The sequence below is a fragment of the Dawidia cretensis genome (assembly GCF_018598175.1).
Lineage (GTDB): Bacteria > Bacteroidota > Bacteroidia > Cytophagales > Cyclobacteriaceae > Ohtaekwangia > Ohtaekwangia cretensis.
The window spans coordinates 115,343-173,013 of sequence record NZ_JAHESE010000011.1; the positions used below are offsets into that span (position 1 = coordinate 115,343).

The window sequence follows — 57,671 nt, forward strand, 5'->3', positions numbered from 1 at the left end:
ACCTCACCAACAACGGTATATTCAACGCAGGCGACGGGGCCATCGAGGTAGGCCGCCACCTGCTTAACAGCGGCGCCGCTGCCGTCTTTACCGCGGGTAACGGTACGGCCGGACTGCGCATTGGCGGTGACTTTACCAACAACACGAACGCTACTTTCACGGCAGGTACCGATAGTATTGGTGTACGCGGCAACTTTGTTAACGCGGCAACCTTTACAGGGGCGAGTGGGGCGCTACGGGTTAGCGGTGGGCTGACCAACAGCGGTACGCTGACGAGCGGTGCCGGCGTTGTCATCATCAGTGGTACGTTGAGCAATACAGGCTCCTTTACCAACGGTACGGGTGCGGTTACGGTGCGAGGTGCTTTTAGCAATAGCAACGGCGGTACGCAATACAGGCTTAACAACAGTACGCTGACCATTTCGGGTAACTTTGGTAACACGAGTGGTGCTACGTTTGATGCAGGCTCGGGTACTGTGTCAATAGCAGGGAACTGGAACAGTACGGGCACGTTTACCTATAATACGAGCAACGTGATCTTCGCCGGCGCCGGCGCACAAGCTATCAGCGGTTCTGCGAACTTCTATAATGCCACGCGTACCAACGGCGGTACGCTGACCATGAGCAATACCTTCGCGATCAACAACCTGCTGACATTAGCCGGCGGCATGATCTCCACCGGTGCGAACCAGATCAACCTGACCAATACAGCAACACAGCCCGTAGTAGGATATGACGTTTCGTCGTATATCGACGGGCGGTTGGCCATTACCTTCCCGACCACCGCGGGTGCGAGCCGTACGTTCCCCGTTGGACAGGGCACGGTATACCGGCCGGTAACCATCCAGCAAACCGCGGTTGGCACGTCCGGTACGATGCGTGTGGAGATGATCAATACGCCACCTGGGGGGGCATTCCCGGCGAGCATCGAACGGTTGTCGGAAGCACGTTATTTCTCGATCAACCGCTCAGGCGGTACAATCGGCTCGCCAACGGTGGAGATAGGCTTTAATACTAACGGTGCCGCCGATGAGTCAATCGCCACGCCCGGTAACGTACGGATCGTCCGTGCCACGAGCGTCGGCGGCCCCTGGACGGACGAGGGTGGTTCGGGTGTATATTCACCGGCTTATCCACGGGGGTACGCTACTTCCGGCGTGACTACCCTCGCGGCGACCACTTATTTTGCGCTGGGGTATCAGAATGCTGTATTGCCCATTCAGCTCATCTCGTTTAAGGCGGTGTTGAACGCGGCGCAGGTAGACCTGACGTGGACGACGGCTACCGAGCATAACAATGCTCTCTTTACCATCGAGCGTGCCGGCACGGACCTGAAGTTTGATTCCATCGGCTTTGTGCCGGGTGCCGGCGATAGTCAGGAAGCGCTCCACTACGCCACGGTTGACTATACGCCGCTACGGGGGATTTCCTATTACAGACTCAAGCAGACCGATTTTGACGGTACGGCGGCCTATTCTGCGCTATCGAAAGTAGAGAACAATGCCAGTGGTATGCATATCTTCCGGGTATATCCTAACCCGGCTGTATCCGCGACGTCTGTGTGGGTACGCTATACGAATGGAGATGACGTGGAAAGCAATGCTTACCTGACGATTGCTGACGTGGCCGGGCGCAGGGTATATGCGGGATTGGTGGACTTCAAGGACGATGTGGATCTGCACACGTTGGGCCGTATACTGGGCCCGGGTGTTTACCTGGTGACGATCGTGACGGAAGGCTTTCAGGGGACAAAGAAGCTCGTCGTGCGATAATATTACAGACCGTTCATGCGATATAAGAAGGGGGTATCATGTATGGTACCCCCTTTCATTTTGCGTTATTCAGTAAATAAATTATACCGGATGATTGAATAATCTATGCCCACTTATAGTGTACACAAAGGGGCCAGATATGTGATATTTGACATATGATCACAACGACGACATCCCTTTACTTTTTAGCGCCGGGCTTAGGTTCGGTAAAGTCGATGCCGATATCGAGCAGCTCGCGGGGGTGTATTTTGAGTGCTTCGGCGATTTTAAAGAGTGTTATGAGCTGGGGGTCGCGGGAGCGTTCGTATTTGGAGAAATTACTGTTATCGAGATCAGAGTTTTGGGCGATGTTGAGTAACGAGAGCTCTTTGGCTTCCCGTAATTTTTTCAGATTTTCTCTGAAGAGACCTCGTATACGCTCTTCTTCCTTTTCGTTCATGATGTATTATATAGACTACGGTTAAAACGATCATTAAAAGTCCTGGTTTTTTTAAAATTTATCGAGGTCTAAGTGGACCTCGATAAATGTAAATCACTATATTTGGTTCGTGAAAAATAGGATATAAATAAGGGTATACAGCAGCACAATTAAATTAGATTTGCGAATACTACGATAGCAGTATCTACGAAGCATTCGCACTTATGCGTCTCGTCTGGGAAACTAGTAACTTCAATTTGCGCGAGACAATAGGTGAAAATGCTCACGTCAATAAAATATTGGCGTGGGCTCACTTATTGCGCAGGTCTTACTAGTACCTTCCAGGCAATAAGATGAGTTCCACGCCATGTTGTTGGCATTGATCCCTTCTTTCTGACGCACGTTTGTGCACACTCTATAATATGTGATACAGGCGGCGCGCCCTGATATCTATAGGAAATACTATACTATGTTATTTGTGCTGGTATTGACCAGTGTTCGGCAAGTGCTTGCGGGAGCACTATCCTGTGCCCGGTGTGGAAAGTTACGTTTTCTGCGCCATGCCGGTGCACGGGATTCCCGCGAGGGGAGTTAAGGGTGAGGCGTGGAGAAACAAAGGCAATAACAGGAGAGGGGGGCTTGGCCAGTTGAAGTGGAAGTCCTCGTCATGGCCGGCGCGCGGGCCGTGTGCCGGTCCGTGACAAAGTATACTATAGTATAGATATTGCCGGTTATGGGTCTTTTTAGGCCGTCACGGCGAAGTATAGATCGATTGCAGAGAAATAATGGTTTTAATAGTTGGAAGTAGTGGTAAAATTGCGGTGCTTAGGGAATCGATACCTGATTTTTCAGGTATATTGTTAGCGTAAGTTTCGATCGTGTAGTGGGAAAATATCAGCGGCCATAGCGTGTTAGCGGGTGGAATCAGGCCATTTACTGAGGTAAGTTTTTGGATATATCGAAACTTTTTGCAATCTTCATAAAGATCCCCAAAACCCTTTACGGAAAGCCCTAAGCAGCACATGACTTGGCTGTTAAGGCCGTGTTTTGGCTTAAGAAAGCGTATTTGTAACAATTCTTTAAGAAAAATTTTTAAATAATAGTTACGTATTCTGCATTAAAATTTAGTAAAAAGGGATTATTTTTAAGTGTGCTTTAGGCAAACCTGGAAGTAAGTTTTTTTATGAATTTGCAGAAAACAGAGTATCTTGAAGTATAACGTTAATAACATTTGTAAAGCGATCTGAACCTATGCATAGCAATGTCAATGAAGCGATGCTTCGCCGCATGGCGAAGGGAGATGAGGAAGCCTTCCGGCAGATCTATGACCTCTATTGGGATGTGATCTATCATTTCATCCGAAAGAAGGTCGGCTCGAAACAGTTTGCCGAAGATGTGGCCCAGGAGATTTTTACTTCCTTGTGGGCACGCCGCACAGAATTTACGGATGTACAAAATCTGAAGCACTACCTGGCCATGTGGTCCCGCAATCACGCGCTACGATTACTTAAGCGCATTGCGTCGGAAACACAAGCCCAGCGCGAATATACTTTTACGCTCGACCGAGGCGCCCCCGACATCAACTCGGACGAGATTCTCTATGAAGAAAAGAGATATAAAGACACGTTGCATGGAGCCGTAAATGCACTTACACCACGCCAGCAGGAAGTATTCCGGCTGGCGAAGGTGGAAGGTCTTTCACACAAGGAGATTGCCGAGCGCCTCAACATCACACCCTTTTCGGTGAAGAAACACGTCTATGATGCTATGTTGTTAATACGGGAGCGTTTCCGGGGCCATATAGCCTATCTGGCGTTGCTCTTGATCTACTGGCAGTAGACGATGACGATATAGCGTGGGCGTTGTTCCAGCAGGCAGCGGCATGCGCAGGTGGTAAAAAAAGACCACCCAGTTGCAGCCAGGTGGTCGAGTTGCTTCTAATAATCTATCCAACCACTAAAAGCATTTGTAAGTTACGTATTTTACGTTTATGCCCCAGGTTTCCACGAAATTGAATTTTGGGGAAATTTGAGTTACACAACATCTATTAGTGGATTTTTTTGCCAGTTCCTTTGGTGTCATTCGTTGTCCTTTTCTCCTTCCCAGCTTTATGTGATATACGGGTTAACGTGTATTTAAAGTTTTTGGTCGCCTCGCTGCTTTTTCCTGTCATGGTCAGCGTATTGCCATTTACATCAATACTCCACTCCGCCGGCGGCGTGTCGTTGCTGAGTCTGCTTTCAAGGTATAGCGTCTTTTGCTGTTCGTTCAGGCGATAAAGACCTGAGTCAAGTTGTTGTGTTTTATTGCGGATAATGTACTTGGCTTCGCGCGTAAATTCGATTGACTCGATGGCTGTAGAGTCGACTGTTTGTGAGATTTTCTTTTTTCCATCGTTGACCTCGGTTACTTTCCAGACACCGGGCACCTTTTCAATAAGCTTTTTAATCGGAGGCTTATTAGCTTCTTGTGCAAATAGGGTGGCGGTAGATAAAGAAAGTCCCAACAACAGGGAAAAACGAATGGTTCTGTGCGTTTTCATAGATCGTTGATTTAAAGAAATATGCGTCTGCCCCGGTGTATCCGAAGGCCGTATTATGAGGTTTATAATAAAGCCGGTTCAAAAAACTATGCCGTTTGTTTCCGTAGACAAATGGCGCACGTCGTTGTACAGCGCGCGACGGGCACGTGGGTGATTCCCCGGAATGGGGAAGCATAGCGCCCTTAGAACGCTTCGGCAAAGGCGATGTAAAAACCGCGGATGCCGTGGGGTGCAAAGCCCATGTCGAATCGCATGTTGGTGTTGTTGCGTGTATCGACCCGTACGCGCAGGCCTCCGCCGTACGAAAGATGAAAGCCCGAGAGCGCCAGGTCATCATACCCCGTACCTACGCGGCCCGTGCCGACCCAGCCGGCTACACCAAAGATCTTCCATACCGGCATGCGATACTCTACCTGCGCATCGACAAGCGTGCGGTCGCGCAGTGCGCCTTTGTAGTATCCGCGCATGCGCTCTTCACCGCCCAACAACGAGAGGTTGTAAAACGGTGGGTTGCCGCCGACGTAAGAGGTCGTTGCCTGTACAGCAATAACGTGTTTGCGCCAGGGGTTAAAATAGTGGCGTGCATCAAGCTCAAACCGGTGAAAGGCATAGGTGCTTCCGAGGAATTTTGGGTAGAATACCAATGTCGTGAGCACATATGCTCCACGGCGTGCGTTGTAACGGTTATCGCGGCTGTCGAGCGCGCCGGCGATGCCCAGGCCGACATCCGTACCGCCCCGGGTACCGGTCACGATTCCTTCGCGGAGGTAGCCAGCGCTGTCGGCGCGAATGGTATATCGCGCTATGTCTATACTTAATCCGGCATAGAGATTGTTATGGAAACGGCGCAGCGGCGTGCTGGTGAAACGAACACGGTCAATCGAAACCTGTTCTTTTTTATTATTCAGAACATCGTTGCCAATGCCTTGCAGGTATTCGGGTTGGCGTCGGTAGTTAAACGAGCTCAGGATCATATATCGGTTCTCCCGCAGCAAAAGCTCATTGCTGATAAAGACATTGATGCGGCGCTTGCTGGAAATCGTTACCAGCTCAGACAGGCGCGAGGGTTTTGACCGGTCGTGGGCGGAGGGGTGAAAGAGGTTGAATTTGGCCAGTCCAACGATATTGCCCGCCTCGGACGTGTAGGAATAGAACGGCACCGGAAGAATGCGGAAGAGCTTTTCTGCTTTCTCGTTTATATAGTCGAGTTTTTCGACCATCTCTTCGATCAGCGGTTGGTTGTTCTTATTTGTTTTTTGCGGTGCGGGCTTATCCTTTTTTAAAGACTTGTCCTGCGCAACAGCTCTCCAGGGCACGGTCGCCATCAAAAAAATGAGAAGAAGGGTGCCTTTGGCGGCCATGATCGATAGAAATGAGCGTTTACCGTATGGCTTTATTACAGGAAACAATTATGCCAGCCGACTATATTGCGGGAAATTTTAAACGGCGTCACCGCCTCACTGAACGTATCGACATGATCATGCACCTGGGCGAGCAATATTTCGATCTGGCCAACAGCAATCGTCAGGCGGGTTATAGTCTGTATAACGCCCGAGTGGGCGTAGCTGCATCGACCTTTGAGATCATGTTCTGGGGCCGCAACCTCGGCGACAAGCTATACATTGCCTATGCTTACGACACCGGCGCCACGCGTCTGGGCGACCCGCGCAACTGGGGCGTAACCGTACGCAAGAGCTTCTAATAACTTCTGTGGTTTACTTCGTCACCGCCTCCCTGGCGGTGATAGGGTCCCACAGGATGATCTTTTTGTCAAAAACACTTTTGTTACTGGCCAGGGCCGGCCCTGCGGCGCGCATGCCGAACAGGGCATCTTCTTTTACAGGCTTACCCTCACGCACCCCGGCATAGAAGGCCAGGTGATGATCGATGTTGGCGCTATATTTCTCCGGCGCCCGGAACTCGAGGTCGGATTCTTGCATGACCGGCGTCGACGCCGGATGGTTGGCTTTATACCATTGTTCGAATTCTTTCTGCTGCCCCGCGGTAAATGTCTCGAATGAATCCCAGCCGCCATAGGTAGGTACTTTGGAGATTTTATGCCGTACGACTTTGACACTGTCCCAGCCCAGGTGCATCACGCCGTCTGTGCCGATAAAGCGTAGACCTTCGCCGTCCTCGCTGCCATCGACAAAGTTGACGCGCATCTGTAGGTTGAAGGCGGGGTGTTGGGCGGGCTCCGGGTAAGCGTATACCCCCAGGATGAGGTCGGGCGCATCGCGGCCATCTTTCCAGTAGCGTAGCCCGCCGGAGGCGTAGATGCGGTTGGGTCCGGCGGAGCTGGTCACGGTATGCAGGGCGGAGAACAGGTGTACAAATAAGTCGCCGGCTACGCCGGTGCCGTAGTCGCGGTAGTTGCGCCAGCGGAAGAAACGCACCGGATCGAATGGCACACGGGGTGCATCGCCCAGAAAGCTATCCCAGTCGACTGTAGTCGCGCTGGCATCGGTGGGAATGGAGTATTGCCAGGCGCCGTTGGCAGAATGGCGGTCCATCCAGGCTTCTACCATCACCAGGTCGCCGATGGCTTTTGCTTCAAAGAGCTCCTGTGCCTTGCGGGTGACGATCGAGCTGACGCGCTGGCTGCCTATCTGTACTACCTTGCCGGTCTTTTTCTGGGTGGAGATCACTTCAGCGCCTTCCTCCAGCCTGTGCACCATGGGCTTTTCGCAGTACACGTGTTTGCCTTTGTTCAGGGCCTCGATGGTGATGCGATCGTGCCAGTGGTCGGAGGTAGCGATGATCACCGCATCAATGTCTTTGCGGTCGAGTATCTCTTTGTAGTTGCGGGTGGCGAACAGTTCTTTGCCGTAGACCTCGCGTGCGCGGTCGAGACGGCCGGTGTAGAGGTCGCACGCGGCCACCAGCTGGACGCCCGGTAGTGCGGTGCTGGTCTCGGCATTGCTAAAGCCCATGATGCCCATGCCGATCACCGCAATGTTGATGCGGCTGTTGGCGGTGTAGGCTTGTGGTGTGGGCGGGGTCAGCAGTTGGTGAGCATGTATGGTTTCGCTCCAGATTGCCGGTGTGATGCCGGTCAGTGCAGCGGTGCCCAGCATTTTTTGTAAAAAGTCTCTTCTCGAGCGTGTGGTTGATTGGCGCATATAACATTTGGATTTGGTAGGGTAGAGGAAGTTACGATATTTGTCCATACCCGTGCACGCAACAGTGTTTTTTGGGACAATCAGGAGTACGAGCGGACTAATTTTTTTGTGAACATGAACTTCAACCTCTTCAAGAACAAAAGCCTGGCTATCGATTTAGGCAATAATAATACATTAGTAAGCGACAAGGACAATCTGCTGGTTTCGCAGCCGTCCTATATAGTTTTCGACGCCCATAACAATGCGGTGAAGGCTGTAGGTGACAAAGCTTACAGTATGTTCGAGAAGAGTCATGAAGAGCTGCGCCCCATCAAGCCGCTCAAGGGTGGCGTCATTGCCGACTACGATTCGGCCAGCCGGATGATCCACGAACTGATCAAACAAGCCAACCGCGGCACCTCGTTCCTGAGTGGTTACGAAAATATCATCTCAGGTATACCGTACTCAACCACCGAAGTAGAACGCCGCGCCCTGCGCGACGCTCTGGGCCAGTTTAATGCCCGTCATACTTATTTGTTATATGAACCGTTGGCAGCTGCCCTCGGCCTGGGCCTCGACATTCGCGAGCCCGAAGGCAAGATGGTGATTGACATTGGCGGTGGCATTACCGAGATCGTGATCATATCGTTGTCGGGTATTGCTGCGTTCCAGTCCGTGAAGATCGCCGGCGATACGTTTGATGAAGCCATTCAGGATCACTTCCGCCGGAGCTACAACATGGCCATTGGTTTGAAGACCGCCGAGCAAGTAAAGATCAAAGTGGGCGCAGTACAAAACGACCTGAAGGAAGCGCCGGCCCCGATGATGGTGCGGGGTAAAGACCTGATGGAAGGTATTCCGGTGGTGCGCCGTGTCGACCACGCCGAGGTGGTGTACATTCTGGAGAAATCGGTCGCGGCCATCGAGCACGCCATCATTCAGACCCTGGAGACCTGCCCGCCTGAGCTGGCCGCCGACATTTATGTAAACGGCATCAACATCACCGGCGGCAACGCCTACTTGCGCGGGCTTAAGGAGCGCTTCGAGTCCCGCATCAAGCTGCCTGTGCACATTGATCCGCAAGCGTTGCTTTCTGTGAGCAAAGGTATTGCGAAGGCGTTACAGGATCCCAAGAAGTATCAAAGCGTATTAGTGGCTTAAAAGCACCCTTGTGGGCTAAATACGCCGCTGTCGCAGCGTGGCCGGCAATGATTACACTATACTCGATATAAGGTTACTATAAGGTATCCATAGCTATGGTATAAGTATGCTATAGGTGTGGTGGTAGCTTTGGTGTAGGGATGGTCGGTTTCAGCATTGTTGGACTCGCCAGTCTGAAGACTGGCATTGGGGTAGGTCCAAGTCGCCCTCCCTTCGGTCGGAAGACTTGAACCAGATCCACGACTTATGACGGAGTATGCATGCCTTTTATAGCGCTTTAGTAGGGCTTTGGTGGGGAGTAAGTACGGCTTTGATACGGGTATGACCCCCTGCACCCTTGATTTTTCCTGTTTCATTACATTAGTCTGCTGTGTATTTTTGGCTTGTCATACTACCCCAAGAACACACATGCCCGACATAACTATACCCCAGCGGCCTTCCCGTCGCTTTTTGCCTGAAAACTTCACGATTAGTACCTGGGATGCACTAAAGCCCTATTTTGATACGCTGCAGGTCAAGCCGCTGGACTCCGCGGACGACCTTCGCCAGTGGTTTAAGGACCGCAGCGAATTGGAGGCCGTGGTGTCGGAAGACCTGGCCTGGCGGTACATTCGCATGACGTGTTATACGGAAAATGAAACCTATCGCCATGCGTATCAAGAGTTTATCGAGCAAATCCAGCCCCGCATGGCCCCGGTATCCGACCAGCTGAACAAAAAGGCGGCGGCATCGCCGTTCCTGGATGTGCTGGCTAACGAGGAGGGGTATGACATCCTCATCCGTACACTGAAGAAAGAGATCGAGCTGTTCCGTGACGAGAACGTGCCGTTGTATACCGAAATCGCGACGGAGACGCAAAAATATGCCCAGATTTCCGGGGCAATGACCATTCAGTGGGAGGGGGCCGAGATCACGCTGCCCCAGGCATCGGTACTGCTGATGTCGACCGATCGTAAGAAACGCGAGGAGGTTTACCGTAAGGTCGGTGAGCGCCGGCTGCAAGACAAAGAGGTGCTGGACGACCTGTTTACCCGCCTGGTGAAACTACGCCACGAGGTTTCGCTCAATGCGGGCTTTTCCAACTATCGCGACTATATGTTTAAGTCCCTGGGCCGTTTTGACTATACGCCCAAGGATTGTTTTGATTTCCACGAAGCCATTCAGGGCGAAGTCGTGCCGTTGTTGAACGAGTTTGCGTTGGAACGCAAACGTGCGCTGGGCGTGGATGCGCTGCGGCCGTGGGACAAGGCTGTGGACGCGGAAGGACGCGATGCGCTGAAGCCCTTCGAGAATGGTACGGAGCTGACCGAAAAGACTATTGAAACGTTCCGTCGGTTGGATCCATTCCTGGGACAGTGCCTGGAGATCATGCGGTCGATGGGTCACCTCGACCTCGAGTCGCGTAAGGGCAAGGCGCCGGGTGGCTATAATTATCCACTGGCGGAGATCGGTGTGCCGTTCATTTTTATGAATGCAACGTCGACGCTACGCGACATGGTGACGATCATGCACGAAGGTGGCCATGCCATTCACAACTTTCTGACGCGCGACCTGGAGCTGAACGACTTTAAGTCGACGCCTTCGGAAGTGGCCGAGCTGGCGTCGATGTCGATGGAGCTGATCTCGATGGATCATTGGGATATCTTCTTCCCCGATGCCGATGCACTCAAGCGCGCCAAGCGCGAGCACCTGGAAGACATCATTGAAACATTGCCCTGGGTGGCGACGATTGACCGTTTCCAACATTGGCTCTATGAGCACGCCAACCATACGCACGAAGAGCGCAAGCGCTGCTGGAATAAAATCGTAGACGAATTTTCGGATACCGCCACCGACTGGCGCGGTTTAGAGACGGCGAAAGACTATCTGTGGCAAAAGCAGCTACACTTGTACGAGGTGCCATTCTATTATATTGAGTATGGTATGGCCCAGTTGGGCGCAATTGCCGTGTGGAGAAACTTCAGAAAGAATCCGGCCAAGGGACTGGAAGGCTACCAGCGCGCGTTAAAGCTGGGGTATATGCGCCCCATCCCGGAGATCTATGCAGCGGCGGGCATTAAGTTCGACTTCAGCCGTGCATACATCCGCGAGCTGATGGACTTTGTGAAAGCCGAGCTGGCAAAGATCTGACCTAGCCGCGACACTTGTCGAGCAGGTCGCTCAGCAGTTGGGCTTCGTCGTCTGACAAGGCAATGACGTGATCAAAGGCCTGTTGGTCTCTGTCTACGTCTGCCAGCAAGCCGAGGCCTTTGTCGGTAATGAGTACGTCCGCCGCGCGTTTGTCGGAGGGGCAGATCTTGCGTTCCACCAACTCTTTCGCTTCGAGGCGGTCGAGTAGCCGCGACACATCCGAGTTTTTATCCATCATGCGCATCTTAATGGCGGACGCCGAGATACTTTTGGGATGTTGGCCACGCAGGATGCGCAGGATGTTAAACTGCTGACTGGTGATGCCGTAGGGTTTCAGGAATTGTTGTTGAAGGTTGCCGATCCAGTTGGACGTGAAGATCAGGTTGATGACGGCCTTTTGATGGTAGTTCCGAAACTTGGGCTGGATGATCTCTTCTTCGATTTTCATAGTCAAGTGGGATAGTGTACTTAAAAAAAGGAAGAGTTACAGGACGCCGGCTTTTCCTTTTCCGGCAAGTTCTCACACGTACCGGCGTCCTGCAAGTTTTTTATAGACAGCTTACGCTGCTTTGTTCAATTCGATCTTGGCGGTAATCTCTACGTCGTCGCCAACGACCAGGCCACCCGCTTCTGTGGTTTTGCTCCACTTCAGGTTGTAGTCCTGACGGTTGATCTTGCCGTTTATTTTAAAGCCGGCTTTTTCACCACCAAATGCTTTTGCCGTGCCGCCGTATACCACATCGAGGGTTACCGGTTTGGTCACGTCACGAATGGTCAGGTTGCCTTTCAGTACGTACTTGGTGCCTTGCTTCACCAGGTTGCCTTTGAATTTGATCTCGGGATATTTCTCTGCGTTGAAGAAATCGTCTGACGCCAGGTGGCCATCGCGTTTTTCGTCTTCGGTGTTGACCGAAGCAACTTTCGCGGTGAACTCCACGTCGGCGCCGTTGAAGTCGGCTGCTTTGCTCACGACTTTTCCGTCAAACTCTTTAAAGTTACCGTCTACTTCAGATACTACTAAGTGGGCTACGCTAAAACCTACTTTTGAGTGGGGCTTGTCAATGTTCCAGGTGGTTTGTGCGAATGCAGTGCCGGCGAAGGCTACAGCGACCAATAAGGTGCTTACTTTTTTCATATGATATTTATGTTTTTTTGGTGTTGTCCCTATAACGCAAATAAGTAATTAGATGTTTAAACATCTAATTAATATTTTATAACACCTTGAAAATCAATCAATAAATTTCCTTCTTACCTTACTTTTCAGGTGTCAGGTCATGTTGACTAAGCATTAAGATAGAACTCTTTTGTGAGTTTACGGTAATATTCCGACCAATCCGTTCCCTGGTCGTAGAGCAAAATCTCGCCGGTACCAGGTGTTGTGCCGGAGGTCTTGCGCGAGAACTCCAGTAGCCATCGTTCGATGGGTTTCTCCTTGCGCGTGCGAAAGCTCCACTGCCGGGTACAATGTAGTCCCCGGCCGGCGGCCAGGGTAATAAACTGTAGCCCTTCGGCATGGGGTAATATGGTGTGAAATGTCCCGTCTTCTGTCAGGAGCGCCTCGACGGCATCTAACAGCTGCGGATAGGAGAGTGTGACGGTGTGACGAGATTGCGTACGGCGGAGGTCCGGCGATTCCTGACTTTGTATGAAGTACGGCGGGTTGGAAACAATCGCGTCGTATTTCATACCGGGCCGAAAGTCCTGGATGGCGGATGTATAGACATTCACCTTCGCCGGCCACGGCGAGGAGTCGACGTTCTCGCGGGCCAGCTCGGCCTCGGTGGCTTCGAGCTCGATCGCATCGATGACGACATCCGGGGCCGAGCGTTGTGCCAGCATGAGTGCGATGACACCCGAGCCGGTGCCGATGTCGAGTATATAGTGCGCCGCATCGATAGAAGCCCACGCGCCGAGCAGCACGCCGTCGGTTCCGACCTTCATCGCGGCTACGTCATGCCGCACGGAAAAGTGTTTGAAGTGAAAGTGTACTCCGCTTTTCGCCATAGCGTGAATATTCCTAATTTACAACGAAACATCCAATGGAAGAAAAAAATAATGCCGGGGAAAAAATCCGGTGGGGTATTCTCGGTTGCGGCAAGATCGCCCATAAGTTCGCCAACGACCTGAAGCTTGTCGATGATGCGGTGCTGGTAGCCGTGGCCGCGCGCGACGAAGCACGAGCCCGCACCTTTGCCTTGACGTATGGTGCTAACGACGTACACACTTCGTATGAAGCGCTGGCGTCCAGCCCGATGGTGGACGTAATCTACATTGCCACGCCGCACGGCTTTCACTTCGAGCATACCATGCTCTGTCTGCGCCATCGCAAAGCTGTTCTCTGCGAGAAGGCCTTTGCCTTAAACCGTGCTCAGGCGCGACATATGATCGATTATGCGCAGGCACAAGGTGTATTTTTGATGGAGGCATTTTGGACAAAGTTTTTGCCGCAGTATAGTAAGGTGCTGGAGATCATCCTGAGTGGTGTGCTGGGAGAGATACAATGGATTCAGGCGGCGTTTGGTTTTCGTCCGCAGCCACCCGTGGCCTCGCGGATATTCGACCCCGCTCTGGGCGGAGGCTCGTTGCTTGACATTGGCATTTATCCTGTATTCCTGGCGCAGGCAATCCTGGGGAAACCCGTAGCGATTCAAGCCATGGCGCGCTTGCATGAAACCGGGGTAGACGAGCAGTGTGTGATGTCGCTGAAGTTTGCACAGGGTGCGTTGGCATCGCTGTCGAGTACCATGACAGCAGAGACGCCCGTGGAGGCTGTCATTGTCGGCACGGAAGGGCGACTGATGTTAAAGAATCGTTTTCACAACGCTGTCAGTACACTCGAAGTAGCCATGGGCAAAGAAGACCCGAAGCCGGTGGAAGTTTACCGCGAGACAGGCTATGGTTATCAGTTTGAAGCACGCCATGTCAACCAATGCTTGCGGCAGGGGCGGATTGAAAGCCCCATCATGAAACACTCCGATAGCCTGGCGTTGCTGGAGACGCTGGATGCCATTCGAAAGGCGGCGGGTATACGGTATGACGTTGATATTGCTGACGAATCTACTGAACCGCTTTCATAACGGCGGCGGTCAGCTTGGGTAGGCTGAAGTTCCGGTTGTGTGTCACCCCCAGTCGTACAATCACCAGTTTCTTAGATGGGATGATCAGTACGGTATTTTCTTCGAAGCCATCGAATAAGATTGCTTCGTTGGGAAGTCCCTTATATTTCACGTTGGTCGAGTCGTTCACCGCGCCGCGGTTCAGCCAGATCTGTGCTCCGTATTCTTGCATCGGTGAGGTCGTGTTGGGTGTTGTGGAATACTTCACCCAGCCTGCCGGCAGGATGCGTTTGTTGTTCCAAACACCATCATTCAGGTATAGCATGCCCAGGCGAGCCCAGTCGCGTGCGCTGGCGTACGAGTAGGACGATGCCACGAATGTGCCCGAGGCGTCGGGCTCGATAATCGCGGTGTGCATGCCGAGCGGATAGAAGAGTTTCTCGAAGGGGAAGGCGTAGTATCCGTCGCCGGTCTTCTCGCGGATGATGCGCGAGAGGATATTGGTCGTGCCGCTGGAGTACTGAAAGACTGTGCCCGGTTCATGCTTCAACGGGCGGCTGGCAGCATAGGCTGCTTTGTCGTCGCTCTTGATAAACATGCTGTGGAAGTCAGCCGTAGGATTAAAATACGTCTCCGACCAGGCTAAGCCGCTGCTGGCTTGCAACAGGTTATTGATAGTAATGTTTTTCCGGTCGTCATGCTGCCATTCGGCCACGGGGGCGGGGTCTTCGGTGCCGATCTGTCCTTCTTTGACCAGGATGCCCACCAACGCATTGGTTATGCTTTTTGTCATCGACCATCCCATACAGCGGCTGTTGATGTCGTAGCCGTTGGCATATTTTTCGGCGATCAGCTCGTTGTTGTGAATCACTACGACGGCGTGGGTAAAGATCGGTTTGGCGGGATCGATGTCGACAAAGGCTTCGTCGACGGCTTGTTTGACGGCGGCGTAGTCTATATGGGCCGGCAAGGTGTCGCGGCGTATACGGTTACCGGTAGGCCAGTCTACCGTGTCGGGATCAAAGGGTGGGGGAGCGGGCAGCCTGACAGGCTGACGGCGTACGTCTGCTTCGGAACGCTCGGCCAGTAACGTACATCCCAATCCTTTGCGAAAGATAGCCTTGGCCGTACGGCCCAGCAGGGAGGCCGTCACGGTGGAGTCGGTGTGGTTGATGTCGAGGGGCAGGGATGCCAGCCCGGGAAACACCTGCAGCTCTTGCTGCACCACGCTCTCGGCTGTGCGGCCAGTGACGAATACGCATGAGCACATAGTTTTGGCGGCCATGCCGGTCATTACCGGCGGAAATGTGATGGCGAGATAGCCGATGACGGCCAGGATGATGAAGAGCAAGGAAAAGAGGACAATGCGTAGAATTCGTTTCATAACACGGTTAGTAGCGGACCAAGATACAAAATGCCCGCTTTTTGTATAATCTTGTGGCCAAAGCCATGAATGTTATGAAGTCGCGCAAGCACGTGCACGGTAAGAAGTGGGAGACCGTACGGGATTTCCTGAACGAGAAGGTCGATCAGTACAACCGTCCGGGGTTTATCGAGAACGACCCTGTGTCGATTCCGCATAGCTTTCGGCGTAAGCAAGACATCGAGATCGCGGGGCTTTTTGCCGCGGTGCTGGCCTGGGGGCAGCGCGTAACGATCATCAACAAGTGCTGGCAGTTGATGGGCATGATGGACAACGATCCCTATAAGTTCATTTTGAACCACAGCGAAAAAGATTTGCGACCGCTCATGGATTTTAAGCATCGCACGTTCAACACCACGGACACGCTGTACTTTGTGGAGGCATTGCGCTGGTATTATCAACAGCATACCTCGTTGGAGGATGCCTTTTATGTGCCTGGCGCCGAGACCATCGAGCTGGGGCTGAACCAGTTTCAGGAAATCTTCTTTAGTCTGGAAGATGCGCCCCGCCGCACACGCAAACACATACCCGCCCCGATACGGAAGTCAACCTGCAAACGATTGGCGATGTACCTTCGGTGGATGGTTCGACAGGATAATTGTGGTGTGGACTTCGGTGTGTGGAAGCGGATCACGCCGGCACAACTGGTATGTCCGTGCGACTTGCACGTAGACCGTACGGCGCGGCGACTGAAGTTGATTCGCAGGAAACAGACCGACTGGGAGACGGCACTTGAATTGACCGCGCATCTACGGGCCTTCGACGCGGCAGACCCCGTCAAATATGACTTTGCGCTGTTTGGCCTCGGTATTGAAGAGGGCTGGTCCAAGCAAGTTAAAGTGTAATAATAGACAGATCCCATAGGGTTATCTGAACACCATTTCAGGGCTGTACAGGCCCTATTATGTATTCATAATCATTCTAAATTGCACTTTTTTGAGCCGTGCTATCCATTCCGTTTATACCTTCGCACGCGTTGACAAAAGGTGCCGAAAATCATCGTTTGAAGTAAGATTTTCGATGACATTGATTGTGCAACGATTCAAATAAATTTGAAAAAATGAGTTCCGATAGTAGATTTGTGCCGCTTGTTTTGAAAACGGACACTGAACCTAACATGATTAAAAAATTTACTGCCTCCGCTTGCAAGTTCACCTTAGTTCTCGTTTTCGCATTACTCACCTTCTCTACAAACGCTCAAAGTATTTCTACTGAACCTGCCGCGATCAGCGCAGGGGAGTCGTTGTTTAATGCGAACTGTAAGGCTTGCCACCGCGTACATCAAAAATTGGTTGGTCCAGCATTGGCCGGCGTGTATGACCGTACACCCTCCATCGACTGGATCAAAGCGTTTGTAAAGAACTCTTCGAAGGTTATCGCCAGCGGAGATGATTATGCGAACAAGCTGTACAACGAATACAACAAGACGCAGATGACTGCCTTCTCGTCGTTCAAGGACGAGGACGTCATGAACATCCTGGCGTATGTAAAGGCTGAGACTGATAAAGGAGATACTCCGGTGCCAACACCCGGTGTCGAACCTGCCGGCGGTACTCCTGCCAGCGGCGCGTCGCTTCCAGCAACATACCTCAACGTCATCCTGATCGGTATGATCGTTATCCTGATACTGCTGCTCGTGGTGTTGGGCTTCCTGGTTTCCGCACTGAAGCGTTTCCTCGACGACAAGCAACTTTCAGAAGAAGACAAAGAAGAAGTATCCTCGACTATTACGGTAGGTTCCATCACACGCAGCCGCGGCTTCATCTTCGTGGTGGTGTTCCTGGTAGCGGGCTTAGGTTTCAAAGCGGTGATCAACAACCTGTTTGCAGTAGGCGTGCAGATTGGTTACGCACCGAAGCAGCCGATCGCCTTCTCGCACAAGATCCACGCGGGTCAGTTAGAGATCGACTGTAAATATTGTCACGTAGGGGTAACGAAAGGCAAGAGCGCCACGATCCCTTCGGTAAACATCTGTATGAACTGCCACAATCAGGTCAAGTCGGGAGCCACTACCGGTGAAGGCGAGATTGCAAAGATTGTGAAGGCATGGGAAACGAAGAAGCCGATCGAGTGGATCCGTATCCACAACCTGCCTGATCTGGCGTACTTCAATCACTCACAACACGTAAGCGTAGGCGGTGTGGAATGTCAGACCTGCCACGGACCGATTGAAACCATGGATGTTGTTCGTCAGCATTCCTTATTGACCATGGGCTGGTGTATTGATTGCCACCGGAAGACAGATGTCAATTCCAAGGGCAATGCGTACTACGACAACCTGGTCGAGCTCCACAGTCAGTCGAATAAGACGCCTATGAAAGTGGAAGACATTGGGGGCCTGGAGTGCTCGAAGTGTCACTATTAATATTATAAGGAACAAATACGATCAACGATTCGCGATAAACGATCTATGGAAGAGTCTAAGAAGATATATTGGAAAGGCATTGAGCAGTTAGCGAACCATCCAGCGTTTGTAAAGCACGCTCATAACGAATTTGCTCCGGGCCCTGAGCCGGAAGAAGATCCGGGCCACTCGCGCCGGGATTTCCTGAAGATGATGGGTTTCGGTATGTCAGCCGTGGCGTTGGCCGCGTGTGAGGCGCCGATCCGCAAAGCGATCCCATATATCAATAAACCCGCAGATCTGGACCCCAGCGTCCCGAACTATTACGCTTCTACCTATACTAATGGTGGTGACTACGCGAGCATCGTGGTGAAGACCCGCGAAGGTCGCCCGATCAAGATCGACGGCAACGCGCTGTCGTCTGTAACCCGTGGTGGCACAAGCGCACAAGTAGAGGCTTCTGTACTCTCTTTGTATGACAACGCCCGCCTGCGCGGCCCCAAGATTGGCAAGGACAAAATCAGCTGGGAAGATCTTGATAAACAAGTTATTGCCAAGCTGAAAAGCATTGCCGCCCAAGGTGGTCAGATCCGCGTCGTCAGCAACACCATCCTAAGCCCAAGCACGAAAGCGGCCATCGAGAAGTTCAAGGCTGCTTATCCGACTACGCAAGTAGTACAGTACGATCAGACTTCTGCCTTTGGTATTGTGAAAGCAAACGAAGAGTCTTTTGGCGCTGCCATCGTACCGTCATACGATTTTAGCAAAGCAAAAACGATCGTAGGTGTAGCCGCTGACTTTATTGGCAGCTGGATATCGCCCATCGAATTCACCAAACAATATGCACTGACGCGTGAGGTGACAGAAGACAAACGCGAAATGTCCCGTCACTATCATTTCGAGTCGATCATGTCGATCACCGGTGCGAACGCTGACTACCGCGTACAGATTAAACCTTCGGAAGAAGGTGCTGTCGTGATTCAGTTGTATAACCTGATCGCCGCGAAAGCGGGTCGCGCGGCTATAACGGGTGGGGTAGACAAGCCACACCTGGCGAAAGCTGCTGAAGAGCTGTGGAAAAACAAAGGTGCGGCATTGGTGGTAGCGGGCTCAAACGACAAGGCTATCCAGGTGATCGTAAACGCGATCAACGATATGCTCGGCAGCTACGGCACGACGATCAACACGGCCCTGCCGGTGAATTATCGTCAAGGTGACGACCTGGCCATGGCCAACTTTGTAAACGAACTGGAAGGCGGCAAGATCGATGTCGTTATTTTCTATAACTGTAACCCGGTATACGATCATCCGAGCGGCGAGAAGATCGCTAACGCCTTGAAAGCGCTGGCGCTTTCTGTAGCGACAGCCTACAAAGAAGAAGAAACCGGTACACTTGTCAACTACCTCGCGCCTGACCACCACTTCCTCGAAGCGTGGAACGACGCCGAGCCGAAACCTGGCCATTACAGCCTTGGACAGCCTGCCATCACGCCGATCTTCAAGTCGCGTGCGGCACAAGAGAGCTTCCTGGTATGGGCGGGCGAAACCGATGTTGATTACTTCGAAGTATTAAAGAATAACTGGAAGAGCTGGTTCTACACAGGCCAAACCCTGGATTATCAAAGCTTCTGGGATAAATGCCTGTACGACGGCGTATTCGAAAAGCCGGCTACATTGATGGCCACGGCGCCTACCTTTGGCGGCAACGTATCGGCGGCAGCTTCTGCTATTGCCAGCAACTACAAGACGAGCCAGTGGGAGCTTGTGATCTACGAAAGCGGCAACATCGGCAACGGCTCACAAGCCAATAACCCGCTGCTGCAAGAGCTTCCGGACCCGATCACCAAGACTACCTGGGATCACTACGTGACTGTATCGCCGAAAGATGCGAACGGCATCGACTTCTCGGAAAGCATCACCAAATACTACCTGGTAACGGCCAACGGCAAGACGGTAAAACTGCCGCTGCTGGTACAACCGGGTCAAACACCAGGCACGATCGGTATCCCGTTGGGTTACGGCCGTACGAAGGCTGGTAAAGTAGCCGACGGTATCGGTGCGAACGTGTATCCGATCGTAACGCTGGTGAACGGCTCGTTGAGCTACAACGCGGTGGACGTGAAGTTCGAGGCTACTACTGAAACCTATCAGATCGCACAGACCCAGACGCACAACACGTACATGGGCCGCGAGACAGTCGTACAAGAAACCATTCTCGAAGAGTTCAAGGACAAACATTGGGAGCGCGAGTTTCAACCTTCGGTTGCTACCTGGACCCAAGAAGATCACAAAGCCAAGCCGGACGAGCTGTCGATGTGGAAAGGCCACGAATACAAAGACCACCACTGGGCAATGTCTATCGACCTGAACACCTGTACAGGTTGTGCTGCCTGCGTGGTTGCCTGTAACGTAGAAAATAACGTGTCGATGGTGGGCCGTGAAGAGGTGATCAACCGTCGCGAAATGCACTGGTTGCGCATCGACCGCTATTATAGCAGCGACGCTCCGGCCGACGATTGGGCTGGTGTGGAAGTTGCGGCAGAAAACCCGGAGGTTGTGTTCCAGCCGATGCTTTGCCAGCACTGTAACAACGCACCTTGCGAAACGGTATGTCCGGTGGCGGCTACTACCCATAGCACGGAAGGTCTGAACCAAATGACCTACAACCGTTGTATCGGTACCCGCTATTGCGCAAACAACTGCCCGTATAAAGTCCGTCGTTTCAACTGGTTCAAATACCACGACAACAAACAGTTCGAGGTAGCGAACCCGGCCATGAACACCGACCTCGGCAAGATGGTCCTGAATCCGGATGTGACGGTACGTTCACGTGGTGTAATGGAGAAATGCTCGTTCTGCGTGCAGCGTATCCAAGGCGGCAAGCTTACCGCGAAGAAAGAGAAACGCTCTATGAAAGATGGTGACGTTGATACCGCTTGTGCGGCCGCCTGTTCGACTGGCGCGATTGTCTTCGGTGACATCAACAACCCGGAAAGCAGAATCTCTAAGCTTCTCAAGATCAAGAAGGATCCCAAGCGCCCGAACTCAATCGACAAGGTTGCTGAGAACCCGCGCGCTTACCGCGTGATCGAGGAGATCGGCGTGAAGCCGAACATCTGGTACCTGACGAAAGTACGGAATAAAGACAGCGCGAAAGCGTAGTCGTTAGGTAACGACAACATAGGAGTGAGTAAAAGAAAACGGAAAACTTTTTAGATAAATGCAAGTTTTTTCATCAGTTCGCGATCCCCTGGTAACCGGCGGGAAAACCGTAGGAGATGTTTCGCACGATATCTCCCGGCACGTAGAAAACAAGCCGCCTCGTTCATGGTGGCTGGCGTTTGCTATTTCCCTCGTGGTACTGTGCTACGGTCTTTATTGCGTGTGCACTGTACTGTGGAACGGTATCGGTGTATGGGGATTGAATAAAACAGTAGGGTGGGCCTGGGATATCACCAACTTCGTGTGGTGGGTTGGTATCGGTCACGCCGGTACGCTGATCTCGGCGATCCTCTTGCTGTTCCGTCAGAAGTGGAGAATGTCCATCAACCGTGCTGCGGAGGCGATGACGATCTTCGCCGTTATTTGCGCGGCCACTTTCCCATTGATCCACATGGGCCGTCTCTGGCTCGGCTTCTATTGGGCGCTGCCGCTGCCCAACGCTTTCGGTTCACTTTGGGCGAACTTTAACTCGCCGCTGCTGTGGGACGTATTTGCGATCTCGACATATTTCACGGTATCGCTTGTATTCTGGTATATCGGTCTGATTCCTGACTTCGCTACCATCCGCGACCGCGCGGTGGCACAAGGCAGCATGGTTCGTGCGCAGATTTACAATGCCATGAGCTTCGGCTGGCAAGGTGGCGCCAAGACCTGGATGCGCTACGAAGCTGTAGCCCTGATCCTGGCCGGTCTTTCTACACCGCTCGTACTTTCGGTTCACACGATCGTATCCATGGACTTTGCAACGTCGGTTATCCCCGGCTGGCACACGACAATCTTCCCGCCGTACTTCGTTGCGGGAGCGATCTTCTCAGGCTTCGCGATGGTATTGACACTGTTGCTCATTACCCGCGTTGTATTTAAACTGGAAGACTATATTACCATCTACCACATCGAGCTGATGAACATCATCATCATCGTTACCGGTTCCGTGGTAGGTATCGCGTATATCACCGAGCTGTTCATCTCCTGGTACTCAGGTGTTGAATACGAAGGATATGCTTTCTACAACCGCGTACAAGGCCCTTATGCCTGGTCATACTGGTCGATGATGACGTGTAACGTAATCTCTCCGCAGCTGTTCTGGGTCAAAAAGATCCGTACCAGCATCGTGGCTACGTTCGTACTGTCGATCGTCGTGAACATCGGTATGTGGTTCGAGCGTTTCGTGATCATCGTAACCTCGCTGCACCGTGACTACGTACCGTCGAGCTGGACATACTTCCATCCGACTATGTACGATATTGGTGAGTACCTGTTTACCTTCGGTTTGTTCTTCACGGCGTTCCTGCTGTTTGCGAAATTCTTCCCGGTTATCAACATGGCCGAAGTGAAAAGCATTGTGAAAACAGACTCTGAAAAAGTATCGCATTAAGCCTTAAATGATCTAGTAGAAAATGAATGCAGATAAGAACTTTTTAGTAGGCGTATTCAACGATGAGGTAGTCCTGCTGGACGGCATCCAGAAGGTACGCACGAGCGGATTGAAGATACACGACGTATTTTCACCGTTCCCGGTGCACGGCATTGACGGTGCTCTCGGGCTGAAGCCTTCGCGCCTGCCGCGCGCAGCCTTTCTGTTCGGCCTGACCGGTACGACCCTGGCCCTTACCATGCAGATCTGGATGCTGGGTTACGACTGGCCAATGATTATCGGTGGTAAGAACTTTGCGTCCCTGCCTCCCTTTATTCCGGTTACGTTCGAGCTGACGGTACTGCTGTCGGCCCTGGGCATGGTGGCGACATTCATGATCATCAGCGACCTGAAGCCGTACAAATGGCCTCGTCAGTTCGACATCCGCAGCACAAACGACAAGCACGTGATGGCGATCGACCTGGCGCTGAACAGCGGCAAGAGCAAAGACGAGATTGCCCGCATCCTGCGCGATGCCGGTGCTTCTGAAGTGAATGAAAAGAATTTTGAATAATCATAGTATACTAACCATGCGTTTTGTAAAAACCTTGTTTGTGGGAATGTCTGCCGCCATGCTTCTGGCTTCATGTGGAGCGGGTGGAGACAACCAGGGGTTGGAATATGCCCCCAACATGTATCACTCAGTAGCCTATGAGCCCTATACCCAAATCGTTGACGAAGATGCCGGACGTTGGGTAACGTCGATCGAGTATCCGGACGGTCACGCCGAGTACTTCAACTCGAATAAATTGAACGGTAAATATCGCATGAACTTGCGCGAGCCTGCGGCCAATACCGTGCCTCGTAACAAGCAAGGCTGGTTGCCGTACCGCCTGGGCAAGGACAGCCTGGCGTTTGCGGCCGCTACGCAGAAGAACCCGCTGGACTCTACGGCGGCGATCGTGGGCGAAGGCAAAGTGCTGTATGAAATGTACTGCGACCACTGCCACGGTCCGAAAGGCGAAGGCAACGGTAAGGTTGCCGACAAGTATGCCGGTGTTCCGAACTACAAGTCTGACGCGTTGAAGAACATCAGCGAGGGACACATCTTCCACGTTATCACCATGGGTAAAGGCCTGATGTGGTCACACGCGTCACAAGTGAGTGTAGAGGAGCGTTGGAAGATTGCCAAGTATGTCAAGACGCTGCAGAAATAGTAGGGTAGAAGCAAGAGAATCAAAACAGAGAACCGACCACGGATAACGATAAAACAATGGCTCATCATCACGTAGAAGTTGCTGACGAACAGTATGTATTCAGACCGGAGACCAAGCGGAAGCTTTTTTACCTGCTCTTTGCAGGTATCCTGCTCTTCGCCATCGGCCTCGTGTCTGCAATCACCCAAGAAGGTAAAGGTGGGCACCACGAAGAGGGGCACCACGGAGCTCTACACACCGAGAAGATGGTCGCCAGCAACGACCATGGCGCGGCCGCTTCCCAAGATCATGGCCACGATGCCCATGCCGCCGGCGAGCATCACGAAACGGCAACCTGGCTGAAGCGGTTGTATACCTCGCTGTGGCAGAACAACATCTTCTTCGTAGGCCTCGGTATAATCGGTTTGTTTTTCGTAGCCATTCAATACGCTGCCATGGCAGGCTGGTCGGCCGGCGTGAAGCGTATTCCCCTGGCGATGGGCACCTGGATTCCGATCGCCGGTATTCTGACCCTCGTGCTCTGGTTCCTGACCAGCCACGACATCTTCCATTGGACACATAGCTACCTGTATGATCAGGCAGGTGCGCAATTCGATAAGCTTATCAACAAAAAAGCACCGTTCTTCTTCTGGCCCCTGGCCGGTGGTACTTTTCCGCTCTTCTTCATCGCCCGTATGGTCATCTTCTTTGGTCTGTGGTATTATTTCCTGACCAAGATCAGAAAAAACATGATGGACGAAGATCTCGATGCGTCGACAACTTACTGGTATAAAAACCGTGTAGTTTCTACTGTATTCCTGATCATCTTCGGCGTGAGCTCGTCGGTCGCGGCGTGGGACTGGGTTATGAGCATCGATACACACTGGTTCTCGACCATGTTCGGTTGGTACGTATTCGCCAGCTGGTGGGTAACCGGTTTGGCGGCTATCACTCTGATCGTTGCCAGCCTGAAGTCGGCCGGCTACCTGAAAGTGGTGAACGCCAACCACCTGCACGACCTGGGTAAATTCTGCTTTGCTTTCTCGATCTTCTGGACCTATATCTGGTTTGCTCAGTTCCTGCTGATCTACTACGCCAACATTCCTGAAGAAACTGTCTATTTCATTGAGCGTATGAAAAACAGCCCTTATAGCTGGATCTTCTATCTCAACCTGATCCTGAATTTTGTTCTCCCGTTCCTGCTTTTCATGACACGCGAATCGAAACGTCAACTGTCTATGCTGAAGCTGGTTTGCCCGATCATTATCGTTGGACATTGGTTTGATTTCTTCAACATGGTAACGCCGGGTGTTATGAAGCACGACGGTGGCGTTGGTCTCCTGGAGATTGGCACCTTCCTGATCTTCACGGCAGCATACCTGTTCGTGGTTCTGGGAAGCCTGACAAAATTGCCGCTGGTCGGCAAGAACCATCCGATGTTACAAGAAAGCCTTGGTCACCACATTTAATTTATAGAAAGCGCTATGATGAGTTTGATTATTGTTCTGGGTGTTGTTCTGGTCCTCGGAATTTTATTCCTGATCTTCCGGATAAGCACTTTAGTAGGCATCGCGAAGGGAAAGAAGGCGGAGTTAGTAAGTCCCAACAATGGGATACACGCTGTACTCTTCGTTGTCTTCCTCGTAGGGAGTCTGGCACTTTTCTTCTGGTATTCGATTACCCGTTTCCATCTGTATACATTGCCGATTGCTTCTGTGCACGGCAAGGAGACCGATAGACTTTTCTGGATTACGATGGCCATCACCGTAATCGCGTTCGTGATCATTTCGATCATCATGTTCGTGTTCCTTTACCAATATCGCTACAACCCGGAGCGTCGTGCGAAGTTCTTCCCGGACAACCATTACCTGGAGCTTACCTGGACAATCATCCCGGCCATTGTACTGGCCCTGCTGATCTTCACCGGCCTGCGTACCTGGAACGATATCACCGGCCCTGCCTCGAAAGATGCTGAGGTGATCGAGCTGATCGCGCAGCAGTTTGCCTGGACGGCCCGTTACCCGGGTGTGAAAGACAAGTCGCTGGGTAAAGTGAACTATAAGCTGATCGACGCGGTAAACGAATTTGGTTTGGACCTGAGCGACAAGAATTCGTTCGACGACTTCAAGTCGTTGGAACTGCACTTGCCGGTAGGGCAGGAGGTTCTCCTGAAGATCCGAGCGAAAGATGTTATTCACAGCGTTTTCCTGCCGCACTTCCGCGTGAAGATGGATGCTGTGCCCGGTATGCCTACACAGTTTAAATTCAAGGCGACCAAGACTACGGAGCAAATGCGCGACGAGCTCGGCAATCCGAATTTCAATTATGAACTGGCCTGTACAGAGATCTGCGGTCGTGGACACTTCTCGATGAAGATGTCAGTGATCGTAGAAGAGCAGGAGGCCTACGAGCGTTGGAAGGCTTCACAAGAGGCCTGGCTGAAACAAAACCCCGATTACCTGAACAAGGTGCCGGCGGAATTGAAGGAGGCCGCTATGATCAAAGCCGGTATGCAGGCTGACCCCGGCGCCGGTGTAGCGGTAGTGAAAGAATAAGAAGCAGTTTTCCAATCAAGATTTATCAACGACATGGCAACAACCGATATCCACCTTCACCAAGACGTACACCACCACGACGATGGTCACGATCACGACCACGAGCATCACGGTGGTAACTTCTGGACTACGTATATCTTCAGCGAAGATCACAAAATCATCGGTAAGCAATTCCTCATCACCGGTATCTTCTGGGCACTGTTGGGAGGTACGCTTTCGGTAATCTTCCGTCTGCAGCTCGGTTTCCCCGACATGAACCTGGATTGGCTGAAGCCGGTCCTGGGCGGCTGGATCACTCCCGAAGGTAAGCTCGATCCTGAGTTTTACCTGGCGTTGGTGACAATGCACGGTACCATCATGGTGTTCTTTGTACTGACCGCCGGTTTGAGCGGTACGTTCTCGAACTTCCTCATTCCGCTGCAGATTGGTGCACGCGATATGGCCTCTGGTTTTATGAACATGCTGTCATACTGGTTCTTCTTTGCTTCCAGCGTGATCATGTTCACTTCCCTGTTCCTCGAAACCGGCCCTGCGGCAGGTGGTTGGACAGTATATCCTCCGTTGAGCGCCCTGCCGCAAGCCATTAAGGGCTCCGGCCTGGGTATGACCCTGTGGCTGGTGGCAATGGCGTTGTTCATCGTGAGCTCGCTGTTGGGAAGTATCAACTACATTTCGACTGTGATCAACATGCGTACGCGGGGTATGTCGTTTACCCGGTTGCCGCTGACGATCTGGGCCTTCTTCTTCACGGCCATCATCGGGATTCTGTCGTTCCCCGTATTGTTTGCTGCTGCGTTGCTGCTGATCTTCGATCGTAGCTTTGGTACCAGCTTCTATTTATCAGACATTTACATCGGTGGTGAGGCCCTCGCACACGACGGCGGTAGCCCCGTATTGTTCCAGCACTTGTTCTGGTTCCTCGGTCACCCCGAGGTATATATCGTATTGTTGCCCGCGCTGGGTCTCTCGTCTGAGATCATCGCAACCAACTCGCGCAAGCCTATCTTCGGCTACAAGGCCATGATCGGTTCCATGCTTTTCATCGCCATCCTGTCGTTCATCGTATGGGCACACCATATGTTCGTAACGGGTATGAACCCCTTCCTGGGCTCGATCTTCATGCTGTTGACGCTGATTATCGCGGTACCTTCGGCGGTTAAGATCTTCAACTATGTAACAACACTGTGGAAGGGTAACATCATCTTTACGCCGGGCATGCTGTTCTCGATCGGTCTGGTGTCGTTCTTCCTGACAGGGGGTATCACCGGTATCTTCCTGGGTAACTCGGCGATCGACATTCAGCTGCACGATACATACTTTGTCGTAGCCCACTTCCACCTGGTAATGGGTAGCGCTTCGTTCTTCGGTATGCTGGCGGGTATTTACCACTGGTTCCCGAAGATGTTCGGTCGCATGATGAACGATCGCCTGGGTCACATTCACTTCTGGATCACATTTGTCGGTGTATACATGGTGTTCTTCCCGATGCACTACATTGGTATCGCCGGCTTCCCGAGAAGATATTACTCCTGGACAAACTTCGAGACCTTCAGCGGTTTCGCGGACCTGAACATGCTGGTGTCTGTCGCGGCTGTCCTGACGCTGGCGGCCCAGTTCATCTTCCTGTTCAACTTCTTCTACAGCATCTGGCGTGGTCGTTTGGCTCCGGCCAACCCGTGGAACTCCAACACGCTGGAGTGGACTACACCGCGCAACCCCGGTCACGGCAACTGGCCTGGTGAGATCCCTGCGGTGTACCGCTGGCCTTATGACTACAGCAAGCCGGGCGCGAAGGATGACTTCATCCCGCAGACCATACCGTTCTCGGAAACGCCGGAATCCAACCTTCCGCACGAAACCGAGTTGATTAAGCTGGAAAGCACCTCCGGAGATGACATCATCGTCCAGGGCGGCAAGCTGGAAGGCAACCATTAACAGATATTTATAGCAGGGTTCCAGGCTCCGCAGGGAAAGGTGGCAACATCTTACCGCAGCCTGGAACCCTGAGCTTTTTAAAACGATTCATGAGGTCCTTTCGAAGGCTAACGATTTCTACGCTGATCGCCGTCTATGTGCTGATCCTGGTCGGCGGTGTCGTGCGCAGCACCGGTTCGGGCATGGGTTGCCCCGATTGGCCGAAATGTTTTGGCCAGTGGGTACCGCCTACGTCCGTCGAGTCGTTGCCAGACAACTACAAGGAGATCTATGCCGCCCACCGCGAAAAGAAAAACCAGCGGTTTGCGAAGTATCTGCACCTCATCGGCATGGATGAAACGGCCGACAAGATTCTGAAAGATCCCACCGTCTTACAAGAAGCCGACTTTAATCCCACCAAGACGATGATCGAGTATCTCAACCGTCTTACCGGTGTGATCATTGGTTTCCTGATCCTGGCGGTTTTTATTTCGTCCATTCGCTTTCGGCGTACGGAGCCGCGGCTTACGACTGTATCGCTGCTGTCGTTTTTGCTCGTATGTTTTCAGGGTTGGATTGGCTCGTTTGTCGTATCGACAAATCTGACGCCGTGGACGATTACCGTGCACATGTTCCTGGCGCTGCTCCTGGTAGCAATGTTGTTTTACCTGGTACACCGCGCCAGCTACGCCACCATGATTGACTCGTCTACGGGCTTCTGGTGGCTGCTGGCCTGCATGGGGGTACTGTTGGTACAGGTGCTGTTGGGCACGCAAGTGCGCGAAGCCCTCGACGAAGTGGCCACGTATGCGGTGCGCGAGCAGTGGATCGCGAACCTCGGCGATGCTTTTATTCTACACCGTTCGTTCTCGTGGATTGTGCTTCTGCTGCATGTCGGATTAATCCTGAAATTGCGCAAAACTGACGGGGCAAAAGCTTTCCTGCTTACCCTAATCGTGCTAATTTTGGGCACCATTTTAACGGGTGTCAGCATGGCCTGGTTTGCTGTGCCGCCGTATCTTCAGCCGGTGCATTTGTTGCTGGCGTCGCTTACGTTCGGACTCCAGTTCATGTTGCTACTAAAGCTCAATAGAAAAGAAAAACCTGTAGCTGCGCTATCATGATTGCCGGACAAACGCATTCACTTCCAGGAGCGACTCTCGCGGGGGCCAAAGCCCGGGCGTATTGGGAGCTGTTGAAGTTCAGACTTTCCTTTTTGGTGTCTTTCTCCTGCGCGTTTGGGTATGTGCTGGCGTCACCGCAGATCAACTGGTTTACCCTGGCGATGGTCTTCACCGGTGGGTTCCTGTTGTCGGGTGCGTCTGTGACGATCAACCAAATTATCGAGAAAGACCTCGACAAGCTCATGACCCGCACGCTGGTGCGCCCGCTTCCCACGGAGCGGCTATCGGTTCAGGAAGCTACTGTCTTTTCCATCCTTTGCCTGCTAGCCGGCATTTCATTACTGATCGCCTTCACCAATCCCTTGACTACCGCACTGTCGATTCTGTCGATGGTGCTGTATAGCTTTGTTTATACACCGCTAAAACGTGTCGGGCCGATTGCTGTATTCGTCGGTGCCATTCCGGGCGCCCTGCCACCACTGTTAGGCTGGACGGCCGCCACGGGCGCCATTTCACACGAGGCACTCATCATCTTTGGTATACAATTTATTTGGCAGTTCCCGCACTTCTGGGCCATCGCCTGGGTAGCGGATGAAGACTATAAAAAGGCCGGCTTTAAGCTGCTGCCTTCCGGCGGTCAGAAAGATCTGAACACCGCCATTCAGATCATGATCTATACCATGTTCCTGATCCCGATGGGCCTGCTGCCGGCAACGTTCGGCATTACGGGTACACTGTCGGCTATCGTGGCCACGGTATGCGGTGTATTGTTCTTTGCACAGACCTTTTCACTGATGCGTTCGGGCGACCGCAAGGCCGCGCTGAAGATCATGTTCGGTTCGTTTTTGTATTTGCCGATCGTACAGATCGCATACTTGTTAGATAAACTTTGAGAGAGGGGAGGAATACGTATGGCAGTAGATATTAAGATCGTAGAAGAGGCCCGGGAGCCGAGGTCGATGAATCCGAGGAAGTTCGGGTTGTGGCTCTTTATGGCTACCGTGGTGATGCTTTTTGGTGCATGGACCAGCGCCTACATTGTGAAGCGCGGTGACATGGGATGGTCGGAGATTATTCTGCCGGACATGTTCTGGGTAAATACCGTCATTGTTCTGGCCAGCAGTGTACCCATGATCTGGGCTGTACGGGCAGCCAGGCAAGACAAGACCGAGCAGGTGAAACTTGCTCTCGGCGTGACGACTATCCTGGGGATCGCCTTTGTGGTGGGCCAGTTTATGGCATTCTCCCAGATGGTTGGCTTCCACGAACATTTTACCGGCGGAGCAGTTTCTCATTCCTTTGTATATGTATTGAGTGGTGCCCACGGGCTACACTTGATCAGCGGAGTAGTGGTGCTGGCCATTGTATTGAATGCCGCCATGCGGGGACGCGTACACAAGGACAATATGAACACACTCGAAATGTGTGCTACGTACTGGCACTTTTTGGGCGTTCTTTGGCTATATTTGTTCGTCTTTCTGTTGCTGAATAAGTAGCAAGGAGAGCGGGAAACGCAGTATTTAACCAACAGAAGATAACTTTAAACCTGAAAATTTAACTTAGAATATGGCAAGTACCTCAGTAGCAACGGCTCCGGGACGGAGCGCCTGGGATGGCGGAGTATCACCCATGGGCGCCAGCTATGGCAAACTCATGATGTGGTTCTTTCTGCTGTCGGATGCTTTTACGTTTTCCGCACTGCTCATTACCTACGGCATGGTTCGCTCTGCGCACCAGGTGTACACAGGCACCGTTGAAGCATTTAAATTTTCAGCATCGTACTGGCCCATTCCCGAAAAAGTATTCGAAGCAGTACCCTTCCTGCACGGCGTGGAATTGCCCCTCGTGTTTGTGGGGATCATGACCTTTATCCTCATCATGAGCTCGGTCACCATGGTACTGGCAGTAGAAGCCGGTCACCGCATGGATCGCGTAGCCGTTGAGAAATGGATGTTGTGGACGATCCTTGGCGGCCTTACCTTCCTGGGTTGCCAGGCATGGGAGTGGTCACACTTTATCCACGGTGCAGAAGCCGGCGCTGCCGTAGCAGACGGTACGACGTACTTCGGTGCCAGCCTGACACATAACCAGTACGGTCCGCGCGACTTTGCGGCCTTCTTCTTCTTCATCACCGGTTTCCACGGTACGCACGTGTTCTCGGGCGTGGTGTTGAACTTCCTCATCTACTACAATACCGTAATGGGTGTATACGACCGTCGTGGTCACTATGAAATGGTGGAGAAAGTAGGCCTTTACTGGCACTTTGTAGACCTGGTGTGGGTATTTGTATTTACCTTCTTCTACCTGGTATAATTCCGATCGATCAACGTCCTATATAACTGAATAGACATGGCACATTCTGAAGAAACTACACATGTTACCGTAATCCCTCCGGATGCAGCGAAGATTAAAAAGCTGTGGATGACCGCGGGTATCCTGTTGGTGATCACACTCCTGGAGTTTACCGTAGCCTTCACCGTTCCACACGAATACAAAGACGTGCGCGTATGGATCTTCATCATCATGACAATCGTGAAAGCAGCCTATATCGTGGGCGAGTTTATGCACCTTCGCTACGAAGCAAAGATCCTGATGTGGTCGATCCTCATTCCGCTGGTATTTGTCGTATGGATGCTGGTAGCCTTTATTTATGAAGGCACACAGATCTCCGTAGCACGGTTCTTCCACTAACATGAAAGAATAGTATACAACGGAAGGCTTAGGTTCAACACTTAAGCCTTCTGTTTTTTCACGAAAGGGAGGAAGATCGTCATGAAAGGAAAAGGGATATTATTGCTGATAGCACTGGTGCTGCCGACCGGTATTTTTGTGTTTTTGAAATACTTCGGCAGGAACGAATTCGCGGTAGAACCGCTGTACCAGGTGGCACCGAAAGAGGGGGTGGCCACCGAATGTGGGGCTGTAAATTTCCCTTACCATGTGCCCGATAGTGCTTTGCAGAAATACGTACAAATGGGCAAAGACAGTATGGTGTTACTTGCGGTGGGGGAATTGAACAAAGAAAGCAGCAATCAGCTAAAACGGGTTGAAGAAGAGTTTGGTGATATATCTTTTATCCGAAGGTTGATGACCAACCAGACCCCACTAAACAGAACGCTGCGAAAGTGTGTGTTTCTGTTGCCTGAATCTTCTAATCTGGTGCTGATAGACAAAGAAGGCACCATCCGGGGGCAATACAACGCGAGCGATCGCGAAGACATCGACAGAATGCTAACCGAACTAACCATTATTTTTAAAAAATATTGATCTCTTATGGAACACGTGATTGAAGTGGAGCAGAAGAAAGAGCCATACAAGAAATTGATCATAGCATTGTCCGTGATCATTCCGATCGCTGTAGCAGTGCTGTTCGGTGTGAAGGTGCCTGGGTACGACCTGTCGTTCCTGCCGCCGATCTATGCGAGCATGAATGGTATCACCGCCGTATTGTTGATCGCCGCGGTAGTGGCGATTAAGAATGGCAAACGCGTGTTGCACGAGCGCCTGATCAAGATCTGCATGCTCTGCTCGGCATTGTTCCTGGTGATGTATGTATTGTACCACATGACGAGCGACTCTACGCCGTATGGTGGCACCGGCCCTATCCGCTATGTATACTTCGGTATTCTGATCTCGCACATTCTGCTGTCGGTGATTGTGATCCCGTTCGTACTGTTTTCGTATGTACGCGCACTGTCGGGTAACTTTGCCCGTCACCGGAAGCTGGCTAAGGTAACTTTTCCGATCTGGCTGTATGTCGCCGTGACCGGCGTGATCGTTTATTTAATGATTAGTCCGTATTATCCTCAACACTAAAAGAGGCCGTATGAAAAAGCTTATCATCCTTTTCTTCTTTACCGTGGCAGGTGGCCTGCACGAAGTAGCTGCGCAGTGCGCCATGTGCCGCACGACGCTGGAAAACAACTTCTCCAATGGGCACGCGGGCATTGCCGCGGGTATCAACACCGGCATATTGTACCTGCTTTGCATTCCGTATCTGGCGGTTGGCATTTTAGGATATCTGTGGTATAAATCAAGCCGAAATGGCGGAAAAGAGCTCACTGACAGCATTACTGCAGGGTAACTGCCCCCGTTGCCGCGAAGGCAAAATCTTTACCTGGTCCATTTTGGAAAAGCCAGGAAAGTTTAACGCGATGAACGAGTTCTGCCCGCATTGCGGCGTGCGCCTGGAACCCGAGCCGGGTTTTTATCAAGGTGCCATGTACGTGGGCTATGGTTTTACGGTGGGACTCCTGGTGGCCTTCAGTATTATCTTCTTTCTTTTCTTTCCCGATAAGTCCGAGTGGTTTCACATCGGTGTATTCATCGGCATCATGGTGCTGTTTATACCGTTGAACTACCGCTATTCGCGTATCTTGTATCTCTACCTCTTTGGCGGCATTGGTTACGATCCATCCAAAAAATAGCGCATGGGCGCATGGATTGGCACGCTGTTGGTGGTTAATTTAGGAGAATGAGATCCGGCATCGTAAAACTTATTATTGCCTTCGTTGTATTTCTCGTCGCCGGGTTGGTATCGGTCTACACGTCGAACCAGTCAGACACGCGCTCGACAACCGAGCGACTGTCGGCACGACTGGCGCGTGCCGTGGAGAATACCGGGCTGGAGCTGGCCGAGGTAGATGCACGGTGGCAGCGCGACTCGGTGCTCGCGGCCCCCAAAGACTCCTATCGCTCTTTCTTCTTATATAACAACGGCCAGGTAGTAGCCTGGACGGATAATTCCTTTGTGCCCACGTATGCCTCGGTGTCTGATACATTTTTGATCAAACTGCTTAAGGCCGGCAACAGTGACTACCTGGCGCAAAAGCGCAACCGGCCGGATGGCAGCGTTCTGATCGGCATCGTGCCGCTGTACCGCCGCTATGCCATCACCAATAATTATCTAAACGCCTCGTGGAATACGCGTCTGTTCCCCAACGGCAACGTAACGATTCTGGAGCCTTCGGCGCCGACGGGCATTCCGGTTTGTATACAAGGTCATTGCCCGTTTAAGGTCAACTTTCCCGACGGGCTTCCCGCATACCAGCGCACCCGTGTGGCCGCGGTTATTTTGTTAGCCCTGGCAATGCTGATGTTGTATCTTTTGTTGTACCAGCTAGCAGTATATATACCCTATGGCGAAGTGGCCGTGGCGTTGTTATACCTGGCATTTTTAGGCATACGACAAGCGATGGTACATTTTAATTTCCCGGCGACAATCCTTGCCTCCGATGCGTTTAATCCACAGGTCTTTGCTTCCGACTCCCTCAATGCTTCTCTGGGCGATCTCGTGCTGAACGAGCTGTCGCTCTTAGTCGTCTGTGTATTTGTCTTCCGGCAGTATGTGCGGTTCAAGGGGGCGCAGTGGCGCTTCCGGTATAAAGCATTTGCGTGGCTCTGGAATGTAGTGTGTGCGCTTTGCGTGTTGTTCGCGCTGCTGTTTCCGTTTGTGGTAATTCAGACTTTATACAACAACTCGTCGCTATCGCTCGATATTGCGCAGCTGATACAACCCGATGCCATGAAGCTCATGGCGTTTACAGCCGTGCTGCTATCGGGTATCTGCACATTCTATTTTGCCCATGCTTTTATTCGGTTGCTGGCCGCCGAGCGTAACCGGCTGCGGCTGATCTTATCGTTCCTGGTGGCCGTGGCGATCTTTGCGGGCATCAACACACTGACGGGGCAGGAGTTTCGTTCGACAATCGTTACCACGATAATCTACGTAACAGTGGTGTATAGTCTGCGGTTGTATGCCAGCCTCCGGCGACTGGGATTTGCCACGTTTGCCTATTTATTCATCGCCGTGTTTGTACTGGCGGCCAATGGCGCGTATACGTTGCAGTATTTCGCCGAGAAGGAGAAGATCGAACACCAGTTCCGCTTTGCGGCTGACTTCCTCATCGAGCGCGACTACTTTGGTGAATATTTACTCGCCGAAACGGCCAACGACATTGCCCAGGACGTATTCATTCAAACGCGGTTAGGCAGTCCGTTCCTGAGTCGCGATGCGATCCGGCAGAAGATCCGGCAGGTGTTTATGCCGGTCTACTTTAATAAATACGATGTCGACATCTATCTCTTCAGCACCGCCGGTGAACCGCTGTCCAATTATGCGCCGGTAACATTCTCGGAGCTGCTGGCCCAATACAACCAGGATGCTTACCGGACGGACTACGCAGGTGTGTATTACGTCAGCGATCCGACCAGCGATGCGGCCCAACAATACCTGGTGCGCGTCCCCATCCGCCGCAACGGCACCATCGTGGGATATGTGGTGTTGGAGCTGTCGTTGAAAAAGGTCATTCCCGAGAGCGTCTATCCCGAGCTGCTCGTAGACAAACGCATCCAACAGTTCTATGAAAACCAGGAGCTGAGCTATGCCGTGCTCGCGGGCAATCGCATTTTGTATACTTCCGGCAACTACAACTACGACCAGCAATTTGACATTGCCTGGCTCGGAAGCCCCGAGATCCACCAGACCGGTATCGAGATCGATGGTTATGATCACATTGCCCAGGAAGACTCGAACGGACGCGTAGCAGTGGTCACATCCCAGCACGAGCCGTGGATGGCCCGCTTTGCCGACTTCTCCTTTCTCATGACACTGGGGCTCATGCTCATCCTGATCTTTATTGTCGTGCAGGGCGTTGTTAATTATATACAAGGCGATAAGTTGTACTTCTCTGCGCGCATTCAGCTGTTGCTGAACGCCTCGTTCTTCCTGCCGTTGATCATTGTCAGCGTCGTGACCTTGCAGCTGATCAGCCGCTCGTCGCAAAACCAACTGAACGAAGAATACCTCAGCAAGGCTCGCAGCGTAGGGCAGCAGCTGGCAGGTTTCCTGAGCGATGCGGCGGAAGGCACAGGAGAAAGCGGTGTTGGCTTCGAGAACCAGGTCGCCAGCCTGGCCGCACTGGCTAACCTCGACGTAAATGTCTATACACCCGACGGGCAGTTGCGGGCCACCAGTCAGCCGTTGATTGTCGAGAACGACATCGTCTCGCACTATATGAACCCCCAGGCCTGGCAGAAAGTAAAAGCGGGTGAACGTCTCTTTATTGAGCAGGAGCAGATCGGTTCGCTGGAGTACTCGGTGTCGTATGCGGCGCTCAAGTCGCCTGTGACCGGTGAGCTTACCGGCATCCTCGGGATTCCATTCTTCCGTTCGGCTGCCTCGCTGGAGAAAGTGCAGATAAACATTCTCGCCACCATCCTGAACATCTTCACCATCATCTTCATGGCACTGGTGGTGCTGGCGTACTTTGTATCGAAGTGGCTGACGTTCCCGTTGGAGTTTATCACGCAGTCGCTGCGCAAGACGTCGCTGACCAAAACCAACCAGCCGCTGGTATGGCGGTCGGACGATGAGATCGGCATGATGGTGAAAGAGTATAATCAAATGCTCTACAATCTCAGCGAAAGCAAGGCCGAATTGGAGCAGACACAACGCGAGCGCACCTGGCGGGAAATCGCCCAGCAGGTAGCGCACGAAATCAAGAACCCGCTTACACCCATGAAGCTGACACTGCAACAACTGGAGCGCTCGGTGCAAGGCGGAACAGCATCACCCGAAAAGACCGGCAAGGCTGTGTCGAGTTTGCTCACCCAGGTAGATACGTTGAATGATATAGCCTCGTCGTTTAGCGCTTTTGCCAAAATGCCCGAGCCGGTCAACACCCGTTTCGAGCTGATGAGCCTCGTACGGCGCATCGTAGATTTACATAGCCACTCCGGTGTCATCCATTTCCGCGAGCCATTCAAGGAAGTCTTTGTGGTAGGAGACGAGGCCCTGCTGGGGCGGACTTTCTCGAATATAATATTGAATGCCTTTCAGGCCGCGCGCTTTTCCGAGCCGGTAAGCGTCCACGTAAGCCTGCAGAAAACCGACGCCGGTATCGTGATTACCTTCCAGGACAACGGCAAGGGCATCGAGCCGGAAGTCGCGGACCGCATCTTCTTCCCCCACTTTACCACCAAGCAGTCGGGGTCGGGTCTCGGCCTGGCCATTGCCAAGCAGGCCATCGAGCAGATGAAGGGGCGTATTTGGTTTGAGACCGAGCTCGGCCGGGGCACGACCTTTTTTATCGAATTGCCTGTCTCCCAGGTCTAGTCTGATAAAACGAGAGACCCCCTTTGTAACTTTTCAAAAAAACATCGGTACCTTCTGTGCAACCCGGCGTGGCCTGGGCTGTCATTGTCACATTGCATCAAAACGCTACCGGTATGATTAAGAACTATCTGCTGATCACCTTCCGAAACATTTTCCGAAACAAGCTTTTCTCGGGTGTAAACATCCTGGGCCTTGCCTTCGGCATTTGCAGCACCTTGCTCATATTATTATGGGTATTCGACGAGCTCCAGGTCGACAAGTTTCATGCGCAGTCCGACCGGCTTTACCGCGTCATGGAAAATCAGAAGGCATCCGACGGCAGGATCTATACCTGGGCCGCTACTCCTGGGCCCATGGCTCCTTTTATTAAAGATAAATACCCCGAGATCGAGCTGGCCACGCGTGTTACGTGGGGAGAAAACCTGCTCTTTCAATTTGGTGAAAAATCGTTCTATAACGAGGGAATCTATGTAGACCCGGACTTTCTGCAGATGTTCACGTTCCCACTACTGGTGGGCGATGTCAATACCGCATTAAAAGACAAGAGCTCCGTCGTGATCAGTCGTAAGATGGCTGAAAGTTATTTTGGCTCCGCCCAGGCGGCGTTGGGTAAGATCCTCCAGGTAGACACCAAAAAGACCTATACGGTAACAGGGGTGTTAGAAGAAATTCCTAAAAGCGCTTCGATGCAGTTTGAATACCTGTTGCCCTTCCAGGTCTTTTTCGACGTGAACAAAGAGTGGCTCGATGAGTGGGATAACAACAACGTGCGCACCTACCTGGTGTTGACCAGGGGAACAGACGTAACGAGCTTCTCGAATAAGTTCCGCGACGAGATAGCAACCCATGAGGCCAAAACGAACGTCTCGTTATTTGTACAACCTTATGGCGACGCCTACCTGTATGGTGATTTTGACAACGGCGTGCAGTCGGGCGGGCGCATCGAGACCGTGAATATATTCCTGATTGTAGCAGCCTTCGTACTGCTCATCGCCTGTATCAACTTTATGAACCTCTCTACCGCCCAGGCTACCAAGCGGGCCAAAGAGGTAGGGTTGCGTAAGGTGATCGGCGCTGTGCCGCACCAGCTGTTCCGGCAGTTTATGGCCGAGTCGTTCTTTACCGTAGTGCTTTCCGCTGCGATCGCGGTCCTGCTGACATTTATGCTTCTGCCGGGGTTTAATATCTTAACAGGCAAGGATGTGCAGCTTCATGCGGTCGACCCTATCGTATGGTTCATCTTCGCCGGCATCATAGTCTTTACCGGCTTTGCTGCCGGGAGCTATCCAGCCCTGATCATCGCCGGGTTCAAGCCGGCGCAGGTATTGAAAGGACAGCTCAAGAGTGGCAACCGCGCCGCGACCTTTCGCAAGTCGCTTGTGGTCGTACAGTTCTCGCTCTCGATTATATTGATCATTAGCACCATCGTGGTGTTCCGGCAAATGAGCTTCATGGAAGATCGCGACATTGGCTTCGACCGCCAGAATCTATATTCGATTTGGATGGAAGGAGGTCTTTCGAAGAAGTACGAGTCGTTCCGCAACCAGCTTCTGGCCATGCCGGGTATCGAAAGCGTTACGGCGTCCAGCCAGTCGCCGATCAGTGTGGGCAACTCCACGTATGGTGTGCAGTGGGAGGGTAAGGATCCCGAAGACAAAATACTGTTCTCCAACATGAACGTGGACTACGACTTTGTCCAGTCATTAAAAATGGAGATGGCCGAAGGCCGGGCATTCGACCGCAGCCAGGTGGTGGACAGCGATAACTATGTCTTGAATGAGGCCGCCGCCGCGAAGATCGGGTTAAACGATATTGTCGGCCGCGAGATCACCATGTGGGACCAAAAAGGCAAAGTCATCGGCGTGGTCAAAAACTTTAACTTCGGTTCGTTGCACAGCGCCGTCGAGCCACTCATCATGCGCATCGATACCGCGTGGATGAACTGCATGCTCATCCGGTCCGAAGCCGGCAAGACCGCAGAAGCCTTGCAGTCTACGGAGAAGCTTTGGAAGGAATATCTTCCGCAATACCCGTTGCGTTATAAATTCCTGAGCCATGACTGGGAAGAATACTATAAATCCGAATCCCAACGGGGCAAGGTGTTTAATGTTCTTTCGATCGTATCGATCTTCATCAGCTGCCTCGGATTGTTTGGCCTTTCGGCTTTCTCGGCCGAGCGTCGCACCAAAGAGCTTGGCATTCGCAAAGCCATGGGGGCATCGACCTCCGGCCTGGTTCGATTGATGGGGCAGGAGTTCAGCGTACTGGTAGCCGTGGCGGCTGTTATCGGTTGCCCGGTTGGGTGGTACTTCATGAACAAGTGGCTGGAGAGCTATGCCTACCATGTGGAGGTTGGGTACCTGGTGCCGTTCATCGCCGCCCTGGCTTGCTTTGTCGTCTCGGTCCTTACCGTCGCCTATCATTCCCTTCGTGCCGCCACCAAAGACCCCGTACAAACATTGCGGCATGAATAAGCGCCTTATAGTATAATCGGGCTACCGGCCAGCACATGACAGTTTGCAGCACCGCGATTGTTTATCTTTATTCGTAAGAAATAAAGGTCACTTTCTCTGCGTGTTATAGAATCCTGGCCGATCATTTTATTTAACACTGAATCCGCTAACTTTAAGTGTTGATAAAATGACACGCACAGACGTGCCGACAGATAAACTATGAAGGTGGCGTTATTTGTGCCCTGTTACGTAGACCAGTTCTATCCCCACGTAGCGATAGCAACGCTGGAATTATTGGAAAAACAGGGCGTTACAGTAATATATCCCACGCGGCAAACCTGCTGCGGGCAACCCATGGCCAACTCAGGCTTCGAGCACCTGGCGACAGGCTGTAATGAGAACTTCGTGGAGAGCTTTGCTGACTGCGATTACATCGTCTCGCCGTCAGGAAGTTGTGTGCTGCATATCAAAGATCACTTGCATGTAGACGGCGCCGAAGAAAAGGTGGTATTGATTCGTCAACGTACCTATGAGCTGGTGGAATTCCTCACCGACGTATTACAGGTAAAGACGTTGACCAGCCGCTTTCCGCACCGTGTCGGCCTGCACCAAAGTTGCCATGGACAACGCGGGTTAAAGCTGTCGCAGATGTCGGAGCTGGTAGCGCCTCCGTTCTCCAAGACCGGCCACCTGCTCGGCATGGTAGAAGGGCTCGAGCTGGTGCAGCTCAACCGCGCGGATGAATGTTGCGGATTCGGGGGCACTTTCTGCGTGGCAGAAGAAGCGGTGTCGGTAAAGATGGGCAAGGACCGCGTGGCCGATCACCAGGAACACGGTGCGGCCTTCATCACCGGTAACGATATGTCGTGCCTGATGCACCTGGATGGCATTCTGCGTCGCCAGAACAGCCCCACGAAAATTGTACACGTCGCCGAAATCCTCAACGCATGGTAAGCCCTTCACAACCCCGGCAGGATCACGCCACGCTGGCCGAAAAGTTTAACCGCGACGAAGCGCGTGTGGACTGGCACGACAAGACACTGTGGTTCATCCGCGAAAAACGCGACCGCGCTGCCCGCACCATGCCGGAGTGGGAAGACCTGCGCGAGGCAGCGTCGCAAATTAAAAACCGTGTACTCGACAACCTGCACGATTACCTGTTGCAGTTCGAGGCACAGGCTCAACGCAACGGAGTCACCGTACACTGGGCGGCCAACGCTGAAGAGCATAATCAGATTGTACACCGCATCATCCAACAGGCCGGCGTGACCAACATCGTCAAGAGCAAGTCGATGCTGACGGAAGAATGTCACTTGAATGATTACTTACACAAGAAGGGTATAACCGTCGTCGACACAGACCTTGGCGAGCGCATCGTGCAACTGGCGGGTGAACCGCCTAGCCACATCGTGTTGCCTTGCATTCACTGGAAGAAAGAAGAGATCGGCGAATTGTTTCATAAGCACCTCGGCACACCGGCCGGCAATGCAGACCCCCAGTTTCTCACGGGGGCTGCCCGTGAGCACCTGCGCCAGCGGTTCATGACCAGCCGCGTCGCCATCACGGGGGTAAACTTTGCCGTGGCCGAAACCGGGGAGATTGTGGTGTGTACCAACGAAGGCAACGCCGACCTGGGCGTGCAACTGGCCGATGTACACATTGCGTGCATGGGCATTGAAAAGATCATTCCCGAACGCAAAGACCTGGGCATCTTCTTACGATTGCTGGCGCGCAGCGCTACCGGCCAGCCCGTTACGACATACTCCAGTCACTTCCGTCGTCCGCGTGCGGGGCAGACTATGCATATCGTGTTGGTGGACAACGGTCGCAGTGCACGCTTACAGGAGGAAAGCTTCCGCAATGCGCTGAAGTGTATTCGCTGCGGTGCGTGTATGAACACCTGCCCGGTATACCGGCGCAGCGGCGGGCATAGCTACCACTATGCCATTGCCGGACCCATCGGCGCGATCCTGGCGCCGGCACTCGACATGAAGCAACATGCCGACTTGCCCTTTGCCTCGACGTTGTGCGGGTCGTGTACCCATGTGTGTCCGGTAAAGATCAACATACATGAGCAACTCTATGACTGGCGGCAAGTGCTTGCACGGCAGGGGTATGTAGGCGGCGTGAAGAAGTTGGGCTTGATGGGTATGGCCGCCGTGTTGGCGCGTCCGCGAATCTACCGGTGGAGCGGTGCAGCAGGGCGGTGGTTTATGAAATATATGCCGTCGCTCGTGAACAACAAACTAAACCCGTGGTACAAACAACGCGAAATGCCGGCAGTGCCCCGGCAGTCGTTCCAGGAATGGTACCGCCAAAACCGACAACAGCATGGACAGCAGAGATAAAATACTGCAAGTATTAAAGGCCGGGATGAGGTCGACATCCACGTCGCCGGCGCTGCCGACGCAGCATACCGCTACCGTCGAAGAGCTCACAACACGTTTTGAGACAACACTGACCGGCATTGGTGGCAACGTCGTGCGGGTGTTCTCCTGGCACGAGATTATGGACTATATCCGCGGCACCTTCACATCGGCACAGCGCATCATTTCCGCGGTACCGGCACTCGACCTTCCTGCTGCGGTGACACCGGCTGACCCGCACAGCTTTGAAGATGTAGACCTGATTGTATTGGAGCCGTACTTCGGCGTTGCCGAAAATGGTGCAGCCTGGTTGACCGACAGCCGCATGCCCGACCGGGCGTTGCCGTTTATTGCGCAACATATTGCCCTGGTACTGCGGGTGGAAGATCTGGTGCCGACCATGCAAGAGGCCTATGCCCGCATCGGCTCGGAACAGTATGAATTGGGAACGTTCATCGCCGGTCCTTCCAAGACCGCCGACATCGAGCAGTCGCTGGTGTTGGGCGCGCATGGTCCTAAAAGCATGACTGTCTTTCTGTTGCAGCTGTCGTAGTCCGTTACCGGGATGGTACAGGATACATCCCCGTGTCTGTAGTGCCTAGCTTAATGAACGTTTACTGTTACCCCCGAATACCGATGAAGCGCATTGCTTTTAAAATGAAGCTTAAACCTGGCTGCCGCGAGGAATATACCCGCCGCCACGACGCTCTGTGGCCCGAAGTAAAAGCCCTGTTACAGGAAGCGGGCGTTCACGACTACGCTATATTTTTTGATGGAGATACCGACACATTGTTTGCCGTGCAGAAGGTCGACGGTGCTGCCGACTCACAAGCCTTAGGCAACCAGGAAGCTATTCGTCGCTGGTGGACCTACATGGCCGACATCATGGAAACCAATCCGGATCATTCGCCGGTAAGTAAACCACTGCCCGAGGTTTTTTACCTGGCCTAATACCGTACTGACCCATGATGATGAATAAACGTGTTGGCTCTATTATAGTAGAAAGCATTCTGGCCGGGGTGCTTGTAATGTTCTTGCTGGCCGGATGTTGGAAGCCGGCGTATAATCCCGTGTGGTCGACCGGCGACCGGCAAGCTAAGCCCTGGAGCCGTTGGTGGTGGCACGGCAGCGCTGTAACCCGCGCCGGCATTACGGCCGAGTTGGAAGCCTACCAACATGCCGGCATCGGCGGACTGGAGATCACCCCGATCTATGGCGTGTACGGCGAAGACTCAACCTTTATTGACTTCTTGTCGCCGCAGTGGATGGAGATGTTGTTGTTTACCTTACAAGAGGCCGAGCGGCTCGGCCTGGGCATCGACATGGCTACGGGCACGGGCTGGCCCTTCGGCGGTCCCTGGATTGGCGACGCCGATGCCTGCAAGAATATGTACCACCAGGTATATACGGTCATGGGCGGACAACGGCTAGCCGAAAAGGTCACGTTTGTACAACCTCCGTATCTCCGGGCGATCGGCCATTCATTTCATGATTCGACCACCACCACTGCGCGGGGCCAGGCACTCATGGTTGGTTTTACCCGTCCGCCACTCGACATCCGCACCCTGCGACGGCCCATCGCGGTCAATAAGAATCTGCAAGCTCTGGCCATCGACCAGGTCCAGTTCGAAAGGCCCCTGGCATTACAAACGTTGATGGCCTACGGACCCAACAACGAGGTCAGGAATCTCACCGACCAGGTCCAGGCAGATGGCAGCCTGACGTGGACTGCCCCACCCGGCACCTGGACACTATACGCTATATTTCAAGGTTGGCATGGGAAGATGGTGGAGCGCGCCGGACCCGGGGGAGAAGGCAATGTCATCGACCACTTCTCGGTGGAAGCCTTGCAGCACTACCTGCAAAACTTCGACAGTGCCTTTGCCGGCAAAGACCTGAAAACGCTGCGTGCTTTCTTCAACGATTCGTACGAAGTAGACGATGCCCGTGGCGCGGCCGATTGGACACCCACGTTGTTTACAGCGTTTGAAAAACGTCGGGGTTATGATCTGCGAAATTACCTGCCGGCGTTGTTTGGCAACGACACGGCCGAAAAAAATGCCCGTGTGCTCTGCGACTACCGCGAGACAATCTCCGACCTGATCTTACAAAACTTTACCACGCCGTGGCGCGAATGGGCGCACGGCTATAAAAAGATTATCCGCAACCAGGCACACGGATCGCCTGCGAACATCCTCGACCTATATGCCGCCATCGATATTCCTGAGATCGAAGGTATCGAACCGCTCCGGATCAAGATGGCCTCGTCGTCGGCCCACGTGTCGGGTAAGAAGCTGGTTTCGGCAGAGGCAGCGACGTGGCTCAACGAGCATTTTGAATCCAACCTGCACGACATCAAGGGTGCCATCGACCGGTTTTTTGTCAACGGCGTCAACCATGTATTTTATCACGGCACCTGTTATTCGCCACCCGGCGAGCCCTGGCCGGGGCGTTTGTTTTACGCCGCCGGGCACATGAACCCACGCAACCCGCAGTGGGACCACGCGGGGGCGCTGAACTCCTACATAGCCCGTTGCCAATCCTGGCTGCAACGCACCCGGCCCGATCAGGATGTGTTGCTATACCTGCCGATTTACGACCGGTTTTCCACACCGGGTAAAGAAATGATCGAACACTTCGACGGCATCGGCAAACAATTTGACAGCACCACCTTTGCCGCGGCCGCGGCAACCCTATACGACCGGGGCTACGCGTTCGACTATATATCGGATCGCCAGCTGCAAGACTGCTCAATCGGCAAGCCCGGCATCCGAACTTCCGGTGGTAGCGACTATCAGGTTATCGTACTTCCGCATAGCCGCTATATACCCTGGAAGACACTCGATCACATCATGACATTGGTCCATGGCGGAGCTACCGTGTTGGCCTATGGTGGGTTGCCGGAGGCCCTGGCGGGCAACAACGTGACGCCCGGGCAGGAAAAGGACTTTCGCGCGTGGATGCAAATCCCGGCTTCGACCCGCTCCCGCGGTATACAGGAACGAAAATGGGGCAGTGGTATGATACTGGAAGGCAATGATCTCGAAGCGTTGCTGAAGGTTGTCGCTATTCGGCGCGAGTCGCTGGTCGATAATGGCCTGCGGTATATCCGCAAGCGGGACGGTGACGATGATTACGTCTACTTTATTAACAACCCCGGTGATCGTGCCTACACCGGATGGGTTTCGTTGTCGGCAAGCGCCAGCAACGATGTCAATGTCATCGCCTATGACCCCATGGGCGGTATGATAGGCCGCGGTGCAAGTCGTGTGTCCCCCCAGGGAAACCAGGAGGTATACCTGGACCTACAGCCCGGGCAGAGTATCCTGATACAATTTCATGATGGCCCGATCGCGCCGGTTGGATTTCTGTATTATCGTCCCACGGCAGATACCGTACCGTTGCGGGGTCCCTGGAAGCTAACATTTACAAAGGGAGGTCCGGAATTACCGTCCCCCATGACGATGGATACCTTGTGTTCATGGACCGGTCTTGACGCGCCTTCCCTGCAAGCATTTTCGGGAACAGCCACGTATACTATATCTTTTCCTCGTCCTACCGATTCAGCCGTTGCCTGGTGTCTCGACCTGGGCGCGGTAAAGGAGAGTGCGGTTGTTACCTTAAACGGCCAGGTGCTCGACACCCTGCTGGGACCGGTATACCGCGTAAATATCAATATAGCCCTGTTGAAGGATCAGAACGAGTTGACCGTGACAGTGTCCAACCTCATGGCCAATCGCATTGCCAATCTCGACAAACAGGGTGTATTCTGGAAGAAGTTCTACAATGTCAACATCGCCGCGCGTAAAGCAGAGAACCGCGTAGACGGTATATTCAGCGCAGCCCAGTGGCAGCCGCGTCCCTCGGGATTGCTCGGTCCGGTGAAGCTTGTGTCGCTGGAGTATTTTGATCCTGCGCCCTAAAATAGGCGGCATAGTGCAGGACAGTTCGCGGTAGAGGAGTCTATACTTTTGATATGGGTTAATTGATTGGGCCGGCTTGATACGCCGGCTTTTTTTACGCCAGCCAAAAAAAAGAAGCCACTTCAACGTGAAGTGGCTTCATGCTAACCAATCAGTAACTAAACTACACGGTTTCCGGTACTTCTTTCTTCGAATTCTTACCCAACACCCGCATCGTCTTCAACACCGAATCGGGCGTCACCGAGATACTATCAATACCCTCCTTTACCAGGAACTCCGCAAAGTCCGGGAAGTCAGAAGGCCCTTGTCCACAAATACCGACCTTCACACCGTGTTTCTTTGCCGTCTTGATCAGCATCGAGATCATACGCTTCACGGCATCGTTGCGTTCGTCGTAGAGCTCAGCCACCAACGCCGAATCGCGGTCCAGTCCCAACGTAAGCTGAGTCAGGTCATTCGAGCCGATCGAGAATCCATCGATATGCTGTGAAAACTCATCGGCCATTAGAATGTTCGAAGGAATCTCGGCCATCAGATATACTTCCAAACCATCCTCGCCACGTTTCAAACCATAGTTCTCCATCACCGTATAAACTTTCAACAGTTCACCCACGGTGCGGCAGAAGGGAATCATCACTACCACGTTCTGCAAGCCCATCTGCTCGCGCACGCGCTTAATGGCTTTGCATTCTAACCCAAAGGCGCGTTGGTATTCTTCGGAATAGTAGCGTGAAGCCCCGCGCCAACCGAGCATCGGGTTTTCTTCTTTCGGCTCAAAGTATTTACCACCCAGCAGGTTTTCATACTCGTTGCTCTTAAAATCCGAGAACCGTACAATGACGCGGTTCGGGTGAAACGCGGCAGCGATCTTGGCAACACCGTACGATAGCTTGTGCACGAAGAATGCTTCCTCGCTTTCGTATCCGCGCGTCAGCTCTTTGATGCGCTCCGTCAAACCGGCGTCGTTCAACTCACGGTGTTGCAACAATGCCAGCGGGTGTACTTGTATATAGTTGTTGATGATAAACTCTTCCCGCGCCAGGCCCACGCCGGCATTGGGTATACCCGAGAACTTGAACGCCAGCTCCGGCGAAGCAACGTTCAGCATGATGGGCGTCGACACCGTGGGAAGATCCTTTAAGCTGGTTTCTGTTTTCTCAAACGGGAGCTCGCCGCGGTAAACATACCCCACATCGCCTTCACAGCATGACACCGTTACCGTCATGCCGTCGCGTAGGATAGAGGTTGCGTCCAGGCTGCCCACGATCGCCGGTACGCCCAGCTCGCGAGCCACAATGGCGGCGTGACACGTACGGCTGCCCCGGTTGGTGACAATGGCGGCGGCCTTCTTCATGATCGGCTCCCAGTCCGGGTCGGTCATGTCTGTTACGAGAACATCGCCTGCCTGGAATTCAATGCCGTCGCGTGAGCCATCGCGGCCGTCAAGCGAATACATAATGACCACCTTGCCCGAAGCGATCTTGTCGCCTACGGCAATCCCGCGCACGATGCGTTCGGCAGGAGCGGGCTTTGTGATCGTGTATTCTATAAAATTATCGCGCTCCCGTTGGGAGTGGATCGTCTCCGGGCGAGCCTGTACGATGAAAAGGCGATTGGTAAGGCCGTCTACAGCCCATTCCACATCCATCGGGCACCACGAGCCGCGCTTTTCTGAGTAATATTTTTCAATAATGCAGACCCATTCCGCCAGGCGCAACACCTGCCGGTCGTTCAGACAGAAACGATCGCGTGCCTCACGCTGAACGTTTAATACCTTCGTGAGCTGACCGGGGTCGTCGCCATATACCATCTTCTGATCCTTGCGGCCGAGCTTCTTTTCAATGATGGGCTCGAAGTCTTTTTCCAACGCCGGCTTAAAGACTATATATTCATCGGGCGACACGGCGCCCTGCACCAGTAGCTCACCTAAACCATACGATCCGTTGATGACTACCACATCGCGGAAGCCCGATTCGGTATCCAGCGAGAAGGCAACGCCGGATGAAGCCAGGTCAGCGCGTACCATCTTTTGTACGCAGACAGACAGCCCGATATCAAAGGCATCAAAGTTAAAGTCAACACGGTAGGAGATCGCCCGGTCGGTAAACAACGAAGCAAAGCAGTTGCGGACAGATTCCAACAACCCCTCCGGCCCACGCACGTTGAGATAGGTTTCCTGTTGGCCGGCAAAGGATGTATCGGGCAGGTCTTCCGCTGTGGCGCTCGAGCGTACAGCAACATCGGTAGCATCCTGATCGTATTGGCGCGACAATGCTGCATACCGTATTTTGATTTCATCTTCCATCGCCTGCGGGAAGCGGCCGTTGCGGATCAACTGACGCAACTGTGTACCGCCCTTGCGCAGGGAGATCAGGTTACTCATGTCAATAGAAGAGATGATCTCGTGGATCTTCGCGTCCAGGTTATTATGTTGGAGATACGCCCGGTATGCGGTGACCGTAATGGCAAAGCCGTCTGGAACGGCAATACCTCGTGGCGTCAGGTTGCGGATCATTTCGCCCAGGGAGGCGTTCTTTCCTCCGACAAGGTCAAGGTGTTCCATACCCACCTCGTTGAGACCGATGGTAAATTGATATGACGTCTGCATGCTTTGGGTTATTAATTGAACAGCAAAAAAATGTCAATTTATAACCTTATGCAAACGTTTGTAATAGACTATTTTCGGGGTTTTGTTCTCAGATTAGGAAGTGTGTTGCTGACCTTTAACGGCCACCTTATCTTCTATGTGATCTGCTATAGTTGCCGGTATAAAATTGGGCAAATCCAGTACAAACCGGGTACCTATACCGAGTTCCGATTCGATCGTCATGGTGCCATGAAGTTTCTCCACGGCCTCTTTTACAATATATAGACCCAGGCCCGACCCTTCGTTCTCGTCGGTGGCGCGGAAAAACATCTCCGTCACCTTCGCAATATAGTCGGAATTGATACCGATGCCATTGTCCTTGATCTCGACGTGTGCCGAAGTCTTCGAAACCGTAGCCTGAATTTCGATAAACGAGTTTTTCTTCTGTAAGTCGCTATACTTAATAGCGTTAGAGATCAGGTTATTAAAAACTACCGACAATCGATACTGGTCTGAGTAAAAAGGTACCGGTTCTTGAATCGTAACGGTCTGGGTTATGTTTTCCGAACCGGCCATAAACCGCATGCGCTCCAGGTTATCGTTGATGATGCGGTTCAGATCCACACGCTCGATACGAATGTCTTTTCGCGCGTTGCGGGAATAATCCAGAATATCTTTCAGCGTCTCGTCCAGCTTCAGAATGCTTTCTTCAATCATCGCATGATAAGTAGACAGCGAGCCGTTGTTGTTGTGCTGGTCTTCCAGCTTCACGAGATTGAGAATGCCCAGCACGGACATCAACGGCGCCCGCAGATTGTGCGAAACACTATAGACAAAAGTGTCAAGCTCTTTGTTGATCTTGCTCAGCTCTTCAATGGTACGCAACAGCTGATTGTTTTTAAACTTCAACTCTGCATCCGCATTGAGCTTGGCCCGGTGCAAAGCATGTTGTTTTAATGCTTTGTTTATGGCCGCGGGCAAACGTGTTAAGCTTGTTTTGAGGATATAGTCATCGACTCCTTCTTTGATCGTATCGTTGGCAAAGTTTTCAGATACCGCTCCCGACACTAATATAAAGGGAATGTCTACTTTGTTGGCATAACATAGTTGCAGGGCTTCCGATGAATCGAATTGCGGTAAGTAGTGATCCGATAAGATCACGTCGGCATTATACTCTTTTAATGCGGTGACAAAGGACTCTTTGGTGCTGACATGTCTGAGTTGGAAATTCACGCCGCCTTTTTGCAATTCCCAGGCGATTAGCTCAACGTCTTCCACGTCATCATCCAGCACTAGGATTTTTAATTCCGGTTTTAGTTTCAATGCAATGAAGTTTGAGTTTGCGACGACAATACCCCGCTAAAACCCCGTACCCCCGTGAATTGTCAGGTTTTAGAACTATCAGTCCGATGAATAACGGGGAAATGGGGAAAAGAAAACACACATTTTTTGGTGCCCCAGCCGTTGGGAGGAATATTCCACAAACTCTGAGAAAAGAGTGTCAAAAAATGGTGCCAATGACGACAACGATATCTCTCAACCGCAAACACAGCATGGTGCAAAAATTTAAGCTTTTTTAATACTCATCTGAAAACCTCCTATGATTTTACGAAGAAACCTGAAGTGGAGCCTTATCTTATTTTACACGTGGAAAGGGTTATTGTATTATCTCGTATTGGCGATAATGGTGTATTGGATACACCACCAGGGTATTAATCTCGCCATACCTTTTTATGCCATCACCGCCTTCGGCACAGCCCTGGCGATCTTCCTGGGTTTTAAGAACAACAGTGCCTACGACCGTTGGTGGGAAGCACGGCGCTTATGGGGCACGTTGGTAAACTACAGTCGCGCCTGGACACGTCAGGTCATAACCTTTCTCAACGATCCCGATGCCACCAGCCCCGAGGAGATCATAGCCTTCAAAGAAAAGCTCTTGCACCGGCACATTGCCTATGTCAATGCCCTGCGTGTCTTTCTGCGTCGGAAGTATAAATACAACGAAACAGGACAGGAGGAGCTGTTTCAGGTAGAAAATGAGTACCACGATGCGGAACCCTTCCTGCAACCGTCGGAGTATATCATCTTCAGCAAGAAAAACAATCCACCCAACTTTCTGCTCGAGCTACAGGCGGAAGATCTACGCTATGCCTTTTCGCAGGGCTGGTTGTCAGATTATCGCCTGGTAAAGCTCGAAGAGACATTGGTGGAATTTAATAACGTGCAGGGTGGTTGCGAGCGCATCAAAAATACACCCTTGCCCCGGCACTATAGTTTCTTCTCCCGCGTGTTTGTGGTGCTGCATGCTACCATGTTGCCCTTCGCGTTTGTGGACGAGATGGGCATGATCATGATCCCGATCTCCGTGTTGATCTCGTTCATCTTTCATTCCCTCGACCTGATCGGAGAGCGTAGCGAAGATCCTTTTGAGAACCGTTTGGAAGATGTACCGCTGACAAGCCTCTGCCGCACCATCGAGACAAACGTCAAAGAGCAATGGGGCGACGAAAACCTCCCGCCGGCTCCAAAAAATAATGGTGGCATCATATTCTAATCTATTTATATCGTTAGTATGAAAGAGATTTTTGAGTGGAGCCGGGTATTATGGAACGACCTGCCGGCAGTATTTCTGCTGGAAGTGTTATTCCGTTCTGTCGTAATGTTCGTCGTCCTGCTCATTGCCTTGCGACTGGTGGGCAAGCGGGGTGTGCGCCAACTATCGATCTTTGAAGTCGTCATTATTATATCGTTGGGGTCGGCCGCGGGCGACCCCATGTTCTATGAAGACGTCGGCATGATGCATGCCATCATGGTCTTTGTCGCGATCATTGGTGTTTATCGCCTGGTGACCTGGTTAATGGCCAAAAGTATCTGGTTTGAAAACCTGATAGAAGGAAAAGCGATCTATCTCATACGCGAAGGAAAATTCGCCTTCGATGATTTTAAGAAAGAGTCGCTTTCACAGGATGAATTTTTTGCCGAGCTGCGCGTGCGGCAAGTAGAGCACCTGGGCCAGGTGAAGTGCGCTATTCTGGAGACAAACGGAGATTTTAGCGTACTATTTTACCCGGATGAAGAAGTGCGTCCCGGGCTGCCATTGTTGCCCGATGAGTTTTGCCGAAAAAGTCCCGAGGTTCAACACCCGGCCATATATGCTTGCGCTTTCTGCGGACATACCGAGATGTTGGCCCCTGGCAGGCATCATTGCCCGGTATGTGCGCACGAAGAGTGGGTGAGAGCACTAAACACGCGCCGCATTGCGTAACTTGGCAGCGTGTTGGTCCGTATTTTTAAATGTATCCATTGCCTGTCGGTTGGTTAAAGTATTTTATTTTTGGACCTTCAAATCTTACATGAAAAGAAATATAGTTTCCGTCGTTACGTTAATCCTGTTCATGCCGTTCCTCGGCCAGGCGCAGGACTTCCGTTCTGTGCGCTGGAATCGCGACCTGATGGTAAACCTGGGCGTTGGCACATCTACTTATTTTGGAGAAATCACCGGCTCGGGCGACCTTGGCAAGCTTAACCCCAGTGTTATCCTGGGTGCCGAGTATTATTTTACCAAGCGCTTCAGTGCCCGCGGACAGTTCGCCTGGTTTCGCACCTCAGGCGACGATGCCGACGCGCCGGGAAATGAGGAGGATGGGCGGCGCGTACGCAACCTGTCGTTTGCTTCCAGCAACTTCGAGTTTTCTGCCATTGGTATAATCAACCTGGTGCCGCAAGGTTTTCGTTTCGAAGATCGTCCTGGCATAAACCTACATGCGTTTGCCGGTGTGGGCGTTATGCGTTTTAATCCCACCACTGAATACCTGGGCAAGCGCTACACACTTCAGCCTATCGAAACCGAAGGAGTACGCTACAGCCGCGTGACACCTGTCATACCGGTTGGTCTGGGCGCTCGCATTAAGCTTAATCCCTTTTACAACCTGTTGATCGAAGGCGGTTACCGTTTCACCTTTACCGACTATATGGACGATGTGAGCGCTCTTCGTTATCCCGACCCGGCCTCGCTGAAGAGTGACCTGGCCCGCGCATTGTCCGACCGTCGCGCCGAATACGCGCCGCCCACCACCATCGGCAGGCGTGGCAATCCCGATACAAATGATGGCTACTTCCTCCTGAACGTATCGCTGCAGTATTATATTCCGTGGGAAGTAAATAAGAACCCTCAGAAGAAACTATACAATCGGGACAAGTATCTGCGCAAGAAGTGCAAGTTCAGGAACTAGGTCGTCTCGATAGACCGTTCTTCCAATTGCTCCATCTTCATCCGGTGGCGACGGCGCAGCACATCACGTCGCAGAAAGGGAAAGAAGATAAACGCAATCAGGAGCGTGGCGACTCCCTGTAATAACAATGTATTGGGTGCCCCGACGTAATGGGACACGGCACCGATCAACAAACTGCCGATGGGCTGCATTCCAAAGAACGCCATGGCATAATAGCTTAATACCCGGCCACGCATTGCCGGGGTAACAGCTGTCTGAATCAGTGTGTTACTCAACGTGGTTTGCGACATCATACCGAAGCCGGTAATGGCGATAAACACTAACGCTACGGGGAAATTCGTCAGGTGCGAAAAGCAGATAAGCCCTACGCCGAAAACGAGCGTATTGAAGAATAATACTTTCTTCAGGTTGCTGCCGGCTTTGAGTGAGGCGAGGAAGATCGCGCCGCTGACGGCACCGAGTCCCACAAAACTATTCAGGTATCCAAAAGTTGATGCTCGTCCCTGGAAGATTTCCTGCGCATAGACCGGTAGTAGGGTGATGTACGGCAGCGACAATAGACTGATACAGGCAAGCATCAGCATGACCGTACTGATGCTGGGTGTCTTGCGCAGGTACTGAAATCCTTCGCGCAAGTCGGTCATCGCATCGTTGGTTCGGGGCTTCGGTATATACCGGGGGAGGCGCATACAAAACAATGACATTAGCACGGCAATAAAGCTGGCGGCATTGATGGAAAAGCAAATATTGGCGCCAAATTCTTCCAGTACAATGCCCGCCATGGCGGGGCCGATCAGACGTGCCGTGTTGACCATGGAAGAGTTCAGGGCAATGGCATTGGGCAGATGCTCTTTGTTGTTCACCATGTCGTAGACCATGGCCTGCCGCGCAGGCACGTCAAAGGCATTGATAATGCCAAGCACAACACTCAGTGAAAGGATGTTCCAGACGGAATCCAACCCAAGCAATACCAGTGTCGTCAGCAATACCGCCTGAATGAGCGACGCCACCTGCGTGAGCAGCATCACGCGGTACCGATTATATCGGTCGGAGACTACGCCACCAACGATGGAGAACAAAAATGAGGGGAACTGCGCAGCAAAAACCGCTGTACCGAGCATAAACGACGACTGCGTCTTCTCGTAGACGAGCCAATACACGGCAGTACGTTGCATCCAGGTGCCGACGAGTGACACGGACTGTCCTGCAAAATAGAGCCGGTAATTGTAGCTCTGAAAAGCTTTTAAGAAAGGGAGTTCAAGGCGCGGCATCTGTCAGTCGTCCTGATTCTCTCGGGGCGATGCGGCAAGATTGGAAAAATTATTCATTGTTCTGCAGCGCCGCCGTCTCACTTCTTTTTCCCAGGATGCGCGAAAGCAGGGACTCGCTTTCCGACCCTTGCCTGGCCACCTCGCCACCCGGCACGTTGTCGGGCAGGAATCGCTCGGCAATGTTGAGCAGACCGGTCATCAAGCCGGGGGCTACGGCTTTTAACACCGTCGCCATGCGTGTGCTCATCGACACAATCGCTTCGGGCCTTCCATACTCCAGGGCATCGATGATGTTGGCCGCCGCGGTCTCGGCCTTCACGGAAAGCAGTGCCGACGACGCGGAGACTTTAAACCACCGGTACTCGGCGGCATGGTCACCTTTCACGGTGATGTGGCCCGTACTGCCGGTGCGCATAAGCCCGGGTACAACGGTCGTTACCTGTATATTGTGTTTTCTCAGCTCCGTGTGCATGCCTTCGGATAACCCTACCAACGCAAACTTGCTGGCCGTATAGGGCAGGAGATGCGGCACGGCTACTTTGCCGCCAATCGAGGTGATGTTGACAATACGTCCGCCCCCTTGCGCCTGGAAATAGGGAATGGTGCCGAGCATGGTATATAACGCAGCCCAGAAGTTGGTCTTCATGGCCTTCTCATAATCTTCGATGTCCAGCGCTTCCTGCGGTCCTACCTGGATGGTGCCGGCATTGTTGATGAGTACATCCAACCGTCCGTAGTGGTCTACGATCTGTCGGAGCATCGTGTCTACTTGTTGGGTATCCGTCAGGTCCACGGACAGCGTGAGCACGGGGGCGCCGAGCATTTCCAATTCTTGCCGGGCTTCGTCCAACGCTTCGGCTGTACGGGCGCAGATTGCCAGGCGTGCGCCCTTCGCAGCCAGCATGCGGGCCAACACCAGGCCCAGACCACGCGAGCCGCCGGTGATCAGCACGACCTTGCCGGCGAGTGAAAAACGATTTTGCTCCTGCCGCCAACGGGCATAGGCCATCAGGCCCACGACGCCGGCAGCACCGGCCAGCAGCAGGCGGTTGCGGGTGGAAAACAAAGACAGCGAGGGGATTCCGAGCAGTGCCATAGTGAGATCTTTTTTCACTATTGCAGCAAAAAGCGGGCGCAGCAAATCCGCCGGCAGGAGGGACGTTTGGGGCATTATTGTCCACACCTTTGCGGAAGTGATGCGTCGCACTTATGCCGGCAGCGCGCTGCGCAGCGATTCCTGGTAGCGCTTTGGCTTCAGGCGATGGTGTCGCTCAAACAAACGCGTAAAGTGGCTCAGGTTAGTGAAGCCTACCTCGTATCCTGCTTCCGACACGGAGAGATGCGAGAGCAGGCGTGCGGCTTCTTCCATGCGGACTGCCTGGTAATAATTGTAAATGCTGTCGCCAAATACCTGGCGGAAGAGCTGCTTCATTTTCGTGAGGCTCATGCCCGCATCTTCGGCGAGCTGCGCCAGGCGCGGCGGTTCGCGCAGGTCGGCTAACAACGCACTGCGCACCGCGTAGATCTTTTCGGCATCCTGTTGATGCACTGGCAGCGACGTAGTTGTCGGGCGGCGAAGGATGCGGGCAAACAACAGGTAAATCATCTCCAGCGTACGCGTCTGGTATAGCAGGGAGGCGAGCGGCGTGTGCTCATCGATCTCGGCCAACTGCCCGAGTACACGCTCAAGCTCAGGCGTCATCGCTTCGTGCAGGACAAAGGAAGGGCTTTCTGCCAGGATCTGTCGCAAACAGCGATGCGCTTCCTCCGTCGCATGCTGTTGCTCACAGCCGCCGGTGATTTTTAAGAGCGCCAATAAATGCTGTCGTGGAATGTTGATGACCACAATGTCGGTGAGCATGGCGGCCGGGAGGGTGATCGTCGAGAAGAGATTGCACGTTGTAAGCTCAACCGAATAAGCATTGCTGTCGCGCGGATGCGCGCGATGCCCGCTGAATTTAATGCTCAGGAAATCGGCGGACCCGGGCGCCTCCAGGCGTCGCAAGGTGAGGGGCTGTACGAGCGTATGGCGGTGCATGCACAAGGCAACACCGTGGTCAAGGTATACTTCGCGGATATACCCCTGCCCGAGCGACTCCGGAAAGTTCAACTGGTCACCCGACACGGTGGCGCCAAAGCGCTGTGCAAAGAGATTCGTGAAGTGAAACTCCTGGCCAACAGTAAATTCAAACTCGAGCGCCATCGTGATTCGGGATTAAGGTTCAGGATACCTGGGCAATGGGTTGCAGCAAGGGATAGTCTAAGTAGCCCTTTTCACCCGGCGTAAAGGCTGTACTGAAATCGGCTTCGTTCAGGGGTGCACCGGCGGCGATGCGTTTCTCGAAGTCGGGGTTCGCCAGGAACGGCCGTCCGAATGCCACGAGGTCTGCTATGCCTGCGTGCAACGCTGCTTCTGCCGATTCTGCTGTGAGCTCGTTACAAAGAATGATGGTATGTTGGAAAGCGTTGCGGATCGCTTGCAGTGTCTGCGGTGTCGTGGCCGGGTTTGTGCTGATGTGAATATAGGCAATGCCGATATCGTTCAGCTTCCGGGCGAGGTATTCATACGTACGTTGTACCTCGGCAGCATCGTATAGACTCAGGTCGTTATAGGTATTGTATGGCGAAATCCGGAGGCTGACCTTCTCTTTACCAATCGCGTCGGCAATTCCCTTCACCACTTCCAGGACAAACGCCGCGCGTTTTTCAACCGATCCGCCATACGCATCGGTGCGATCGTTTACAACGGGGTGTAAGAACTGTTCAATAAGGTATCCGTTGGCACCGTGCAGCTCCACACCGTCGAAGCCGGCGGCCACGGCGTTTTTAGCAGCCGCGATATGCTGCTGCACCAGTTCCTTTACTTCAGCCGTAGTAAACGGTACGGGATCACCATAATCCTGCATACCTTCTGTGTCAGTCCAGATCTGTCCGGCCGCTTTCTGGGCCGACACGCCGCGCATCACAACCTCCGCGGGCAGGTTGGCCGGGTGGCCGACGCGCCCCGTGTGCATCAGCTGCATAAAGACCTTGCTGCCGTTGGCATGGATCGCGGTAGCTACTTTTTTCCAGGCTTCCGTTTGTGCGGGCGAGAAGATGCCCGGAATGCGGGGATAGCCCAGGCCTTCCGGCGCGGGCGCGGTGCCTTCGGTAATGATCAGACCCGCCCCGGCCCGCTGCCCGTAATAGGTAGCCATGAGGTCGTTGGGAATATTGCCGAGGGCGCGGCTGCGGGTCATGGGGGCCATTACCATATGGTTTTTTAACGAAAGGCCGTGCTTGTTGTACGGCGCAAAAAGCGTTTTCATGCTGTAGGAATTAAATGTTTCACCAAAGGTGCCCCATTCAATAGACCTAAAATAGTCATAAAAGGCGGGAAAATAGTCGTATCGGACGGAAGTTCGGTGCGAC

General features: G+C 52.7%; 48 protein-coding genes (1 of these 48 cut by a window edge). 34 read left to right on the plus strand and 14 right to left on the minus strand.

The features are described 5' to 3' along the window. Positions 1–1,772, plus strand: partial view of a T9SS type A sorting domain-containing protein gene (locus KK062_RS13240; protein ID WP_254084783.1) — the 3' portion only. It extends 5,908 nt beyond the left edge of the window; 1,772 of the gene's 7,680 nt are visible here — the last part of the coding sequence; its start codon lies off the left edge, out of view; it ends in the stop codon at positions 1,770–1,772. 178 nt (positions 1,773–1,950) lie between these two features. Here the strand turns inward: KK062_RS13240 and KK062_RS13245 are convergent, their stop codons facing one another. Then, entirely contained in the window at positions 1,951–2,211 is a 261-nt protein-coding gene (locus tag KK062_RS13245; protein WP_254084784.1) for a helix-turn-helix domain-containing protein, read from the minus strand. A 1,230-nt stretch (positions 2,212–3,441) separates the two neighbouring features. On the opposite strand from KK062_RS13245, the gene KK062_RS13250 reads away from it, so the two are divergent. Continuing rightward, positions 3,442–4,029 (plus strand): RNA polymerase sigma factor, encoded by a 588-nt coding sequence (locus tag KK062_RS13250; RefSeq protein ID WP_254084785.1) that lies wholly within the window; start codon positions 3,442–3,444, stop codon positions 4,027–4,029. A 208-nt stretch (positions 4,030–4,237) separates the two neighbouring features. On the opposite strand, the gene KK062_RS13255 is transcribed toward KK062_RS13250, so the two are convergent. Together KK062_RS13255 and KK062_RS13260 are read right to left on the minus strand one after the other, a co-directional pair. Continuing rightward, positions 4,238–4,732, minus strand: coding sequence for a hypothetical protein (locus KK062_RS13255; protein ID WP_254084786.1), 495 nt, complete (start codon positions 4,730–4,732; stop codon positions 4,238–4,240). A gap of 182 nt (positions 4,733–4,914) precedes the next feature. Beyond that, on the minus strand, positions 4,915–6,093 hold the full coding sequence (locus KK062_RS13260; protein WP_254084787.1) for a BamA/TamA family outer membrane protein: 1,179 nt from the start codon (positions 6,091–6,093) through the stop codon (positions 4,915–4,917). A 26-nt stretch (positions 6,094–6,119) separates the two neighbouring features. On the opposite strand from KK062_RS13260, the gene KK062_RS13265 reads away from it, so the two are divergent. Continuing rightward, positions 6,120–6,434, plus strand: a complete 315-nt coding sequence (locus tag KK062_RS13265) for a hypothetical protein (protein ID WP_254084788.1) — start codon at positions 6,120–6,122, stop codon at positions 6,432–6,434. Between the two features lie 13 nt (positions 6,435–6,447). Here KK062_RS13265 and KK062_RS13270 read toward each other — a convergent pair whose 3' ends face one another. Beyond that, positions 6,448–7,854: a Gfo/Idh/MocA family protein gene (locus KK062_RS13270; protein WP_254084789.1), complete on the minus strand. Its 1,407-nt coding sequence runs from the start codon at positions 7,852–7,854 to the stop codon at positions 6,448–6,450. A 114-nt stretch (positions 7,855–7,968) separates the two neighbouring features. Here KK062_RS13270 and KK062_RS13275 point away from each other — a divergent pair, with 114 nt between their 5' ends. Both KK062_RS13275 and KK062_RS13280 read left to right on the plus strand, forming a co-directional pair. Then, entirely contained in the window at positions 7,969–8,994 is a 1,026-nt protein-coding gene (locus tag KK062_RS13275; protein ID WP_254084790.1) for a rod shape-determining protein, read from the plus strand. 408 nt (positions 8,995–9,402) lie between these two features. Continuing rightward, positions 9,403–11,124 (plus strand): M3 family oligoendopeptidase, encoded by a 1,722-nt coding sequence (locus KK062_RS13280; RefSeq protein ID WP_254084791.1) that lies wholly within the window; start codon positions 9,403–9,405, stop codon positions 11,122–11,124. Position 11,125: 1 nt separating this feature from the next. Here KK062_RS13280 and KK062_RS13285 read toward each other — a convergent pair whose 3' ends face one another. The 3 genes from KK062_RS13285 to KK062_RS13295 form a co-directional block, all read right to left on the minus strand. Further along, positions 11,126–11,572: a MarR family winged helix-turn-helix transcriptional regulator gene (locus KK062_RS13285; protein ID WP_254084792.1), complete on the minus strand. Its 447-nt coding sequence runs from the start codon at positions 11,570–11,572 to the stop codon at positions 11,126–11,128. Between the two features lie 111 nt (positions 11,573–11,683). After that, positions 11,684–12,259, minus strand: coding sequence for a YceI family protein (locus tag KK062_RS13290; RefSeq protein WP_254084793.1), 576 nt, complete (start codon positions 12,257–12,259; stop codon positions 11,684–11,686). 146 nt (positions 12,260–12,405) lie between these two features. Next, entirely contained in the window at positions 12,406–13,128 is a 723-nt protein-coding gene (locus tag KK062_RS13295) for a tRNA1(Val) (adenine(37)-N6)-methyltransferase (RefSeq protein ID WP_254084794.1), read from the minus strand. A 35-nt stretch (positions 13,129–13,163) separates the two neighbouring features. On the opposite strand from KK062_RS13295, the gene KK062_RS13300 reads away from it, so the two are divergent. Further along, positions 13,164–14,201 carry a Gfo/Idh/MocA family protein gene (locus KK062_RS13300; protein WP_254084795.1) on the plus strand — a complete coding sequence of 346 codons (1,038 nt, stop codon included), beginning with the start codon at positions 13,164–13,166 and terminating at the stop codon, positions 14,199–14,201. On the opposite strand, the gene KK062_RS13305 is transcribed toward KK062_RS13300, so the two are convergent. Beyond that, entirely contained in the window at positions 14,182–15,564 is a 1,383-nt protein-coding gene (locus KK062_RS13305) for a serine hydrolase domain-containing protein (protein ID WP_254084796.1), read from the minus strand. The genes KK062_RS13300 and KK062_RS13305 overlap by 20 nt on opposite strands. A 74-nt stretch (positions 15,565–15,638) precedes the next feature. Here KK062_RS13305 and KK062_RS13310 point away from each other — a divergent pair, with 74 nt between their 5' ends. The 25 genes from KK062_RS13310 (at position 15,639) to KK062_RS13430 (ending at position 46,170) form a co-directional block, all read left to right on the plus strand. After that, the gene (locus KK062_RS13310; RefSeq protein ID WP_254084797.1) at positions 15,639–16,448 is read left to right on the plus strand and encodes a TIGR02757 family protein; all 810 of its coding nucleotides are present in this window, start codon (positions 15,639–15,641) and stop codon (positions 16,446–16,448) included. Positions 16,449–16,720: 272 nt separating this feature from the next. Beyond that, positions 16,721–17,968 (plus strand): c-type cytochrome, encoded by a 1,248-nt coding sequence (locus KK062_RS13315; protein ID WP_254084798.1) that lies wholly within the window; start codon positions 16,721–16,723, stop codon positions 17,966–17,968. A gap of 45 nt (positions 17,969–18,013) precedes the next feature. After that, on the plus strand, positions 18,014–21,109 hold the full coding sequence (locus KK062_RS13320; RefSeq protein ID WP_254084799.1) for a TAT-variant-translocated molybdopterin oxidoreductase: 3,096 nt from the start codon (positions 18,014–18,016) through the stop codon (positions 21,107–21,109). A 58-nt stretch (positions 21,110–21,167) separates the two neighbouring features. After that, positions 21,168–22,544: an NrfD/PsrC family molybdoenzyme membrane anchor subunit gene (nrfD, locus tag KK062_RS13325; protein ID WP_254084800.1), complete on the plus strand. Its 1,377-nt coding sequence runs from the start codon at positions 21,168–21,170 to the stop codon at positions 22,542–22,544. A 22-nt stretch (positions 22,545–22,566) separates the two neighbouring features. Further along, complete coding sequence (locus tag KK062_RS13330) at positions 22,567–23,097, plus strand: DUF3341 domain-containing protein (RefSeq protein ID WP_254084801.1); 531 nt, start codon at positions 22,567–22,569, stop codon at positions 23,095–23,097. Between the two features lie 16 nt (positions 23,098–23,113). Continuing rightward, a complete protein-coding gene (locus KK062_RS13335; protein ID WP_254084802.1) occupies positions 23,114–23,740 on the plus strand; it encodes a c-type cytochrome in 627 nt (208 codons plus the stop codon). A gap of 56 nt (positions 23,741–23,796) precedes the next feature. Beyond that, positions 23,797–25,188 (plus strand): quinol:cytochrome C oxidoreductase, encoded by a 1,392-nt coding sequence (locus KK062_RS13340; protein ID WP_254084803.1) that lies wholly within the window; start codon positions 23,797–23,799, stop codon positions 25,186–25,188. Between the two features lie 15 nt (positions 25,189–25,203). Continuing rightward, complete coding sequence (locus tag KK062_RS13345) at positions 25,204–26,274, plus strand: cytochrome c oxidase subunit II (protein WP_254084804.1); 1,071 nt, start codon at positions 25,204–25,206, stop codon at positions 26,272–26,274. 33 nt (positions 26,275–26,307) lie between these two features. Further along, positions 26,308–28,209, plus strand: a complete 1,902-nt coding sequence (locus KK062_RS13350; protein WP_254084805.1) for a cytochrome c oxidase subunit I — start codon at positions 26,308–26,310, stop codon at positions 28,207–28,209. Positions 28,210–28,298: 89 nt separating this feature from the next. After that, complete coding sequence (locus KK062_RS13355; RefSeq protein WP_254084806.1) at positions 28,299–29,312, plus strand: COX15/CtaA family protein; 1,014 nt, start codon at positions 28,299–28,301, stop codon at positions 29,310–29,312. Then, positions 29,309–30,205 (plus strand): heme o synthase, encoded by an 897-nt coding sequence (cyoE, locus tag KK062_RS13360; protein WP_254084807.1) that lies wholly within the window; start codon positions 29,309–29,311, stop codon positions 30,203–30,205. Before KK062_RS13355 ends, cyoE begins: the two co-directional genes overlap by 4 nt. Positions 30,206–30,223: 18 nt before the next feature. After that, positions 30,224–30,808: a cytochrome c oxidase subunit 3 gene (locus KK062_RS13365; protein WP_254084808.1), complete on the plus strand. Its 585-nt coding sequence runs from the start codon at positions 30,224–30,226 to the stop codon at positions 30,806–30,808. 70 nt (positions 30,809–30,878) lie between these two features. Continuing rightward, positions 30,879–31,625: a cytochrome c oxidase subunit 3 gene (locus tag KK062_RS13370; protein ID WP_254084809.1), complete on the plus strand. Its 747-nt coding sequence runs from the start codon at positions 30,879–30,881 to the stop codon at positions 31,623–31,625. A 36-nt stretch (positions 31,626–31,661) separates the two neighbouring features. Further along, complete coding sequence (locus KK062_RS13375) at positions 31,662–32,003, plus strand: cytochrome C oxidase subunit IV family protein (RefSeq protein WP_254084810.1); 342 nt, start codon at positions 31,662–31,664, stop codon at positions 32,001–32,003. An 81-nt stretch (positions 32,004–32,084) separates the two neighbouring features. Continuing rightward, positions 32,085–32,579: a hypothetical protein gene (locus tag KK062_RS13380; RefSeq protein ID WP_254084811.1), complete on the plus strand. Its 495-nt coding sequence runs from the start codon at positions 32,085–32,087 to the stop codon at positions 32,577–32,579. Between the two features lie 6 nt (positions 32,580–32,585). Continuing rightward, positions 32,586–33,128 (plus strand): DUF420 domain-containing protein, encoded by a 543-nt coding sequence (locus KK062_RS13385; RefSeq protein WP_254084812.1) that lies wholly within the window; start codon positions 32,586–32,588, stop codon positions 33,126–33,128. Between the two features lie 10 nt (positions 33,129–33,138). Further along, a complete protein-coding gene (locus KK062_RS13390) occupies positions 33,139–33,396 on the plus strand; it encodes a hypothetical protein (RefSeq protein ID WP_254084813.1) in 258 nt (85 codons plus the stop codon). Beyond that, positions 33,356–33,739, plus strand: coding sequence for a DUF983 domain-containing protein (locus KK062_RS13395; RefSeq protein WP_254084814.1), 384 nt, complete (start codon positions 33,356–33,358; stop codon positions 33,737–33,739). Before KK062_RS13390 ends, KK062_RS13395 begins: the two co-directional genes overlap by 41 nt. A 47-nt stretch (positions 33,740–33,786) precedes the next feature. Next, positions 33,787–37,428 carry a sensor histidine kinase gene (locus KK062_RS13400; RefSeq protein WP_254084815.1) on the plus strand — a complete coding sequence of 1,214 codons (3,642 nt, stop codon included), beginning with the start codon at positions 33,787–33,789 and terminating at the stop codon, positions 37,426–37,428. Positions 37,429–37,541: 113 nt separating this feature from the next. Next, the gene (locus KK062_RS13405; protein ID WP_254084816.1) at positions 37,542–39,902 is read left to right on the plus strand and encodes an ABC transporter permease; all 2,361 of its coding nucleotides are present in this window, start codon (positions 37,542–37,544) and stop codon (positions 39,900–39,902) included. Positions 39,903–40,100: 198 nt separating this feature from the next. Beyond that, complete coding sequence (locus tag KK062_RS13410; RefSeq protein ID WP_254084817.1) at positions 40,101–40,835, plus strand: (Fe-S)-binding protein; 735 nt, start codon at positions 40,101–40,103, stop codon at positions 40,833–40,835. Next, on the plus strand, positions 40,829–42,229 hold the full coding sequence (locus tag KK062_RS13415; protein WP_254084818.1) for a lactate utilization protein B: 1,401 nt from the start codon (positions 40,829–40,831) through the stop codon (positions 42,227–42,229). Before KK062_RS13410 ends, KK062_RS13415 begins: the two co-directional genes overlap by 7 nt. Beyond that, on the plus strand, positions 42,213–42,800 hold the full coding sequence (locus KK062_RS13420) for a LutC/YkgG family protein (protein ID WP_254084819.1): 588 nt from the start codon (positions 42,213–42,215) through the stop codon (positions 42,798–42,800). Before KK062_RS13415 ends, KK062_RS13420 begins: the two co-directional genes overlap by 17 nt. An 83-nt stretch (positions 42,801–42,883) precedes the next feature. Then, a complete protein-coding gene (gene rhaM, locus KK062_RS13425) occupies positions 42,884–43,198 on the plus strand; it encodes an L-rhamnose mutarotase (RefSeq protein WP_254084820.1) in 315 nt (104 codons plus the stop codon). 14 nt (positions 43,199–43,212) lie between these two features. Beyond that, the gene (locus tag KK062_RS13430) at positions 43,213–46,170 is read left to right on the plus strand and encodes a glycosyl hydrolase (RefSeq protein ID WP_254084821.1); all 2,958 of its coding nucleotides are present in this window, start codon (positions 43,213–43,215) and stop codon (positions 46,168–46,170) included. A 163-nt stretch (positions 46,171–46,333) separates the two neighbouring features. Here KK062_RS13430 and ppsA read toward each other — a convergent pair whose 3' ends face one another. Both ppsA and KK062_RS13440 read right to left on the minus strand, forming a co-directional pair. Further along, positions 46,334–48,778, minus strand: coding sequence for a phosphoenolpyruvate synthase (gene ppsA / locus KK062_RS13435; RefSeq protein ID WP_254084822.1), 2,445 nt, complete (start codon positions 48,776–48,778; stop codon positions 46,334–46,336). A gap of 93 nt (positions 48,779–48,871) precedes the next feature. Next, the gene (locus KK062_RS13440; RefSeq protein WP_254084823.1) at positions 48,872–50,080 is read right to left on the minus strand and encodes a sensor histidine kinase; all 1,209 of its coding nucleotides are present in this window, start codon (positions 50,078–50,080) and stop codon (positions 48,872–48,874) included. Positions 50,081–50,357: 277 nt separating this feature from the next. Between KK062_RS13440 and KK062_RS13445 the strand changes: the two genes are divergently transcribed. The 3 genes from KK062_RS13445 (at position 50,358) to KK062_RS13455 (ending at position 52,989) form a co-directional block, all read left to right on the plus strand. Next, the gene (locus tag KK062_RS13445) at positions 50,358–51,311 is read left to right on the plus strand and encodes a bestrophin family protein (protein WP_254084824.1); all 954 of its coding nucleotides are present in this window, start codon (positions 50,358–50,360) and stop codon (positions 51,309–51,311) included. 18 nt (positions 51,312–51,329) lie between these two features. Continuing rightward, complete coding sequence (locus KK062_RS13450; protein WP_254084825.1) at positions 51,330–52,022, plus strand: DUF421 domain-containing protein; 693 nt, start codon at positions 51,330–51,332, stop codon at positions 52,020–52,022. Between the two features lie 88 nt (positions 52,023–52,110). Then, positions 52,111–52,989 (plus strand): porin family protein, encoded by an 879-nt coding sequence (locus KK062_RS13455; protein WP_254084826.1) that lies wholly within the window; start codon positions 52,111–52,113, stop codon positions 52,987–52,989. Here KK062_RS13455 and KK062_RS13460 read toward each other — a convergent pair. The 4 genes from KK062_RS13460 to KK062_RS13475 form a co-directional block, all read right to left on the minus strand. Next, entirely contained in the window at positions 52,986–54,260 is a 1,275-nt protein-coding gene (locus tag KK062_RS13460; protein ID WP_254084827.1) for an MFS transporter, read from the minus strand. The genes KK062_RS13455 and KK062_RS13460 overlap by 4 nt on opposite strands. A 49-nt stretch (positions 54,261–54,309) precedes the next feature. After that, entirely contained in the window at positions 54,310–55,356 is a 1,047-nt protein-coding gene (locus KK062_RS13465; RefSeq protein ID WP_254084828.1) for an SDR family NAD(P)-dependent oxidoreductase, read from the minus strand. A gap of 111 nt (positions 55,357–55,467) precedes the next feature. Continuing rightward, entirely contained in the window at positions 55,468–56,463 is a 996-nt protein-coding gene (locus KK062_RS13470; protein WP_254084829.1) for a helix-turn-helix transcriptional regulator, read from the minus strand. A 19-nt stretch (positions 56,464–56,482) separates the two neighbouring features. After that, the gene (locus KK062_RS13475; RefSeq protein ID WP_254084830.1) at positions 56,483–57,568 is read right to left on the minus strand and encodes an alkene reductase; all 1,086 of its coding nucleotides are present in this window, start codon (positions 57,566–57,568) and stop codon (positions 56,483–56,485) included. Between the last annotated feature and the right edge of the window lie 103 nt (positions 57,569–57,671).

Coding starts and splice junctions, on each gene's coding strand:
- KK062_RS13245 (WP_254084784.1), bottom strand. CDS start 2,211: ATGAACGAAAAGGAAGAAGAGCGTATACGAGGTCTCTTCAGAGAAAAT.
- KK062_RS13250 (WP_254084785.1), top strand. CDS start 3,442: ATGCATAGCAATGTCAATGAAGCGATGCTTCGCCGCATGGCGAAGGGA.
- KK062_RS13255 (WP_254084786.1), bottom strand. CDS start 4,732: ATGAAAACGCACAGAACCATTCGTTTTTCCCTGTTGTTGGGACTTTCT.
- KK062_RS13260 (WP_254084787.1), bottom strand. CDS start 6,093: ATGGCCGCCAAAGGCACCCTTCTTCTCATTTTTTTGATGGCGACCGTG.
- KK062_RS13265 (WP_254084788.1), top strand. CDS start 6,120: ATGGCTTTATTACAGGAAACAATTATGCCAGCCGACTATATTGCGGGA.
- KK062_RS13270 (WP_254084789.1), bottom strand. CDS start 7,854: ATGCGCCAATCAACCACACGCTCGAGAAGAGACTTTTTACAAAAAATG.
- KK062_RS13275 (WP_254084790.1), top strand. CDS start 7,969: ATGAACTTCAACCTCTTCAAGAACAAAAGCCTGGCTATCGATTTAGGC.
- KK062_RS13280 (WP_254084791.1), top strand. CDS start 9,403: ATGCCCGACATAACTATACCCCAGCGGCCTTCCCGTCGCTTTTTGCCT.
- KK062_RS13285 (WP_254084792.1), bottom strand. CDS start 11,572: ATGAAAATCGAAGAAGAGATCATCCAGCCCAAGTTTCGGAACTACCAT.
- KK062_RS13290 (WP_254084793.1), bottom strand. CDS start 12,259: ATGAAAAAAGTAAGCACCTTATTGGTCGCTGTAGCCTTCGCCGGCACT.
- KK062_RS13295 (WP_254084794.1), bottom strand. CDS start 13,128: ATGGCGAAAAGCGGAGTACACTTTCACTTCAAACACTTTTCCGTGCGG.
- KK062_RS13300 (WP_254084795.1), top strand. CDS start 13,164: ATGGAAGAAAAAAATAATGCCGGGGAAAAAATCCGGTGGGGTATTCTC.
- KK062_RS13305 (WP_254084796.1), bottom strand. CDS start 15,564: ATGAAACGAATTCTACGCATTGTCCTCTTTTCCTTGCTCTTCATCATC.
- KK062_RS13310 (WP_254084797.1), top strand. CDS start 15,639: ATGAAGTCGCGCAAGCACGTGCACGGTAAGAAGTGGGAGACCGTACGG.
- KK062_RS13315 (WP_254084798.1), top strand. CDS start 16,721: ATGATTAAAAAATTTACTGCCTCCGCTTGCAAGTTCACCTTAGTTCTC.
- KK062_RS13320 (WP_254084799.1), top strand. CDS start 18,014: ATGGAAGAGTCTAAGAAGATATATTGGAAAGGCATTGAGCAGTTAGCG.
- nrfD (WP_254084800.1), top strand. CDS start 21,168: ATGCAAGTTTTTTCATCAGTTCGCGATCCCCTGGTAACCGGCGGGAAA.
- KK062_RS13330 (WP_254084801.1), top strand. CDS start 22,567: ATGAATGCAGATAAGAACTTTTTAGTAGGCGTATTCAACGATGAGGTA.
- KK062_RS13335 (WP_254084802.1), top strand. CDS start 23,114: ATGCGTTTTGTAAAAACCTTGTTTGTGGGAATGTCTGCCGCCATGCTT.
- KK062_RS13340 (WP_254084803.1), top strand. CDS start 23,797: ATGGCTCATCATCACGTAGAAGTTGCTGACGAACAGTATGTATTCAGA.
- KK062_RS13345 (WP_254084804.1), top strand. CDS start 25,204: ATGATGAGTTTGATTATTGTTCTGGGTGTTGTTCTGGTCCTCGGAATT.
- KK062_RS13350 (WP_254084805.1), top strand. CDS start 26,308: ATGGCAACAACCGATATCCACCTTCACCAAGACGTACACCACCACGAC.
- KK062_RS13355 (WP_254084806.1), top strand. CDS start 28,299: ATGAGGTCCTTTCGAAGGCTAACGATTTCTACGCTGATCGCCGTCTAT.
- cyoE (WP_254084807.1), top strand. CDS start 29,309: ATGATTGCCGGACAAACGCATTCACTTCCAGGAGCGACTCTCGCGGGG.
- KK062_RS13365 (WP_254084808.1), top strand. CDS start 30,224: ATGGCAGTAGATATTAAGATCGTAGAAGAGGCCCGGGAGCCGAGGTCG.
- KK062_RS13370 (WP_254084809.1), top strand. CDS start 30,879: ATGGCAAGTACCTCAGTAGCAACGGCTCCGGGACGGAGCGCCTGGGAT.
- KK062_RS13375 (WP_254084810.1), top strand. CDS start 31,662: ATGGCACATTCTGAAGAAACTACACATGTTACCGTAATCCCTCCGGAT.
- KK062_RS13380 (WP_254084811.1), top strand. CDS start 32,085: ATGAAAGGAAAAGGGATATTATTGCTGATAGCACTGGTGCTGCCGACC.
- KK062_RS13385 (WP_254084812.1), top strand. CDS start 32,586: ATGGAACACGTGATTGAAGTGGAGCAGAAGAAAGAGCCATACAAGAAA.
- KK062_RS13390 (WP_254084813.1), top strand. CDS start 33,139: ATGAAAAAGCTTATCATCCTTTTCTTCTTTACCGTGGCAGGTGGCCTG.
- KK062_RS13395 (WP_254084814.1), top strand. CDS start 33,356: ATGGCGGAAAAGAGCTCACTGACAGCATTACTGCAGGGTAACTGCCCC.
- KK062_RS13400 (WP_254084815.1), top strand. CDS start 33,787: ATGAGATCCGGCATCGTAAAACTTATTATTGCCTTCGTTGTATTTCTC.
- KK062_RS13405 (WP_254084816.1), top strand. CDS start 37,542: ATGATTAAGAACTATCTGCTGATCACCTTCCGAAACATTTTCCGAAAC.
- KK062_RS13410 (WP_254084817.1), top strand. CDS start 40,101: ATGAAGGTGGCGTTATTTGTGCCCTGTTACGTAGACCAGTTCTATCCC.
- KK062_RS13415 (WP_254084818.1), top strand. CDS start 40,829: ATGGTAAGCCCTTCACAACCCCGGCAGGATCACGCCACGCTGGCCGAA.
- KK062_RS13420 (WP_254084819.1), top strand. CDS start 42,213: ATGGACAGCAGAGATAAAATACTGCAAGTATTAAAGGCCGGGATGAGG.
- rhaM (WP_254084820.1), top strand. CDS start 42,884: ATGAAGCGCATTGCTTTTAAAATGAAGCTTAAACCTGGCTGCCGCGAG.
- KK062_RS13430 (WP_254084821.1), top strand. CDS start 43,213: ATGATGATGAATAAACGTGTTGGCTCTATTATAGTAGAAAGCATTCTG.
- ppsA (WP_254084822.1), bottom strand. CDS start 48,778: ATGCAGACGTCATATCAATTTACCATCGGTCTCAACGAGGTGGGTATG.
- KK062_RS13445 (WP_254084824.1), top strand. CDS start 50,358: ATGATTTTACGAAGAAACCTGAAGTGGAGCCTTATCTTATTTTACACG.
- KK062_RS13450 (WP_254084825.1), top strand. CDS start 51,330: ATGAAAGAGATTTTTGAGTGGAGCCGGGTATTATGGAACGACCTGCCG.
- KK062_RS13455 (WP_254084826.1), top strand. CDS start 52,111: ATGAAAAGAAATATAGTTTCCGTCGTTACGTTAATCCTGTTCATGCCG.
- KK062_RS13460 (WP_254084827.1), bottom strand. CDS start 54,260: ATGCCGCGCCTTGAACTCCCTTTCTTAAAAGCTTTTCAGAGCTACAAT.
- KK062_RS13465 (WP_254084828.1), bottom strand. CDS start 55,356: ATGGCACTGCTCGGAATCCCCTCGCTGTCTTTGTTTTCCACCCGCAAC.
- KK062_RS13470 (WP_254084829.1), bottom strand. CDS start 56,463: ATGGCGCTCGAGTTTGAATTTACTGTTGGCCAGGAGTTTCACTTCACG.
- KK062_RS13475 (WP_254084830.1), bottom strand. CDS start 57,568: ATGAAAACGCTTTTTGCGCCGTACAACAAGCACGGCCTTTCGTTAAAA.